The organism is Flindersiella endophytica (assembly GCF_054779015.1).
In genome coordinates, this window is the sequence record NZ_BAAGYY010000036.1 from 418,205 (window position 1) to 473,178 (window position 54,974).

Here is a 54,974-nt window from a genome sequence, read left to right on the forward strand (position 1 = left end):
ACCCGACTGCCATTCCCGTCGCCGCCGCGGTGCTGGAGGCGGACCAGCCAGGCGGCAAGCGGGCCTGGGCGTTCCGGTACATCCGTACTCTCTCGGCCGGCCGCTCACTGCCGCTCGCCCGTGCCTGGCTCAGTCTCCCGGACGCCCGTGGGGCAGTGGCGGCATGCGTCCTCCCGGCGTTCGGCGCCACATGGGCCACCGAATGCCTGTGGGACTGCGAAGAATCAGTACGCGCGCGGGCGGCGGAATTCGCGCCGCTGACGCCCGACGTCACGACCCGCTTGACGGAACTCGCCGAGGACGTCCACGAGTACCCGATCGTCTGCGAGGCAGCCGGGCGGCGGCGTCAGCGGACGCAGGGCCGGGAAGCGACGATGTGAAGGAATAGCGGGATCCGGTACCACTTGTCGTCGAGATCATCGGTGGTCTGTTCTCGGAGCCGCTCGATCACCAGGCCCGCGTCGGCGAGGGCCTCGGTGTAGGCATGTAGTGGCCGGTGAATGCCGTGGTAGGTCATCGAGAGGCCGTCTCGGGTGCGCGTCGTGGTGTAGTGCCTGGCTTCGGTGTACGCATCCCGGAGCACGAAGCGAGGTTTCGGGCCGGCCGCATCGCGGTCGAACTGGCCCGCCGAGTTGAGCGGGTGCACGATCGCCATCACCAGCTTGCCGCCAACCGAGAGAATTCGGCCGATCTCCGCGATCGCGGACACCGCGTTGTCGATGTCGTGCAAGCTCATGAACGCCACTACACAGTCAGCGGCCGCATCCGGCACCGGCAGGTTCACTGCATCAGCGACGACGGCGGGTACAGGCCCGTCGGGGTGCGTCGCCGCAGACCGACTCATGGTCAGCGATCGATCGATCGCCAGGACGCGATGTCCTCGTGCTTGCAACTCACGGCTGACACGACCTTCACCCGCGCCCACGTCTACGGTGAGCCGGCCAGGTGGCGGGATCAACGGCAGGAAGGCCAACTTGTGGGCGCTGTAGCTGTCGAGCTCTCGTCTGGTCCACTCGATCCACGCCCCGGCATTGGCATCCCAGCCCTCAGCCAGCCGCGATTCACCTTGTTGCCGTTCGGGTCGCATCACCGCAGCCTAGGGGACATTCGTCCGATCCGGGTGTCCGTAAGTCGCCAGTTGACCGGAGACCTCATCGAGGAGCTGCGAGCACCTCGCCGATGGCGCGCCGCGCACAGTTCACCAGCGCCGGGTTGGTGTCCTTGTGGTGCGCCGACACGATCAGGGCCTGCGACAGCACGCGCCCGCGTCCGCGGAGCCACGTCGCGTCGTCCACGTCCAGCGCCGCCCGGAACTCGTCGCGGACGTTCGCGGGCAGCAGGTACCACACGGGGAACAGGTCGCACGCCGGATCGCCGACACCGCACGTCTCGAAGTCGAGCACCGCGGTCAGCCGGCCCTCCGCCGACACGAGCAGGTTGCTCGGCGTCAGGTCCGAGTGCACCCACACCTCGCGCCCGTCGTACGGCGCCGCGAGCGACTCCTCCCACGACGCCAGTGCTGCGCGAGTGTCGATCAGGCCGTCCAGCTCGCCGATCGCCTTCCGCGTCGAGGAGTCCATCGAGACCATCGGAGCGCGCGTCCGGCGCTCGCCCGGATATGCCGGCGCCCGGTCTGGCAGGTCGATCCGCCGGAACGCGTCGACGAACGCCGCGAGGTCCGTCGCCAGCCGGCGTGGGTCGGCGAGCGCGTCGGGGGAGGGATGCGTACCGGTGAGCCAGCGGTGGACGGACCACTCGCCCGGGAACGCGTCGCTGGGTGAGCCGATCGCCTCGACAGAAGGGATGGCCACAGGCAGGAACGGCGCGAGTGCCGCGAGTTTCGCCTGCTCCCGTCGGACTTCGTCGGTGACCGAGGGCCGGAGCGGCAGCCGTACGGACAGGTCGGAACCGAGGCGGTAGATCGCATTGCACATTCCACCTGAGTCGACCGGCTCCAGCGGCAACGCGGCCCACTGCGGGAACTGAGCGGCCACCAGCTCGCGGACGAGCGGTGTGTCGATGTCAGCCTGGTCGGCGTGGATCTTGCGGGGACTCACAAGGGCCCATCCGAACGGTCGGCCCCGTCCGCTGTCAACGCGGTTATGGAAGGGGCGGCGAGAGCGGACGTCCGTGGGGCGACGATGAACTCGTCCTGCCGTTCACCGATCATGAACCTCATGGAGAACCAGCTGGCGCCGCAGTCGGCCGAGGATGAGGCGAAGGTCATCACGCTCTGCGGCTCGACCAAGTTCGAGGCTGAATTCGCGGAGGTCAACCAGCGGCTCACGATGGAAGGTTGCGTCGTGATCAGCCTCGGAATGTTCAGACTCCCCGATCTGCCGGACTACGACTGGACAGCCGACAGCTCGGACCTGAGGGGGCGGCTCGGCCGCGTGCACTTCCAAAAGATTCGCATGGCCGACGAGGTGTACATCGTGGATCCGGGCGGCTACATAGGCGAGTCAACCCGACGGGAGATTGCCTACGCGGAGTCGCTCGGCAAGCCGGTCCGGTATCTGAGCCGCGAGCACCTGGATCGACCGGGAGACGGCCCCAACAGTGGGGGCGACTCGAGCCGTCCATGGCAGACGCTCGCGTCGGGCTTCGAGCAGGCCCGCGCCCGCGAGGACTCGCTCGACCGACTCGTCGAGTGGCCTGCACAGCGCGCCCTACTCGGCGACGTCACCGGACTCGCCCTCCTGGACGCCGGCTGCGGCAACGGGACCAAGATTGCGCAGCTGGCCAGCGACGGGGCCGCCGCGTCGGTCGGCGTGGACATCAGCGGGAATTTCATCACGCCGCCGCCGTGCGTCGAGCTCATCGAAGGTGATCTCTCCGATCTGGCGGCGGTGCCGGGGCTCACGGGCCGGCGGTTCGACCGGATCCTGTTCCTGCAGTCCTTCGGGTACGCCGCGGACGGGGTCAAGGCCTTGCAGACCGCGCGCGAGATGTTGACCGAGGACGGCTTCATCCTGCTCACCCGAACCCAGCCGATCCGATACGCGATCGAGCGAGCGGAGCAGAACGGGACCTCGCTGGGCGAGGAGTACTTCGCCACAGAGTCATTCGCCTACCGGCACCGCAACTGGAACGACCAGGTGACCCTGACCAAGCGGCCGTACACGATGTCGGACCTGCTGAACACGTTCAGCGCGGCCGGCCTGTGGATCGAGGCGGCGGTCGAGCCGCAGATGCCTGCCGAAGCCGCCGAGCGTTATCCGCACAAGCAAGCAGTGATGAACAAGTATCTCGGCATCCTGATGTTCAAACTGCGGCCCCTGCGCCGGCCTGCGTAGCGCCCATGGCAGGGGCAGTGGATGAGTCGTAAGCAGGTGCTTCACCTGATGCAACACGCAGGCTAGTGCTGGGAACCGTCAATATTCGAGGCCGCAGTATTCGCCCCGCATCGCTGCATGCGAGCGGTCCAGAGGTCATGCCACATTGGAAGCCTCCGGTCGCCTGCGTGCGCCCGCTGCATGATGAAGATCGTCGTCATGTCCTCGGCGGGATCGTTGTACCAGGCGGTGCCGTAATAGCCGGGCCATCCGTAGCTCCCGACCGAAGGAGCCGAGGTGCGGCCAGAACCCGGAGACCGCCTTCTGCGCCGGGGCCAGGTGGTCGCTCTGAACAACCCTCGCTCTACATGGCCTTGGCACTAGCCCGGTCAGGTGGGCGATCTCGACGCGTGCGATGACCGCGCCCGACCTGGGACTTCGGCCCCATTTGGCGGTTTGGCTCTTGCCAGATGGACGCTGGAGTAGCTGTCGGCGGTGAACTCGGGTCGGTCCCATCCACCGAAGCGATCCACCGGATCGAGCCCTGCCAGCTTGGCCATCACATCCATCTCGGTGTGGGACAGCTCCCGCAACTCGGATGCGTAGGCTGGATCCCCGGGTGCAGCAGCCGGCGGGACACCCGCACGAGTCGGCATCACCAGCTGCCGGCGCTGGTGCCGCCACCGCCTCCGCCACCACTGGCGCCACCGGAGAAACCGGACGAACCGCCGGACCCGCCGCCGGACCTGCCGCTGGACGTGCTTACCGAGATTGAACTGGTGAACCCGCGCAGGTCACGGCTTAGGTGATCGAGCGAACCGAGCCCGATCATGAAGCTGGTGTCCGGCTCTGGAATGCGTCCCGTCGCGGCCAGCTCCTGGCACACCTTCGTCCATTGCTTGACGTCACCGAACAACACCGCCCACGGCAGATAACGGTGGTAGACGTCCGCGTCGGTGGCCGCGTTCAGTGCACTGGACTCCGTGCCGCGAAGGTAGTGCCGGAAGCCGAGCGCCTGCTGGGCAAGGGCCGTGGCCTTCGCGGTCAACGCCCGCGGCCGCCGCCATACGCCGAAGCCGATGCCCACACCGAGCAGCGCGGCAATACCCAGGCCGACCGGCAGCCAACCTATCCAGCCGGTGACGGCCGCTGCCGTCGCGCCCGCGAGGATGGCCAGCGCCGGCCCCAACGCCCAGACAAGAGTCGTCGGACCCCGCATCGGTATCGGGCGGACCAGATCGGCCTGGTTCACGGCCTGCTTGGCCTGGCCCTCGAGCTGTTTGGCCATCTTGACCTTGTCGGTCGGAGAGAGTTCACCGTCGCTGTCCGCGGGCTTCGCTCGCCGGAAAAGGGACCGCTCGAACGACGAGGTCAGCTTCTCGGCGTCCTGCTCCCACATCGCGAGCGGCTTGGAACGCAGTCGTACCGCGCCGGTCACCGCCATGTTGATCAGCGTGGCGGCCAGGTGCCGGGGCCTGACCTTGCGGTCCAGCACCAAGCCGAGCTGCAGCAAGGATGCGTCTGGCGGCGTAAACCGGGTAGGGATCGGCCCGTCCAGCCGCGCGGTGCTCACGTTCGTGTTCGAGCCCATCGTGCCGAGCGGTACGCCGTCGTAGTGCTGGTCCCGGGCTTCGCCCAGCCGTACGCGGGACAGCAGCCAGCCAAGGACGGGGAAGATCAGCAACGACGCGATGGTCAGGCCGGTGATGCCCAAGCCGCGCGCCGTCTCGCTCCAATCGGTGGCCGGCACCAGAGTGCCGACGCTGTCCGCGCTGAAGTCGATGACGATCCATTCCGCCGGTCCGGACCCTTCGCCCTTGGGTTGATCGAAGGTCGCGGTCTCGCCGTTCGAGGAAAGTTGATCATCGGCGTAACAATGGCCGTCCTGCTCGACAAGAGCGGTCTGATAACGACAGTCGAGCCAGCTCACCTCGGCCGGCAGCTTCCAGGTCACGCGCTCGGTGGGCTCGAGGGCGGAGTCGCGGGACTCGAAGGTGCTGATCGGCCAGATGAACGAGGCCGGACCCGTTCCGTCGGAGACCACGGCACCGTCGACGCGGTAGGTGGCCACCAGCTCCACTTTCTCGGCGTCCTCGGAGCCCTCCGGCAGCTCGGCATCGATCTCGTCCCGTTGGTGTGATCCCCCTTCGGACTGGGTCTCGTGGCTAATGCGCAGCGAAGTACCGTCACTATCGGTTACCCGTACGTCCGATATCTCGAAGAGCTGGTCCCGCGACCAGCTCAGGCTCCGGCGCTGCGGGATCTCCCAGGTGACATAAGAGCTGTTCGGTGTGGGCTTGACTTCCAGCCGCTCCTCGACTTGGGCTACGCCGTCGGCACCGACCGTTACCGTGGCGTCCATGGCGAGCAGGGCAGGGGAGTGCAGGTCCCGCTCCCGGAGGTTCGGCTCGGCGTTCTCGATCGAACCGGGCGCGAACTCGGTCACCGCGGTAAGGGTGTCGTACGGCTCGACCTCCCCGCCGCTGAGCACCGCGCGGTTGCCGGACACCTTGGTGGCACACTTGTCGCTGCCCTGAAGGCATCGGGCACGCGGAATGGCCGACGGCCCGGTGACGGTGACCGTGAAGTTCTCGATCGGGGGAAAGTCCGCGCTGGTGACATCCCAGTACAGCTGCGGCTTTCCGTCGAACGTACGCATCGCCCCGCGGAGGGTGTACTTCACCACGTAGGTCGCCTGATCCACGTCGAGTTCGCGGTCCGGTCACCGATCCGAAGCTTGAGTGTCTCCGAGGACTCGTACGAGTCCAGATCGGTGGGCACACCGGTCGGGCTGGACACGGTGAGGTCACTGACCTTGTAAACCGCTTCCTGCAGCGGATTGTCTTCCCACTCTTCAACGGTCACGAGACTGAGCTCGATGCCGTGCGCTCCCTTGCGGCCGAAATCCCAGTCGAGCCGGTACGTGACGTCGATGGTGCCGTCGCTCTGGACGTCGTACGTCGCGTCCAGACTGCGGACGGTGTCCTCGGACTGTGCTCGGGCCGCGGGTGTCGCCATGACAAAACTCAGGGCGGTCAGACCCAGCACAACCAAGAGAAGCAATGCGGGCGCGCGAAGATGCCTGGACATTCGGCGCACTATAACCAGGTCAATGGCGGCCACAGCATCGGCCGCGCCAGCGCCGCCCGGCAGCCGCCACTGTGACGCCCATACCAAGGTAGCGCAGACGATCCATGACGGTGTTCGCATGGATGTGGCCGGTCCGACGCCAGTGCTGGGGAAGAGCCAATCGTATTCTGTTGTGGATGCCGGCCCTTGGCCATGAGTGGTGAACAACTCGACTAGTAACCGCCACTATTCGCGCTCGCCGTAATGTCGACATCACGCACGCACGCGTATTCGCCTGCCGATACGAAAGCTGGGATGCGATCGGCCATCTCGCCAACCTCGTGTCCCCTAGAGGTCGTCGACTGGCTTGCCCCGAATCTTGATGCCTTGCGGCCCCTTGGGAAGCTTGAGCAACTTCGGATCCACCACATGCCGCACGTGACGAGCCTTGGGCCGCTGAGCTCCTTGGGCTCCCTGCGACGCCTGATCCTCGAGACGCGCCCGAGCTGGGACGGGAGCGGGTGACGCAGGTCGCCACGCCTGAACCGCTTCGAGGCCTGCCTCTTGAGGAGGTGAACATGTTCGGCGTCCGACCCGCGTCGAAGTCGGTTGATGACCTACTCGCGATTCCGACGTCCGCCCGTGGGGAACTCTCGTGTCCGCCAGCGGGGAGAACAACTGACCGCCTCCGGGGAGAAACCAATGTCCGTTGACAGCAAGCGACAGTGTTCGACGCATGCCTGTATCACGCCAGGGGCTGGCTGATAGCGGCGTAGTTCGTCATGGCGGCTGCGGCTTCTTTGGCCGTGTCTGTGGGTGACCTGGTCGCTGTAGCCGAGGAGGTTGGCGACGACGGGAGCGGGCACTTCGAGTACGAGGTCGCGTAGTGCTGCGTTGCGTGCGCCGCGGAGGTTGATTCCTAGGTCGCGAAGCCGGTCCATGAGGGCGTTCTCGTGGCTGTGTCGGCCTGCGCGTGTGCTGGGGAAGAGCCAATCGCTGTTGGCATTGGCGCCGCGTTGGTTCGGTCTGGATCTGTAGTGCTCCAACAAGAGAGTCGCGAATGGGTCGGGAACAGGCAGGGGATCGTTGGCGAAGATGATCGCTGGTCCGTCTGGTGTGATGGTCACGCTGCTGGTCTTGAGCTCGGCTATGCGTACGACGGGTTGTGCGTAGAGCAGCAGGAGTATGCCGGCGACGCGGTAGGGCAGGGCTTCGGACCGGCCGTGGAGGAGTTCCTTGATCCAGCCGAGACGCTGTTCCTGGCTGAGCTGGGGGACCGTCTTGGCTTTGCGGTGGGCGATGGTGATTCCGAGCTTGCCGCCAGTCTTGTTCATCCATACGAAGAAGGTTCGGATGGCCGTTCGGGTCGTTGGTCCGGTTGCCAGATACTCGTCGACGTCGAGCTGCCTGCAGTCTGAGAGGTAGCGACCGTGCTCGTCGCGAAGCCACGTGAGGAACTTCAGCGTTTCGGTGATCTCTTGCTTGGCTGCATGCACAGCTCCACGGCTGCCGGTGCCTGGTTTGCTCTTGGCCCGGATCCGCTGGAGGTGGTGCCAGCGTGCGAACCGTTCGGCGGGCTGCCGGATGGCGGTTCACCGTCGAGGGCTTCGTGAGTGAGTGCCAGTTGGCCGATGGATAGACGTCGTAGCAGGTCACGGACTTGTTTGGGGCGCATCCAGGCGATGACGCTTTCCGGGCGGTCTGCGGAGCTGAGCACTTCGACGAGCCGTTCCATGGCGGGTCGATCGGCGGGCGACGTCAAGAGAAGTTCGCCCAGGTCGGTCGTCAGCGCGCAGCGCGCAGATGCCGATGCGATAGTGCTCGGCTTCTTGCCCGCAGTCGGTGCAGGTCAGGACTGGGATGCCGGCGTAGGGCGCGCAGATGGGTGACCGGTTGGATCCTGCGACGCCGGGCAGCAGCCGGGAATCTCCGCACTGCGGGCAAACGTTTGTCCAGGTCAGAAGCGAGAAGACATCCCGTGGGGAAGCGAGCAGTGTGCGATTGCATCCGATGCAAGAATACTTGATTCAGTTGACATAATGTACATTATCGGCGATCAGATCAAGCGCAGCCCGGCACAAAATCAGCTTCTACCAGCGACGCCGGAGATGGCATCATCGCACGATGCCGTTCGGTGAGGAGAACGTCGACGCGACCGTACTCGGAGATCTCGTACGGCACGTGTTCGGCTCGGACACGAAGCTGCGCAACTGGCGCTTCCTCGGCGGCGGAACCAGCAACGTTGCCTTTCAGGTGAACGTCAACAACGACCCCCGCAGCTTCGTCTTCCGGTTCAGCCGGGGTCTTCACGATGACGTGTACGAGACCGAGGCCGCCAACTACACCACCGTCGCCTCAGCAACCGGTGTCCGAGTGCCAGAAATCATCATGATCGACCGTCGTCACGCCTTGGTGCCCACCGCGTACATGGTCCTGGAGCACCTGGCCGGTCAAGAGCACGCCTCCTTGTGCCATCCGGACAACACCGCCGTCGCTCCCGAACAGAAGGAGCACATCAGGAGCCAGCTCGGCCACTTCTATGCACGGCTCCACAGGGCCACCCGCCCAGCCCAACCCGGCGAGAGTGTGTCCCTCATCCTGCTGGGGATCTCCCTGTTCCACACCGCGGTCGCCGCCGGTTATCTGACTGTCGACCTCGACACCGTGGCGGCCTGCGAGCGAGCCGTACGCCAGGACCAGGCGCTTGCCGCTCCAACCCTCGCGTTCTGCCTGCCCGATGGCGAGATCTACTTCCAGCAACGCGACGGCACCTACCACCTGTCGTTCGTCTGCGACCTCGAGTGGTCCGGATACGACCACCACCTGGCCGACCTGACCAGACAGGCCATCCCAGGCCGTTCTCTCGTCGACTTGGACCATCCGGTGGAACTGGACGTGGACAGCCTTCGCCGCGATCCGTTCTTCATCGGTTACGAACGATCCGGCGGAACCGCCGACTACGAGGCAGTCGACCGGCTCGCGCTCTACACCCAGCTCAGCACCTGGGGATTCGTCGCCGGCGAGGCCGCCGATCCCGGCAAGAAGCAGTGGATCCGAGACAGCCGACTCCCCCTCATCAACCGCCTGCTCCAGCAGGTGGCCTCGAGGGCGGCCTGACTCAGCGTGGGCCGACCACCCCGTCCAGCATGAGAACGAGATCGCCGGGGTCGGTCAGCTGTGGGAAGTCCTGGTTGGACTGGTCCGTACGGGAGCGCCGCCAGGCGGGCCACCTGTCCAGGACCCATCGCGCGCAGTACGGCGTCATGCCCACCGCGGCCGCACCCTGCAACTCGTCTCTCCCCCCGTCACCGACGAAGACCATCTGCTCGGGCGCCACGCCCAGCTGTTGGGACGCCTGCAGGTTCCTTTCACGCGACCGCGGCCGGCGTCGTCAGAATTCCACGCGCACCACGGCGCGTCGTGCGGTCGGCCTGCCGACTTCGCGAAAGCCCGCAGCGGTGAAGAGACTCACGCTGCCAACGTACAGTTCAATCGCACCCGTTCCGTGTCCAGACCACTTGACCACCGGATATCCCTCGACTGCGCGAGCGCCGCGTTCGCGGGCGAACTCGACGGCGGCCCGGGCCATGGCGGACCCGATCCCGCGGCGGCGATATCCCCTGCGTACGACGAAGCATGTCACTGCCCAGACGTCCTCGTCGGCCTTGTTCTCGTCGCGGCCGGTCCAGGGGACGCGCATCCGCAACAACCGGGGATACGCAGTGCGCGGCTCGACAGCGCACCAGCCGGCCGGCTCCACTCCGCAGTACGCAACCAGGCCGGACGTAGACCGCGCATGCTTGTCACCGCAGTTGGTCTGTGCCCGGAATCGCCCGGCGCGTTCGTCGAATCCCACCGAGGAGCGCCATTCCTCGTCGGTCAGCTTGAAGAACTGACATTGACACTGCCGGCCTTCGCCCGTGCTGAAGACCGCCTGCAGGTCGTCCCACGAAGCCTGGTTGGCCGGGACGATCCGCAATCGGTCCGGTGAGTCCGCGATCGTCATGGCAGAACGATAGGAGCACTCGCGGTCAAATCCTGGCCGCGTGGCCACCCTTCGATGCCGAACTCCCCTGGTCCTACGAGGATCGCGCCACCGCTGCCATGGCGGCCTCCAGCGCGACCCTCGACCTGGATACCGGCGGTGGCGAAACCCTCGCCCGCGTCCACGAGCAAGCCGGTACGACGACGCCCGGGCGGATCGTGGCGACGGAAGCTTGGGCTCCGAACGTGCCAGTCGCACGCGAACGCCTCGAACCGCTGGGGATCGAGGTTCGTCACAGCGGCGGCCCGTCGCTACCGGCAACGGACGCCGAGTTCGACCTCGTCCTGAATCGGCACGGCGCGTTCGATCCCGCGGAGCTGCGACGCGTTCTCGAGCCAGGTGGGACGTTCCTGTCGCAGCAAGTCGGGCATGACAACGACATCGAACTCAACGCCGCGCTTGACGCGCCCCGCGCAGAGTACTCCGACAACGCCAGGTTCGACCGTGCGATCAGCTCGCTCGAGCAGCACGGCTTCGAGATCATACGAGCCGAGGAATCCTTTACGCCGTTCACTTTCCTGGACATCGGCGCGATCGTATTCCACCTCCGCATCGTCTCGTGGCAGATCCCTGGCTTCGATGTCGACACCTACGACCAGCGACTACGTGAACTGGACAGACGTGTCCGGTCCGATGGTGGCTTCGTCGTGCACCACCACAGATACTTCGTCGAAGCGACCCGCCGGACGTGAGCGTGGGAAGAACACGCGTGTAACTCCGATTCAGCGACCGAGCGGATGCTCCAGCGCGCGACGACCGAATCGTTGGTTCAGCCGGGCTCCCCTGACACTTCACGTTCGTAGGCCCACAGCGTCCGTACGACGAGTGCGCGCTCGGCCGGCGCCAGCGGCTGCAGGACCTTCCTCCACGCCTTCGCACCGTTGGACAGCCACCGGTCGATCGCCTTGTGGTGCGCGGGTGCGATGCTCACGATCGTGCGGCGGCGGTCGGTTTCGTCCTCCTGGCGGACCAGGATCCCCTGCCTGGAAAGGTCGCTGACCATCAGGCTCACCGTCGCGGGTGCGACTTCGAGGCGGGACGCCAGCTCGTTGACGCCCAGTGGTCCGTCGAAGATGAGGTACGCCATCAGCGACAGATGCCGCGGCGCAAGCTGAAACGACTGCAACTCCTTTGGTACCTGCGCTCGCTTGGCACGGCCGACCAGCCGCGGCATCAGCAACAACAACGTGCGGACGCTCTCGTCGACCTCCAAGCCCTGCTCTTGTCCTGCGCGCGACTCCCCCGATCGTTTGCTTGCCATCGCCTGCACTCCAATATACCTTTGCTTGCAAAGCAAATGAACTCTGTCCAGCAAACTCTACCGGAGTGACTACGATGAGCGACCACAACCAGGCGATCATTGCCGAGTTCCGACACAACAACGGCAAGGTCGGCGGCCCGTTCGAAGGCGCACCACTACTCCTGCTGACCACGACGGGAGCAAAGACCGGCAAGCCCCGCACCTCCCCCACCATGTACCTCAAGGACGGCGATCGGCTGCTGGTGTTCGCGTCCAACGCCGGGCAGCCGAACCATCCCGCGTGGTACTACAACCTGCTCGCCAACCCGCAGGTCACCGTCGAACTCGGTGACGCGACGTACGACGCTGACGCGATCGTGCTGCATGGCGAGGAACGGGACCGCTGGTACGCGCGGCAGGCCGAGCTGGTACCGGCGTTCGCCGGCTACCAGGAGCGCACCTCCCGCACCATCCCCGTCGTCGCGCTGCGCCCGCGGCGGGTGGTCGCACTCGGCGACGAGCTCGTACGCATCCACGACGGCCTACGGACCGAGCTCGACACGTTGCGTACGCAGCTTGCGGACGGTCGTCAGCCGGCCTCGCTCGGCACCGAGTTGACCACGTACTGCCTGGCGTTCTGCTCAGCGCTCGAGGAGCACCATCTCAACGAGGACAGGGTTTTTCCTCGGTTGGAGGCTCAGCTTCCCGAGTTCGCACCGGCGATCGCGCGGATGCGACAGGAACATCGCGCGGTCGCGGCGATGGTTGGCGAACTGCAGGCGTTGCTGACCAAGCTCCAGGCAGCTGAGGGCGATCTGGAGCCGGTCCGGGCCGGCATCGAGAAGCTCGCAGGCGACCTCGAGACCCATTTCGCCTACGAGGAAGCCGAGCTCGTTCCCGTACTCAACCAGGGCGCCCTGACCAACCGCGGCGACGACAAGTCCTGATTGTCGACGACGACCGATGCGTGTGCGGCCGGCTGACATTGGGTGAGGTAGAGCCGTTGCCCTTCCACATAACGCCGATTGGAAGGATGCGACGGATCCATGTCGGCCCCGTCGCGGACGGCGCAGCGAGCCACCGACTCTTCGGTGCTGACGTCGAGGAACACAGAGAAGTCCCAGTAGCCGCGCAGCTCCGGACGGTGCAGGAAGATTCCGTCGAACACCAGTACCACATTTCCGGCCGCCTGCTCCCACGGCGAGTCGACCGTCTGGTCACTACGGTAGTCGAACGCAGCGGCTCGGTACCGGCCGTCGCCGCCCGGGCTCAGCGGGTCGAGCAACACCTCGCGCAGCAACGGATAGTCGTAGGAATCGGCGAAGTATCCCTCCGGAGAAGCCTTTCCCAGCCGATGGCGGTCCGCTCGCGGACGATGGAAGCCGTCGACACTGGCCCGCACTGCCGGCCGTCCAACGGCCCGGACGGCCTCGGCCAGTTCGTCGGCGAACATCGTCTTGCCGGCACCGTCGACTCCATCGACTCCCACCCGCACCACTCGATCCGAGGTGATCGCGGTCGCTGAGCGCGCCAGCCTGCTGAGCAGCTCGGTCCGTTCCTTGGAAGTGATTCGCACCGGCCAAGTCAATCAGGTCGGATCCGACCAGTGAGTTTTCCGGTCCGCGGTGGTCTGTACGTGCATGACGACGATCGACCTTGGAATCCACCTCCCCATCACCGGACAAAACGCCTCGCCGGAGCACATCTGCGCGGTCGCCGAACGCGCCGAGGAGATCGGTCTGGCGTCGGTGTGGACGTACGAACGGCTGATGCGTCCGGCCGAACCGTTCATGTTCGGCGTCGGCCCGATGCCGCTGCCCGAGTCCAGCAGCAGCGTGTTCGACCCGCTGGAGACGCTCAGCTTCGTCGCCGCCCGCACCAGCCGGATCCAGCTCGGCACGAGCGTGGTGAACAGCCTCTTCCACAACCCGGTCGTGCTCGCCAAGCGGCTGGCGACGGTCGACCGCCTCAGCAACGGGCGGCTGCTCGCGGGCATCGGACAGGGCTGGATGGCGCAGGAGTACGAGGCCGCGGGCCTACCCCAGTCTCGGCGCGGCGCCGGCTTCGCCGAGCACATCGAGGCCATGCGCGCGGTCTGGGGGCCGAACCCAGTGCGCTACGAAGGACGCGTCTACCAGATCCCAGAGGCCGAGATCGGCCCGAAGCCGGTCCGCGCGGATGGGCCGACCGTGCTGGTCGGTGCGGCCGCTCCGGCCGCCATCGAGCGCGCCGGCCGGATGGGCCTCGGCCTGACGCTCGTGATCTTCGACTGGGACATGACGGCCGGTCTACTCGACGCGTATCGCAAGGCCTACCAGGCTCCTGCAGACCAGCCGCCGGCTCCCGTCGTGGTGCAGGTGAACGGCACCATCACCGAGCAGGCACAGGACGAACGGATGCCGCTCACCGGCTCGCTCGACCAGGTGATCGAAGACCTTTCCCGACTCGAGGCGCTCGGGGCGCGGCATGTGATCTGGAATCCACTGGACGCGGACACCGACGAGCAACTCGCCCGGCTCGAGGAGCTCAAGCAGCGGATCGCCTGAACCCGCTACCGCCGGCGCCTCGACGGTCGACGTCCTTGACGGGGTTCGGCGCTGTGCCTGATGTGGTGCGCGGGACCGGCGCGACCGGTCCTGCGCATGCGCAGACCAGCCGACTGTGACGCTGCCGCATGCTCTTTTCCACACCGAGCGCTGCAGGTCACAGCGACAGCAAGCCTTCTAACCGTGGCATCCGAGGGCGCAGCGGGTCGCTGCTGCGACGATGGCCTACCGGTCCTTCCAGCCAACTAACGCCTGCCGGGTTCCAACGGGGTCAGGTGCCTTCGTCCTCATCAGCCGGTCCACGTCGTGCCCGACTCTCCGACCGGCGCACCGTCCTGTTGTGGAGCTGGTAAGCCTCAACCGCTCCGTGTTGGCGCCGACTGGTCAACCTCAGCCCGGTGGGTCGAACCGCTGTCGGAACCTGCACCGCACGCAGCCAGGATGCCGGTGCCGAGCAGGATCACCGCAGCGAGCTTGGGCGTCATGCGACCAGGTCTCATGCTCCCTATCGCCCTGTTTCATCTGTTATGTGCCATCTGGCGATGACATCCGCGAAATTGGGGGGAATGCGCGCCCGGCAAACGCCGGCCGCGCGATGTCTGCGCGCTGCGGTCGCCTGGCTGGGCGATCTCGCCCTACGTCGGCACTCCTCAGACCTTTCCGGACGCCACCGCGCCGCCTGAGGCGGGGGCGCCCAGCGCGGAAAGCCGAGCCGCGGCGTTCCGCTTCGCACTTGATGCCCCAGCGGAACGGATGGGCGCACCTGGCGGCCGCCTGGCCTCGACATGCCGTGGTCGCCGGTGATCAGTGGCACAGCGCCGGGGGTACGCACGTAGTCCGAGCCGTGGCGCGTAGCCGGCGGCGCGTGGTCCGTCGTTCGCAAGGCCGCGACAGTGACGATGGGTTCGGCCGGTCCGAGGCACTCAGTCGGTGTGTGCGCCCGGTGCGGGCACCTACGCCCACGGCAGGCGGCCCGCGGGGGTCAGGTGCGCCGGAGCGATGCGGGCACCAGCTATGGACGGGGATGAGGGCATCGGACGGCTGGCTGTGCTCAGGCATCGGACCTCCTCAGGCGCAGGGCGGCGGAACCGAGCGCCGCCAAGATGTAGAACGCGATTGCGGTCAGGGCGCCGAGTGGTGAGAGCACGTAGTCTGGCCCACCGATGCCGGCGGTCAGGGCGTCGGCTCCGGCCAGTTCGCGGGACAAGGCCAGCAGCATCACCGAGGCGTAGCGGTCGTCCCAAGGATCTGGGAGAGATAGGCCGAGCAGCGGGAGGACGTACCACAGCAGAACCACGACCACGATCGCAGCCGGAGTGGAGCGCAGCGTGCAGCCGATGCCCAAACCCACCAGTCCGAACACCGCGACCAGCACCGCCGAGGCCATTGCCAGCCGGACCTCGCCAGCCAGTGGGGCGTGATAGGAGGCGATCGCCCGCTCGCCCATGATGGCCCGGCCACCGAGCAGGGCGGCGATCGCGCTGACGGTGCCGATCAGCCATCCCATGCCTCCGACGACGGCGGCCTTGGCAGCGAGCACGCGCAGCCGGTTCGGCGCCACGACCAGGCTGCCGCGGATCGAGCCGGTGGCGTATTCGGAGGTGATCGCGAGCACTCCCAGGACGGCGACACAGATCTGGCTGAAGATCGCAGACACTTCGTACATCGGCGAGACCGAGATCCGCTGGCGCTGTGCCACCGTCGCATCGTCCCAAACGCCGGCGACGTAGACCGAGATCAGCAGGCAGCACCCGACCCCGGCCGCGACGACAGCGAGCAGATACGCGGTCGAACGCACCGAGCGAAGCTTCAGCCACTCCGCCGCCAACGTCCCAAGCATGCCTAGACATCCCTTCGTACGAAGGTGAACGTGGCGGCGCCGCCCACCACCACGAGGTATGCCACGAGCACGGCCACTGCTGCCGAAGGCGAAAGCTCGCCAACGGCCAACCGGTAGTCGACGATCTGGCCGGCGAGGTTGGGCAGCAAGATCGACTGGATCCGCTCGTACCACGGTGAGGGCAGGAAGGTGGCGATGGTCGGTAGGACGAACGCCATCCCCGCGAGCACCACGATGGCTCCGGCGGTCGACCGCAACAGGGTCCCGAGTGCCAAGCCCAGCAGGGCGAACACCATCACCGTCACTCCGGACATGAGCAGCATCGGCAGCTCGTCGACGGAGGGGGTGCCGTAGCCGGGGCTCATCGGTCGATCGCCGACGATTGCCCGCGCGATCGCGAAGATCCCGAACAGCGAGGCGGTTCCGACCAGCAGGCCCGCGAGCGCCACGATCGGGGTCTTGCCGGCCAGCAGCCTGATCCGGCTCGGGACGGCCACGACGCTGGCCCGGATCTGGCCGCTGCCGTATTCCGAGGACATCGCCAGCACGCCCAGCACGGCGAGACAGAACTGGATGGCCGGCAGCGCAGCCTGCTCGAGCGGGCCCGCCTGGAATCTGGCCCGCTGGGCGGCGTCCAGGTCGTCCCAGATCCGGGAGCCGTTGTAGGCCATCCAGGTGGCGAACAGCATGATCGCCGCGATCGCCACCAGGATGAAGAAGGTGGAGCGGACCGACCGCAGCTTCACCCACTCCGAGGACCAGATCCCAAGCATCACAGGGACTCCCTCCGACTACCGGCGGATGTGGACTCGGCGCGATACTCGACGCTCCCAGCGGTGAGCTCGACATAGGCGTCCTCCAGCGACGCGCTGCGCGGTGTCACTTCGTGGACCGGAATCGCGTGCTCGGCGGCCAGGTCACCGATCCGGGAGACCTCCAGCCCACTGACCGCGAGCCCGCCGTCGGACTCGACCAGCACCGAGCCGCCGGCCGCCGTCAGCACGCCGGTCAGCTGCTCGGCACGCGGCGAGCGGACCAGTACGCCCTTGGCGAAGCGCTCGGACAGCTCGCGCACGGTGGTGTCGGCGATCAGGCGGCCCTGGCCGATCACGATCAACTGGTCGGCCGTCACCTGCATCTCGCTCATCAGATGGCTTGAGATCAGGATCGTTCGACCTTCTGCGGCAAGGGAACGCATCAGGTCGCGGATCCAGCGCACTCCGTCGGGATCGAGGCCGTTGACCGGCTCGTCGAACAGCAGCACGCCTGGGTCACCGAGCAGGGCTGCCGCGATGCCGAGGCGTTGTTTCATGCCGAGCGAGAATCCCTTGACTCGCTTGCGCGCGACGCCGGCGAGGCCGACCTGCTCGAGCACCTGCACCACCCGGCGGTCGCCGATCCGGTTGGTGCGGGCGAGGCAGCGCAGGTGGTTGAGCGCGGACCGGCCGGGATGGACGGCGCTGGCGTCCAACAGGGCACCGACTTCGTGCATCGGCCGCCGAAACGAGGAGTAGCGGCGGCCGTTGACCAGGGCATCGCCGGAGTCGGGCGCGTCGAGCCCGAGCAGGACGCGCATCGTGGTGGACTTGCCCGCGCCGTTCGGTCCCAGGAACCCGGTCACTTGGCCGGGTTTCACTTCGAACGTCAGGTCGGACAGGGCGAGGGTTCGCCCGTACCGCTTGGTCAGGGCTCGTAGGTCGATCATGCGGGCCAGGTTGCCGGGCGGGGAGGGGTGAGCGCGTCGGAGCACGGGCTGGTCTTCGGTCTCATACCTGGGGCTGACGCCTCTCCCCCACCCCCACGGATAACGTCATGGCCATGCACGACGAGCGCCCCATCTACGGCCGGCTGAGCCGAGGTCAGCTGGTCGCTGCCGACTGCCTGGCGGCGCTCGGATTCCTCGGTGTCCTGCTCGGCCTGCGCCAGAACCAGACAGGCGCTCCTGCCGACTGGCTCGACTTCGTGGTGATCGCCGCGATCGGCCTGCCGCTGGCGGTGCGCCGGCTCGCGCCGGTGCCGGTGTTCGCCGCGGTACTGCTGGCAACGCTCGTCGCGTACCGGCTCGACATCGTGCGCGACTCGTTCGCCGCCGCGGCGTTTGCCTTATATATGGTCGCGCTGATCGTCCGGAAACACCGGCGGGAGCCGACGATGGTGATTGGGATCGTGAGTGCTCTCGGGGTTCTCACGCTTGGGCTCGGCACGCCGGGCACGTCCCCAGCACAGCCACCGGAGTGGTGGACCGACGGTGTGGCACAGGTTGCGCTGGGCTCCTGGATCCTCGGCGCGGCCTGGACGCTCGGCCGGGCCGTACGCGAGCGGCGGGCCTACGTCAGGCAGCTCGCCGAACAAGCTGTCGCACAGGAACGGCTGCGGATCGCACGTGAGCTCCACGACATCGTGGCCCACAGCATGAGTCTGATCGCGGTGCAGGCCGGCGTGGCCAACCACGTGGCGCAGGCCCGGCCAGAGGAAGCGACCGCGGCACTACGGGTGATCGAGCAGACCAGCCGGAACGCGCTGACCGAGATGCGCCAGGCGCTCGGCGTGCTACGCGCAGACGCCGGCTCCGAGGTCGGGGTGGGCAGCAACGGCGCAGCTGCCGGCACCAGCACCGATCTCGGAGCCGCCGTCGGTGCCGGTGCGGAGTTCGCTCCGGCACCCGGACTGTCCGGCCTTGACGAGCTCGCCGACCGCGCGGCGATGGCCGGTGTGGTGGTGAAGCTCGACGTCCGCGACGTCGACGGTTTGCCGGCGAGCACCCAGCTCGCTGTCTACCGGATCGTCCAGGAGGCGTTGACGAACGTGGTCAAACACGCCGCGCCGGCTCGTTGCCAGGTGAGCGTTGCGGCGTCTGAGGGCGAGGTGTGCGTCGACGTCACAGACGACGGCTCAGGGCGTGGAGTGGTCCCCAACGGCGTCGGGCATGGGCTGGTCGGCATGCGAGAGCGGGTCGGGCTCTATGGCGGGTCGTTCTCGGCGGGTCCGCGGGCCGAAGGTGGGTTCGCGGTCCAGGCACGCTGGAGGCTTGCATGATCCGCGTGCTGATCGCCGACGATCAGGTGCTGGTGCGAGGCAGTCTCCGGTTGCTGGTCGAGACCGAGCCTGGCTTCGCCGTCGTCGGTGAGGCTGGCACCGGTGCCGAGGCCGTCGAGGTCGCTCGCCGCGAACGGCCCGATGTGGTCCTGATGGACGTACGCATGCCGGAACTCAACGGCATCGAGGCGACCCGGCAACTTTGTGCCGACGACAACGGAGTCGCCGGCGTGCGGGTGTTGATCCTGACCACGTTCGATCTCGACGAATACGTCTACGCCGCGTTGCGGGCAGGTGCGAGCGGATTCCTACTGAAGGACACCCGGCCAGGTGACCTGCTGGCGGCGATCCGCGTCGTCGCCGACGGAGAGGCGTTGCTCGCACCCAGCGTCACTCGGCGGCTGATCGGGGCGTTCGCCGGACGGCCGGAGGTAACGACCGTGCTTCCGGACGCGCTGGCCAGCGTCACCGAACGTGAACGCGAGGTGCTCGCACTGATCGCGCGTGGTCTGTCGAACGCCGAGATCATGGAGACGCTTCATCTCAGTCAGGCGACGGTGAAGACTCACATCAGCCGATTACTGGCCAAGCTCGAAGCGCGCGACCGGGCGCAGCTGGTGATCATCGCGTATGAGACGGGGGTGGTGTCTCCGGCACGATTTTGATGCGCTCCCGGATCGAGCTGGTCGAGTCTCTCTCCGGAGTCCGGCGACAGGTGGACGCCGGGTCGGAGACCTCGCCTATGACCAGCCGGCGAGCAACCAGGTGCGGCTCACCTGGACCATGCCTACCGACAACTCCATAGTGACGAAGCGCGAACCGGGTCTTTGCGGGACGGCTTTGCGTGCAGGTGCTCGACCGCGAGCAGTCCGCCCGAGCTTCACGATCCTGGTCTCAGCGGCCACGGGGCCGTCGGAGTCCTAGGAGTGGTCGGCACCGTCGAGGTCGTCGAGATCAGCGACGAGGATCTGCTTGTCCTCCGGGTCGGTCAGTTGGTCGACCAGTGCTCGGGCATGTGCCACGTGCCGGGCGCAGGCAGCCGGGTCACCGGCGACGAGATGGGCGCGGGCGAGGGCCTCGTGTGCGGCACCGGTGTCGAACGGACCGAGGTCGTGCTCCTCCGCCAGCTCGAGGCAACGCCGGGCATGGTGGAGGGCGGGCTCGGAGCGGCCAAGGACCGCGTACACGCGGGAGCACTGCCACTCGCCGCGACCCCAGTTGACCGGTTTGCCGACCTGGCCCCAGTGATGCCGGCTCGCGTGTGCGGCGTGCAGGAGCTCGTCATCCTGGGCGACGGTGCGGTCCGGAGTCTCGAGCAGCGTCCAGACGTGGTTGAAGAGGGCGGCCGCCAGGCGGCGCTCGTCCTCCGGGTCCAGGGCGAAGGCCGGCGGTCGGGACATGGTGGCGTCCTCCTGGTGTTCGACGATCATGCGGAGACGGTGGTTGATGCCTTGCAGGCGCCAGATCTCGGCCTCCAGCCGGGCTCGATGCGTGGCCAGGCGGCGGCGCCGCTCGTCCGGGGTCGCGTCGAGCATGCTGCGGATCTGGGCAAGCGGTACATCGAGCTCGCGCAGCGCGGCGATCAGCCGGGCCGGCTCGCTCTGCTCTGAGGAGTAGTAGCGGTAGCCGGTCGACGGGTCGACGCGAGCAGGCACCAGCAGGCCGAGGTCGGCGTAGTGCCGCAAGGCACCGATCGACAACCCGGTCTGCCGGGCGAACCGCCCGATCGAGATCAGCTCCACGCCCGCAGCGTAAGACTCTCCGGCAGGTCGAGAGTCAAGGCACACGGGCAGGGAGCGCACACCGCCGCCTCGACGACGGCGAGCAACGACTGCTCGGGCAGCAGGACAACGCGCGGGCAACTCGGGGTGTGTAGCAGGCCCGGTCGGGTCGGCCGGCTGCTCGGCCAACGGGCAGTCCTCGAGAAGGGCGGCCTGGCGGCTGGAGCGCGCAGATCACGCCAGTCGGCGGAGTGGACCGTCAACCCGCCGGGCCGGACGCTCCGACGCGGCGCCGTTTGCTCAACCACGTTGGTCGTCAACGGGCGGGCGGGTGAAGGTGGTCGAACGGCCGCGGCGACCAGGGCCGCCATGTGGCCAGGCCATGGCGCCCGCGGCTCGGCCAACGACCGGCGACGTGGGTCGGCGTGGTCGGGCGGCTGCGGTGTCCAGTGCCGTCCTGCGGCCGGGGCACGGTGCCAAGGGCTCGAGCTGCTGTGTCCGCAGCTTGAGGGGCGAGGATCGTCAACGACCAGAGCGGCTGGAACGTTCAGGCCCACTAGGCCTGGGTGGTGGACGCCTTCACCCAGCGCGCCAGTACGTCGGCGGCGGCGCCGGTGTCGATCGAGTCTGCGCAGCGGGCCATCGGGTCGACCAGTTGCTCGGCCAGCGGGCGGTCGTCGAGGGTGAGGGTGGCGAGTGCGGCTGCGGCGTTGAGCAGTACGGCGTCCCGGATTGGGCCTGGGCGGCCGGAGAGTAGTTCGCGGACGGCGGTGACGTTGTAGTCGAGTGTTTGGCCGCGTAGGGCTTCGGGCGCAACCCGATCGATGCCGACCGACGCCGGGTCGAAGACGGACTCGGTGACGTCGCCGTCGCGGACCAGCCAGACACGCGAGGTCGCGACGGTGGTCAGCTCGTCCAAGCCGTCGTCGCCGCGGACGACGAGGGAGGTGCAGCCGCGGGCGGCCAGGACCTGGGCGATCACCGGTGCGAGGTGGGGCATCGCCACGCCGACGAGCTGGTGCCGTGGATCGGCTGGGTTGATCAGCGGTGCGAGCCAGTTGAAGGCGGTCGGCACACCGAGCTCGCGGCGTACCGGCGCCGCGTGCCGCATGCCTGGATGGAACAACGGCGCCAGGCAGAACGTGATGCCGGCCTCCGTCGCCAGCCGGGCGACCTGCTCCGGTGGCAGCCCGAGGTTGACGCCGAGCTCCTCGAGCACGTCGGCGGCGCCGCACGGCGACGACGCGCTGCGGCCGCCGTGCTTGACGACGGTGACGCCCGTGCCCGCGAGTACCAGCGTGGCCATCGTGGAGATGTTGACGGTGCCCGCAAGGTCGCCGCCCGTGCCGACGATGTCGACGATGACGCCGGGTACTTCGATCCGGTGGGAGTGGGAGTACAGCGCCCGCGCGAACGCCTCGACTTCCTGCGGCGTCTCCCCCTTCGCCCGCAGCCCCAGCAGGAACCCCGCGAGCTGCGCAGGCGTTGCCTCGTCGCGGACGACGCTGGTCATCGCCCACTCTGCCTGGGAGTCGGTGAGGTCGCGGCGGGCCACGAGCGCGCTCAGCACGTTCTTCCAGGACATCGACATCGGATCTTCCCCAGCCTTACTCAGCACGGATATACGCGGCCGGCACATGATCGGTCAGCCATACGCCGTTGTCACTCACGTAGAACCTATAGCCATCGCGCGTCATCCCGGCCGCGTCGATCCGCAGCACGACCGCCCGGCCGCGGCGCTGCCCGACCTTCTGCGCGGTGGCGACGTCGGGTGACAGGTGTACGTGGTGCCGCGTGCCTCTGTCCAGCCCGCGCTCGAGGATCGGCGGCACGTTGCGCTGCGGCGTGCCGTGAAACAGCACGTCCGGCGGCTGCGCGGGCGGCAGGTCCAGCTGAACGGCGACGGAGTGTCCCTGGTTGGCCCGGATCCGGTTGCCCTCGATGGCGTAACGCCGCTTCTCGTTGGTCTCGACCACCTCGTCGAGCTGGTCACGCCGTAACCGCAGGCCGTGCGACCTGAGTGCGGCGAGCAGCTCGTCGATGTCGGCCCAGCCCGCGTCGTCCAGTTCGATGCCGATGCTGCCCGGATCGTGCCGCAGGACATAGGAAAGCCGCTTGCTCACGCGAGTACGTTCGGCGTGTTCCACGGGCCAATTCTGCCGGATCCACTAGCGTCGCGAGGATGGCCGCCGTCGAGACTCAGCCCTCCGGTTCGGTCCGCGGAGACAGCGATTTCTCCCGCCTCTGGTTCGCCCGCGCGGTCAGCGATCTCGGCAGCGCCGTCGGCCTGGTGGCCCTCCCGCTCGTCGCCGTGGTGACGCTGAAGGCGTCGACGTTCCAGGTCTCGCTGCTCACCGCGCTGTCAGCAGCGACCGCCGCCGCGCTGGCGCTTCCGCTCGGCGCGTTCTTCGAGCATCGGCGGAAGCGGCCGGTACTCATCGGCACCGACGTCATCCGCGCGCTGAGCCTGGCCAGCGTTCCAGCCGCGGCCGTGTTCGGCAGCCTGACCTACCCGCACCTGGCCATCGCCGGCATGGTCAACGCCGGACTCACCATCCTGTTCGGCTCGGCCAGCCAGGTCCACCTCAAGGCGCTCGTGCCGCACCTGGCGCTCGCGGAGGCCAACGGCAAGCTGGAGTCGACGTTCTGGCTCGGCTACTCCGCCGGTCCCGCGATCGGCGGCGCGCTGGCCGGGTGGCTCGGCCCAGCCCGTACGTTGCTGGTCGACGCCGTCTCGTTCCTGGTCAGCGCGTTCGCGGTGGGACGGATCAAGCAGCCCGAGCCACCTCCGCCGGCGACCGACCACTCCGTGCGCCGGGTCGAGCGGCTGCTGGCCGGCTGCCGGTTTCTCGCGCACCACAAGGCGTTACGTCGTTGCCTGCTCAGCTACTCTCTGTTCGGCGCGATGGTCATGATGATCTCGCCGCTGGAGACGCTGCTGCTGATGCGCCGCCTGGAGGCGACCTCCTGGCAGTACGGACTCGTGGTCGGCCTCCCTTGCCTCGCGGGCGTCGCCGGAGCGCGGGCGGCCGCGCCGCTGATCCGGAGGATCGGAGTCCTGCCCACGTTGTGGTGGGCGGCGCAGCTGCGTGGGCCGTGGATGATACTCATGCCGCTCGCCAGCCTGCCCGGCATTCCGAGGTGGGCGGCCCTGGTGATGGTCGGCCTCGCCCTGGGCGGCATGCTCGCGTTCACCGCACCGTCCAACGCCGCACTGATGACCTACCGGCAGACCGCCATCCCGGACGAGGTGATGACGCGAGCGATGAGCGCCTGGTCGCTGTGTACGCGCATCGCCCAGCCGATCGGTGCACTCGGCGCCGGCATCCTCGGCACGGCACTCGGCGTCGTTGGCGGCCTGTGGGTCAGCGTCGCCGTACTGGCGGTGTCGGCGCTGCTGCTCCCGCGACGCGGTACAGAAGCCGCTGACTCCCCACAGATCGACAACGCCGACAGCACGGAGAACGTGGCGGGCCCGGGGCAGGGCCGCTAAGCCAGCCGAGCCGCAGGCGTCGGCGGCGGCGGCGAGTGGCAGGGCTGATGTGGCTGGCGCTGCTCTCATGACGCGGCTCGGAAGCGGCCGACGATGCCAAGGACGGCAAACATGGACTGCGAGAACAGGACGGACATCGCGACCGACGCGCGGCAAAGCCAGCGAGACAGCCGAAGCGGCAGGCGCGCCTACGCAGGCAGCCGATCCGCTGCAGCACGCAGAGCTGCCGACGCATCCGATGCGAGCGGCTCGCCGTGGCCGAAGCAGACCACCGATGCCGTCCAGGGAGGCGAGCCGGCGCATGGACGCGATCGTCTGCTGGCGGTCGAGGTTGAAGACGCCCAGGATCGGCTGTCCCTGAGGGTTGGCGATCGTGTCGCCGGTGAAGAGGACGCCCGCCGCTTCGACGTAGACCGCGATGCTGCCGTCGGTGTGTCCCGGGATCGACAGCACCCGCGCCCCGCCACCGAACGCGATCCGGTCGCCGTCGCTCAGCGCGCGATCCACCCGGCATGGCGGCGCCGGCGGCAGCTGGGGCCGTACGACGATCGCCTCGTACAGCGGTTTCTCCTCCTCGGTGAGCACCGGCGGCGGTCCGGGCACGTCACCTCGGATGATCGGAGCGTCGGCCGCGCCGGCCAGCACCTCCACGTCGCCCCACGCGGCCAGGTCGGCGGCCGAGCCGGTGTGGTCGTTGTGGAAGTGGGTCAGCACCACCCGCCGCAACGCCGACCGGTCCAAGCCGAGCTCGCCGATAGCCGCCGCGATCTCGGACGACGCGCCCGGCAGCCCGGTGTCGACCAACGTCAGCTCGCCGGAGTCGTTCCAGAGGTACACCTGGCCGAACTGAAGCCGGATCACATGAAGACCCGGCAGGATCTCGTCACGTTCCACGGAGGCCGAACCTACTTCAGGACAACACCTGACCTCAACCCGTCCTACCGTTGAGTCCATGAGCCCGGACCCGATCAGCCGCCGCGGCCTGAACCGCGCCCTGCTGGACCGCCAGTACCTCCTCGCCCGCCGCCCGGCGTCGGCGTACGACACGATCGAGCACCTGGCCGGCATGCAGGCTCAGCTCCCGCTCGATCCGTACGTCGGCCTCTGGTCGCGCCTCGAGGGCTTCCAGACCGGCGAGCTGGCCAAGCTGATGCTCGACCGCCAGGTCGTGCGCGCCACGCTGATGCGCGGCACGATCCACCTGGTCAGCGCCCGCGACTGCCTGTTCCTGCGCCCGCTGTTGCAGATCGTCATGCAGCGCATCTTCACCACCGCGTTCGGCCGGCCGCTGAAGCACCTCGACCTGGAGCCCATGCTCGAGGCCGGCGCGCGGCTGATGGACGAGCAGCCGCGCACCCGCACCGAGCTCAGGAAGCTGCTCGGCGAGCGCTGGCCCGACGTCGACGCCAACAACCTGGCGTACGCGGTCAGCTACCTCGTCCCCACGGTCCAGGTCACGCCGCGCGGCGTCTGGGGCCAGACCCTGCAGCCCACGCTCGCGACCGTCGAAGGCTGGCTCGGCCGCCCACTCGACGCCGGTGCCGAACTGGACGATCTGGTCCTGCGCTACCTCGCGGCGTTCGGCCCCGCGACCGTACGAGACGTGCAGGCCTGGTGCGGCCTCACCAAGCTCCGCGAGGTCGTCGACCGGCTGGGTCCGAGGCTGCGCAGGTTCCGTGACGAGAACGGCGCCGAACTCTACGACCTGCCCGAAGCGCCCAGGCCCGCAGCCGAGACGCCGGCGCCCGTACGGTTCCTGCCGGTGTACGACAACGCCCTGCTGAGCCACGCCGACCGCAGCCGGATCCTCGATCCGGGCGGCGGCCTCGGGACCTTGTTCTCCGGTCCGGACGCCAACTACGGCGGCCTGCTGGTCGACGGCTTCCACACCGGCATCTGGCGGATCGACAGCGACAAGGACAGCGCCAGGCTCGACATCCAGACCGCTCGGAAGCTGTCGGAACAGGAACGAACCGAGGTGGTCGCCGAGGGCCGGCGCCTGCTCGAGTTCGCCGAGGCCGAAGCCGCGACCTACGACGTCAGGTTCGTCAAAGCGTGACCTGATCCCCCGGCCGCGGCAGGTGCAGCCGATCGCCCAGCCCGGCTGCGTCGAACGCCTCGACCAGCGTCTCAGGCCCCTGTGTGAAGTGCCCCCAGTGCTCGAAATGCAACGGTACGACCGCACGGGCGCCGAGGATGCGCGCCGCCGAGGCGGCGTCCGCGCTCGGCAGCGTGAGGTACGCATCGCCCACCAGCGGCGTCCGCGCACCGCCCGCGAACAGCACCGCGACGTCGACCGGCGCGAACCGGTCGGCGACCGCACGGACGACGTCCAGCGACGCGTTGTCGCCACTGACGTACACCGTCGGCAACCCGTCGCCGGACAGCACGAACCCGGTCACCTCCCCGACCAGCGGCTCCGAGCCAGGCGGCCCGTGCAGCGCCGGCACCCCGGTCACCCGCACTACGCCGAGCCGTACTGACTCCCACGCAGGCAACGCCGACGCACCGATCCGCTCGGCGGCCGCGGCAGTCGACAGCACCTGCGGCACGTCGGCCAGGAACACCCGCCCGAGCCGGTCGAGATTATCGGGATGCTGGTCGTGCGACAGCAGGACGGCATCGACCGGCCCGACCTCGCCGGCCGAGATCGCCGGACCCGCCAGTTTGGTCAGCTTCCGCTCGCCGATCGGATAGTCACCCGGCGGATCGAACGTCGGATCGGTCAGCAGTCGCAGGCCGCCGAACTCGAGCAGCGCGGTCGGCCCGCCGATGTAGTGGATGCGAAGTCCGCTCACGTTCACGGGCAACCCACCCGCGGCGGCCGGCTATTCCACCACCGGGACGCGGTAGACCTGACTGATGCCGTGCACGGTGAAACCCATCCGCCGCAGGATCGGCGCCGACGTACCCCACCGCGCGTGCACGATCGCCAGGCTCCCGCCCTGCTCGGCGGCGTCGGAGAGCCGGGCAGCGACCAGCCCTCGGTACGCACCCTTGCCGCGAAACGACGGCAGCACCCCGCCGCCCCACAGCCGGATCACCTCGCCGGCGAGCTCGTGCCCCGCACAGCCCACGGCCCGGCCGGCGTAGTACGCGACGTACCGGCCACCGCCCGAAGCCACCTCCCGGTCGACGTCCGCCTGCGAAGGCAGGTCGAACTCCGGCCACAGCGTCGAGCGCACGCGGTGCGCCGCCCAGACGTCCTCTGCCGTCGTCGCCGCGTGCGCGTCGATGTCCGGCGGAACGGTCAGGTCCAGCGGTCCGCTGGTCAGGTCGTAGCTGCACACGTCGAACGGCTCGGTGACGACTCCGCCGGCCCGCCGCAACGCCTCCGCCAGGTCGGGCGGCGAGGGTCGCGGCCAGACCGTCCAGAGCAACGTCGTCGCCCCATGGCCGGCGGCCAGGTCACGCGCCTCCGCGACGAGCTCGTCCGCGGCGACGCCCTCGGGCGCGGCGTCGAGCACCGCGCCGTCGAGCACCGTGGCCTCGTCCCGGCGTACGGACAGGCGCAGGCGCGCAGTCCGCGCGATCGTGGCGTCGGCCGGCGCCCACACCCAGCGATGGAACTCGGCGAGCACAGCATCGGTCGTCCAACGGCTCATTCGATCGCCTCCAGCAACGTGTGGCAGGTCCGGCGTACGGTGTCCAGCCGGGCGACGATCCGGCGCTGGTCGTCGACGGAGACCAGGCCGGCCTTACGAAGCGCCGCCACCTGCCGCGACACTGTGCTCTGGTGTACGCGCACCGCGTCCGACAGCGCCTGCATCGACACCGGCCCCTGGTCGGCGAGGTAGAGCACGATCGCCAGCCGGGTACGGTCGCCCAGCGCCTGCATCGTCGGCGCGAGCTGCGCCAGCCGTCCCACCGCGATCCCCGGACGTCCCTCGCTGGCACCGGCATCCACGGCCGATCCCTGTGGGCTGTACAGCAACCAGGCTTCGGCTTCGGTCCCGAACAGCGACATGCTCCGCCCCAGACCAGGGCACGGCATCAGCACCAAAGCGCCGGCCTGGTCGAGCGCGGAGGCGTACAGCGGATCCGGCCGCAGCGCCGTCACCTGCGTCACCGCCTGCACGCCCGTCACGCCGACCGGCACGACAGCCTGGGCGGCCGCCGCCCGCAACGCCGGCAGTTCCAGCGGCCACACCCGGGCCAGCCACAGGTCCCAGACCGCGTCGAGGAACCCCAGCATCTGCTCGCGTACGAACGCGGCGTCGCCCAGCTCGGCCGCGCGCTCCTCTGGTTCGGCCACGCCCCACACGCGCACCGTCTCCACGACATCCGGCACGGTCGGCCGGTCCGCGGGCGACTTGCCGTAGCCCAACACCGCGAGCGAGCCTTCCGCGACCATCGCCTCGATCCGCGAGTCGGACAGCCGCGCAAGCCAGCCGCGCAGCGCCGGATAGTCGCTCTGTCCCGGATGGTCCACGGGCAGCTCCCGGAGCAGGAAGTCGCGGAGGTACGTGCCGTGCGCTAACACCGCCCGTATCCCACGACTGTCCTCGGCTACCGACGCCGGCATCGCCTGTGCGGCCGCCTGCGCGTCGGGTGTCGGGGTCGCCTTGCCACCGAGCGCGTAGTCGACGAGCACCATCGCCGTGGTCAGCGCGACCGGCAGCGCCGGCGGCACCACCCGCACCTCGGGCGCCGGCGTCGCCTCCGCAAGGACGGGCACCAGATCACTCATACGACCGAGTATGCAGTTTGCGCATTGCGCATGCAACGTCTAGCCTGGCCCCCATGGGTATTCACATCGACGGCATCACGATCCGCTGCCGCGACCTCAAGACGTCCCGGCACTTCTACGAGGAGCTGCTCGGCTTCGAGGCCGGCCAGGACCTCGGCACGATGCAGGAGCTGTTCGCACCCACCGGTCCGTGGTCGGGCGCCGATGCCGAACACTCACCACCGCCGAGCCGGATCTTCGTCATGCTCGACCAGCTCGGTGAGGACGAGACCGCGAATCCGCCAGGTGGGCTCTACGGCGTGGTGCTCGGCCTCACCGTCGACGACGTGGACGCGGTGGTCGAGAAGCTGCGACCGGCGGCCAAGGGCGTCCGGATCGAGCCACAGGACGAGGGCTGGGGCGTACGCAACGCGGCCGTCTACGATCCCGACGGCCACGAGATCTGGATCACCGGACCACTCAAGGGCGACGCGAGCTGACCAGCGCCTCGACGCCGTCGAGGATGCACTTCAGCCCGAACGTGAACGTGTGCGCCGGATCGTAGGCCGCACCCAGCTCCTCCCCGGCCACCGCGCCGACCTTGGCCGCCAGCGGAAACCGCGAGGCGTCCATCAGCTTGCCGAGGTACGGCGCGTGCGCCGCCCACCACTGCCGATCCGTCACGCCGGTCTCCTCTGTGTTCCGGGCCGCGTCCACCGCGCTGCGAGCCGCGCCGTGCACGAAGCTCGTGACCAGCGCGACGATGGAGTCCATCTCCAGCTCGGTCAGCCCGACGCCGTCGACGGCCCGCAGCTCGTACTCGTACTTCGCCATCAGGTTCGGCCCCAGCGGCGGCCGGTGCGCGACGACCTGCAACAGCCACCGATGCCGGTGGTACAGCTTCCAGTGCTCGTGCGCCACCTGCTCCAGCCGTTGCCGCCACGACGCGCCGGCGAGCGCGGGCCGCGCGGTCTCGCCGAGCACCACGTCCTCCATCAGGTCGATCAGCTCGCCCTTGCCGGGTACGTGGGTGTAGAGCGACATGGTGCCGACACCGAGCTCCAGCGCCACGCGGCGCATCGACAGCGCACCCAGGCCCTCGGCGTCGGCGACCGAGATCGCCGTTCGCACGATCGTGTCGACGCTGAGGCCGCCGCCCCGGCTGGGCTTGTCGAACGCGCGCCACAGCAGAGCCAGGCTACGCGCGGGGTCGCCGGTGCCGGTGTACTCCGCCAACGTTTGCTCACCTGGCCTCTCGTACGACGTACCGTACACTGTACGGCCATGAGGTTCGAGCCGGCTGATCCACCCCGTACCAGCGTCCTGATCCACGCGGACGAAGCCGGCCGGACGGTTCGTACGCCGATCGCCGACGCGCTGCCGCTGCTGCTCGCGACTCCCGGTGACCTGGGCGAAGCCGCGGCCGCGGCACTCCAAAGAGTCGCCGCCGGGGAGCTCGAGCCCACCGGGACCGGCGCGTGGCGGATCACCGCCGACCTCGACGAGGCACTACGCCCGCTGGCCGACGCGATCGCCGACGGGCTGGTCGACCAGGTGGCGGCGGAGCAGCGGCTCACGTTACGGGTCGAAGGCCCGGACCCGTTCCGGATCGTCGTCCCCGCACCCGAGCTGGCCGATTCCGCGAGCCTCGCGGTCGCCGTCCGCCGGGCCGCGCGGATCTGGCCACCGCTGGAACGCCTGCTGCACCAGGCCGTTCCCGACGAGATGGAGCTCGACGACGAGGAGCTCGCCGAGCTGTCCGGCCACGGTGCCGAACGCCTGATCGGTGCCGGCGTCGACGTCGACTGGCTGCCCGGCCTGACCCGCGACCTCACCGCGACCGCGGTCGCGCGCGGGAGCAGCCCGAGCGGGCTGGGCGGCAAGCTCGAGATCGACTGGCGGCTCGACCTGGCCGGTAGCCCGCTCACCCAGGCCGAGGTGGCGGAGCTGGCCGCCGCCAAGCGGTCGATCGTGCGGCTCCGCGACCAGTGGGTGCTGGTCAGCCCCGACGTCGCCCACACCGCGCGGGCTCCCCGGCCCGAGCCGGTCCAGGCGCTCGACCTGCTCGGCGACGCGCTCGCCGGCACCGTACGCGTCGGCGGCTGGCTGGAAGACCTGCGAGCCAGCCTCGCCCAGGCCGGCGACAACACCGAGGCCGTCGAGCCACCGCACGCGCTGAAGGCGACCCTGCGCGACTACCAGCTGGCCGGCCTGCGCTGGCTGGTCCGTATGACCTCGCTCGGCCTCGGCTGTTGCCTGGCCGATGACATGGGTCTCGGCAAGACGATCACGCTGATCGCGCTCCACCTCCATCGCCTGGACCAGCAGGAGCTCCACCATCAGGAAAGGGCCGGACCCACGCTGGTCGTCTGCCCGGCGTCGTTGCTCGGCAACTGGGAACGCGAGATCCAGCGGTTCGCCCCCGGCACCCCCGTCCGCCGCTACCACGGCACCGAGCGCGACCTCGCCACCAGCGGCTTCGTGCTCACGACATACGGCACCATGCGCCTGGACGCCGAGCGCCTCGCCGGGCATGACTGGGACCTGGTCGTCGCCGACGAGGCACAGCACGTGAAGAACCCGCTCTCCTCCACGGCCAAGGCGCTCCGCCGGATCCCGGCGACCGCCCGCGTCGCGCTGACCGGCACGCCCGTCGAGAACAACCTGTCGGAGCTCTGGGCAATCCTCGACTGGGCGACGCCTGGGCTGCTCGGCTCGCTCGCGCAGTTTCGCGACCGCTGGGCCAAGCCGATCGAGGCCGACCGGGATCCCGTCGTCACGGGGCGGTTCGCCCGGCTGGTCCGCCCGTTCCTGCTCAGGCGGCGCAAGTCCGACCCGGGCATCGCGCCCGAGCTGCCCGCCAAGACCGAGACCGACCAGCTGGTCGCGCTGACGGCCGAGCAGGCCGGCCTGTACGAGGCCACGGTCACCGAGCTGATGGCCGACGTCCGCAGGGGCACCGGCATGGCACGACGCGGCGCGATCATGAAGCTGCTCACCGCCCTCAAGCAGATCTGCAACCACCCGGCGCAGTACCTCAAGGACAGCCGGCTTCCCGGCCGTTCCGGCAAGCTGGAGCTGCTGGACGAGTTGCTCGACACGATCCTCGCCGAGGACGGCGCGGCGCTGGTGTTCACGCAGTACGTCGCGATGGCCCGGCTGCTGCAGCGGCATCTCGACGCCCGCGGGATCGGCACGCAGCTGTTGCACGGCGGCACACCCGTCGCCCAGCGCGAACGGATGGTCGAGCGGTTCCAGGCCGGCGACACCCCGGTGTTCCTGCTGTCGTTGAAGGCCGCCGGCACCGGGCTCAACCTCACCCACGCCGACCACGTGATCCACTACGACCGCTGGTGGAACCCAGCCGTCGAGGACCAGGCGACCGACCGCGCGTACCGGATCGGCCAGACCCGGCCGGTCCAGGTGCACCGGCTGATCGCCGAGGGAACGCTGGAGGACCGGATCGCGAACCTGCTGGCCGGCAAGCGCGCACTCGCCGAAGCCGTCCTGACCGGCGGCGAGTCCGCGCTGACCGAGCTGTCCGACGCCGAGCTCGCCGAGCTGGTAGAGCTGAGGAGGCCACAGTGAGCGGACCGATCGAATCGGACGTACGTGGGTTCCCCGCGTTTCCCAAGCAGGGCAAGGGCAAGCAGTTCGCCCGCGGTTGGTGGGGCGAGGCGTGGGTGCGCGCACTGGAGGACACGTCGCTGGCGCAGGAGCCGCTGCGACGCGGCCGCGCGTGTGCCCGCAGCGGCAGGGTCGGCCCGATCACGATCAGCCCGGGACGGATCGCCGCCGTCGTCCAGGACCCGGATGCGACGCCGTACTCGACAACCGTCTACGTCAGCGAGCTCACCGGCGAGGAGTGGGAACGCTTCGCCCTGCAGCTGGCCGGCCGGGCCGGGCACATGGCGGCGTTGCTGGAGCACGAGATGCCGGTGTCGCTGGCCGAGGCCGCCGACGACGCCGAGGTGCCGCTGCTGCCCGGCATCGGCGACCTCGAACCAGAATGCGACTGCCCGGGCTGGGACCACCCGTGCGAGCACGCGGCCGCGCTGTGCTACCAGGTGGCGTGGCTGGTCGACGACGACCCGTCCCTGCTGCTCCTGCTGCGCGGCCGCACCCGCGAGGCACTGCTGGCCGAGCTGCGCGAAGCCGGTGGTCACCACGAGGGCGTACGGCTGTCGGACGAGGCGGTGGCGTTCCTGCGTACGAGCGCGGCCGCCCGCGCCCGCGAGCTGCTCGAGGCGGCCGGCCGCTCAGCCGGCTGAGGCAGCCGGCGACAGGTAGGTGTCGAGCGTCGGCGCGAGCTGGTCGACCAGCGTGTCGATCGACTCCGACGCGATCGGCTCGACGCGCAGGATGTGACGCAGCACGGCGACGCCCAGGAGCTGACCGAGCGCCAGGTCGATGCGCAGCCGCGCCTGGTCCGGCCCGATCAACGGCACGACCCGCTCGTAGAGCACCTCGGTCAGGAACTGCCGGATCAGGTCGGCCGCCGCGTCGTGGGTGACGGCGCCGCGGAGCACGGCCTGCAGCCGTGGGCCGATGTCAGCAGATCCCCAGAACTCCAGGAAACCTCTGGCCAGCCGCCTGCCGATGCTCTCCGACCCCGGCGCCGCCAGGCGATCCAGCAGCACTTCCGGATCGAACGGCCACTCGATCACCGCCCGGAACAACGCCTCCTTCGAGCCGAAGAAGTGCACGACCAGCGCCGGGTCGACACCGGCGTCGGCGGCGACCGCGCGGATCGTCGTCCGGGCGTAACCGCCCTCGGCGAATCGCCGCCGGGCGGCTTCCAGGATCGCTCCACGCGTGTCCGGTGTGCCGGCCCGGCGGCCTCGTCTGCTCTGTGCCACGGTGCTATTCTACGCTTGTTGAATTAATTCGGAGAAGGAGCGCCCGATGGTCCTGAGCAAGCGGCTGGCCCGGCTGAACCGCAAGGGCCTCAACAAGGTCACCAGGCACATCGCCGGCTGGATGCCCGGCTTCGGCATGATCACCCATCGCGGGCGCAAGTCCGGCAAGAAGTTCCGGACGCCGATCAACGTCTTCCGCACCGATGACGGGTTCGTCTTCGCGCTCACGTACGGCCCCGACACCGACTGGGTCAAGAACGTGCTCGCCGCGGGCGGACTCGAGCTGGAGACCCGGCGCAAGCACTACGACCTGGTCGAGCCACGCGTGGTGCACGACGAGACGCGCAAGGACATGCCGCGCTTCTTCGTCAACCAGGTGCTGGCGCTCAACGACGTCAACGACTTCCTCTACCTCAAGCGCAAGGCCTAGTACACCTAGTCGCCGTCACCGGCGAGCCAGTCGCGGACGCCGATCAGCAGCCGCTGCCGGACGGCTTCGGGTGCCGCGGACACCGCGATCGACTGCTCCGCCAGCAGCGCCAGCTCCTCGTCAGTGCACCCCAGGTGCTCGCGCGCGATCGTGTACTGGCCCGCCAGCCCGACCTCGAAGATCAGCGGGTCGTCGGTCGCCAGCGCGACCGGCACGCCGGCCGCGAGCAACGGCCGCAGCGGCACCGACGCCAGGTCCGCGACGACCCCGAACGGCGGGTACGACGTCGGGCACACCTCCAGCGCCACGCCCCGCTCCACCAGCAACCCGATCACGCCGGCGTCGTCCACAGCGGTCAGCCCGTGCCCGATCCGGCGGGCACCGAGCAGCGCGACCGTGTCGCGTACGTGCCAGGCCGCCTCGTAGAAGCCGGCGTGCGGCACCGCCAGCAGGCCGGCGTCGTTCACCAGGCCGAACGCCGGTACGAAGTCGGCCACCTTGCCGAGCCGCTCGTCGTTGGAGAGCCCGAAGCCCACAACACCGTCGGACGCGTAGCGGACCGCGAGCCGGGCCAGGCGCTCGGCGTGCACCGGATCGGCGCCCCAGCTGGCCGCCAGGATCACGCCGAGCGGCTTGCCGTGAGCGGCCGCCAGCACGGCTTCGACCGCGCCCTCCAGGCCGCCGAGATGCGGTGCGTACGACGTCGGGTCGACCTGGATCTCCAGCCATCCCGCGCCGTCGGCCAGGTTGTCGGCGACCGCCTCGGTGACGATTCGCTCGATGTCCTCTGCCGTACGAACGGCGGCTCGCGCCGTGTCGTAGCGGGCCTGGAACACCTCCCAGCCGTGCGGCCTGGGCTGGGCCGGATCGACCGGCGGCAACGGCGGCAGGCCGTGCCGGGCGGCCAGCTCCGCAGCCGTACCGGGACGCATCGAACCGGTCAGATGAAGGTGCAGGTTGGCTTTGGGCAGCGCGCGAACGTCACGCCGCATCGGCGAACGCACCATCGACCAGCACGGGCACGACCGGGCTCGACTCGACCTCGATCGCGACCTCGACATCCTCGGCGAACCCGCCCTGCACCAGCTCGATGCCTGACGCGCACTCCTTGACCGCCCCCGCCACGTCGCCGACACCCTTGTGCATCAGGCGGATCGCCTGCGCTTCCGGCGACAGCCGGCTGACGCCCTGCTCCACCAGTGCCGCGATCACGGCACCAGCACCCAGCGCGTCCTCCAGCGACGGCCGCAGCTCACCGGCCGGCCACCGCTCCCCCGCGGCGATCACCGCGACCGGACGTTCCGGCGTGCCGTAGCCGTTGCCGATCAGCCATCGACCGACCGCGGCGGCGTTTCGCAGGCTGGCGGCGACCACGCACCGGCCCGCCTCGGCGGCAGCGGCGGCGATCGTCGACCCGTTCGGCGACGGCAGCACCAGGCGCGGAACCACCGGAGCCTTCCGCAGCGCCGCCGGCGACAGCGACCAGGGGTTGTGAGGCGTCACGGCACGGCGTCCGACCGCGAGCTTGGCGTTCACCTGCCTGGCCAGCCGGGCGGCCGACTCGTCCTTCCAGCGGTACGGAAAGACCGCCATGCCACGCTCGACCGCGACCGAGACCGTCGTGGTGAACGACAGCACGTCGATCACCACCAGGCAGGCCACATCGGGTACCAGCCGCGCGCTTCCCTGCGGTCCCCACTCGAAGCGGACATCCCCGGACACCTGTGAAAGCCATGTACTCACCGCCCAATCATTCCAACCGGCGGGGATCTCGTCTACCGAGCCAAGCCGTCCAGGATCCGGATGATCTCCGCGTACTTGGCCGGCGGCGCGGCATGGGCGGTCTCGACCGTGCGCACGTCGAAGCGGTTCCACGGCGTCCGCGCGTCCGCCTCACGGATCAGCCGGTCCTGCAACGCGAGCGGGAGCATCCTGTCCAGCCTGTGCCGGATGTACGTACGCGGGATCCGGCCCCACGTGTGCGGGTCGACCGTCCACTCCTCCACCTGGACGCCCAGCGACTCGTCGGGCTGCAGCGAGCTGAGCATCGCGAGGAACTCCGCGTCGGTGCCGTCCTCCATCAACGCGCCCTTGGCCTTGGCCAGCCACTCGGCGTTCGCCCAGCGCCAGTTGACGCGGACCGCGCCGGTCTTCGCGGGGTCGCCGACCAGGGCTTCGCCGAGTACCGGACCTTGTGAGGTGCTGCCTTCGGGTGTCTCGAAGTACGACTGCAGCGTGGGCAGGTCGACGCAGAGCAGCGCGGAGTCGTAGACGAGACGGTCGATCAGCTGCGGAACCTCGTTGCCCGCGAGGCTGATCGCCGCACCACCCATGCTGGAGCCCACCAGAATCACGGGCCCGTACCGCGCGACCTGGCGCACCACGTCGATCACGGCATCGGCGTAGTCCCGCAGCGTCTTGCCCGCGGTTGGCGACGGCTGCGCGGCCATCGCGTCGAGATCCTGCGGCGCCTGGTACGCGACCGTGAACTGCTGCGCCGACGGCTCGTGCCCCGGCAGGTCGACACCCAGTACGCGGTGACCCAGCGCCGCGAGCTGGCTCGGCGCGCCGGCCGTACCGTTGGCGCCGGTCACGAACACGAACGAGGTGACGCCGGGCCGGCGCCCACGTCCGGCACCGGTGGCCGACGCGGCTGCCGGTGCGGCGGCAAGTGCCGTGCCGAGGGCTGCACCGGCAATCGCACCGGCGGCGACTCCGGAGGTCCGCAGGACGTCGCGTCTGGTCCTTCTCGTGAGCTCGGTCATGGCTCGATTCGACCGCATGCCGTGGCTGCGGCGAATCTGGAATTCGTCGCGGATCGCCTACACCCAAAGGTGGAATAAACCATCCGGAGCCAGGGCTGTTTGGCTGATGGAGGTGCCCACGGTGCACGGCGAGTACAAGGTTCCGGGCGGCAAGCTGGTCGTCGTCGACTTCGACGTCGAGGAGGGCGAGCTGCGGAACGTCCGGGTGAGCGGCGACTTCTTCCTCGAGCCCGACAGCGCGCTCGAGGCGATCGACCGGGCGCTGGAGGGCGCACCGGCCGACGTACCGGCGTCCGAGATCGCCGCGCTGGTCGAGGCCGGGCTGCCCGGCGACACACTGATGTACGGCCTGTCCGCGCAGGCCGTCGGCGTCGCGGTGCGGCGAGCACTGGGCGCGGCCACCGGCTGGGGCGACCACGACTGGCAGCTGATCCACACCTCGCCACAGGATCCCGCGCTGCACATGGCGATCGACGAGGTGCTGGCGCGGGAGGTCGCCGCCGGGCGCCGCGCGCCGACGCTGCGGATCTGGGAGTGGGCCGCGCCGGCGGTCGTGATCGGCAGCTTCCAGTCGTTGCGCAACGAGGTCGACCCCGAGGGTGCGCGACGGCACGGCATCACGGTCGTACGCCGGGTCAGCGGTGGCGGCGCGATGTTCATCGAGCCCGGCAACACCATCACCTACTCCCTGTACGTGCCCGACTCGCTGGTGCAGGGCATGACGTTCGCCGAGAGCTACGCCTTCCTCGACGACTGGGTGCTGGGCGCGCTCGGCGACCTCGGCGTCAAAGCGTGGTACCAGCCGCTCAACGACATCACGTCCGACGCCGGGAAGATCGCCGGTGCGGCGCAGAAACGGTTCGCCGCCGGCTCGGTGCTGCATCACGTGACGATGGCGTACGACATCGACGCCGGCAAGATGCTCGAGGTGCTGCGGATCGGACGCGAGAAGCTGTCGGACAAGGGCACCAAGAGCGCCAACAAACGCGTCGACCCGCTGCGGCGGCAGACCGGGCTGGGCCGGGAGGCGGTCATCGAGTCGATGATCTCGTCGTTCCGTATCCGCTACGGCCTCACCGACGACACGCTTCACCCCCACGAGCTGAACGCCGCCGCGAGGCTCGTTCAGGAGAAATACTCCAAACCGGAGTGGATTGCCAGAGTCCCTTGAAAGATTGAGAGATCGCGATGCCAAAGCTTGACATCGGCCCGATCGGCGCGGGCCTGAACCCTGGTGACGACGTGCGCGAGGTCGAGGAGCTCGGCTTCTCGACGGCGTGGTTCAGCGGCGGGCCACTGCAGGACCTCGGCCAGCTGGGCGATGCGGTGCGCAGCACCGAGCGGATCACGATCGGCAGCGGGATCATCGCCGTCGACCGGTTCGGCGCCGACGCGGTGAAGTCGTTCTACGCCGAGATCGAGGAGTCGCACCCGGGCCGGTTCATCGCCGGGCTGGGCGGTGCGCACGGCGCGAAACCCTTGCAGACGTTGAACGCCTACCTGGACGAGCTGGACGGTTCCATACCGGTGGAGCGGCGCGCGCTCGCAGCACTGGGGCCGCGGATGCTGGAACTCGCGCGGGACCGGACAGCGGGCGCCTATCCGTTCCTCGTCACACCGGAGTACGTCGCACAGGCGCGGGCACAGGTCGGCGACGACACGAGCCTGGTGATCGGCCTGTTCGTGATCCCGGAGACCGATCCCGTCAAGGCACGAGAGGTCGCCGGCCCGTCCCTGAGTTTCCTCAGCCAGGCCGGCCCTTACCGCTCGAACTTCAAGCGCCACGGCTTCACCGAGGACGACATCGACCAGGTCACCGACCGCTTCTTCGACGCGATCGTGGCCTGGGGAGACCCGGAAAGAATCGCGGCGCGAGTCCAGGAGTACCTCAGCGCCGGCGCCGACCAGGTGGCGCTCAGCCTGCGAGACGCCTCAACCGACGTCCGCCGCGCTCTCGCGAAGCTGCTGATCGGCTAGATCCACGAGCCACTGCCGGGCACGGGCGCGACTGTGCAAGGACACGACACGCGCGTGCCCGGCGTACTCCTCCAGCTTCGCCAGCACACGCGGCCGCATGGTGCGCCGATAGCCGAGGACGTACTTGACGACGTCCAGGTTGAGTTGGTGCTCGCCACCGCGGCGGACGTGCCGCGAAAAAATCCCCCAGAGGCAGGACCGCGTCGGCACGTCGACGAAGACGACGGTGTCACAGGCCCGCAGCCGGATCTCCAGCGTCGAGTTGTAGTTGCCGTCGATCACCCAGCGCGGGCGGGCGACCAGTTCGCGCTGAGCGTCGGCGAAGTCGTCCATCGGCGCGGTGTTCCACTCGTCGTCGTAGTACATCGCGTCCAGATGTGTTACGGGCGCACCGGTCAGCTGTCCGATCGCCCTTGCTACGTACGACTTTCCGCCACCACAGCACCCAACCACCAAGACCCGCTCCATCGTGGCAAGGCTACTGAGAACGTCAGGCCAGCGGCAGGCGACGCACCGGGGAGATGCCGTAGCGTTCGGCCGCGGCTTCCTTCAGCGCCGCGATGCCGTGCTTGCGGATCCGCAGGTGCAGCTCGGTCATCGACTTCTGGGCCGTCAGGTCGCCTTCGAACGCGGAGATCGAGTCTTCCGGCAGCGCGTTGGCGATCGCCAGGATCGCGCCCGCGGCGCCGAGCGGTCCGGCATAGCCGGCCAGTGCGGCCGAGCCGACGTAGACCGCGCCGTCCCAGGTCGACAGCTCGGCCAGCAGGCGGTTCGGGTCGCCGGAGGAGTCCTTGATGCCGCCGATCGGCAGGTCCATCAGCTCCTCGACCGGGATGCCGGGAACGCCCAGTGGCGCGGGGTTGTGGTAGCCGAACACCCGGCTCGACTCCCCCACGCCCTCGGTCACCGCGGAGTAGAAGCCGACGAGATCCTGGCCTCCACGCGGCGGCAGGACGAGCACGCCGTCGGCGCCGGCCTTGCGGGCGGCCACCGCGCGCTGGGCCGCGGCCCGCGTCCACGCCGCGCTCGCCCCGGCGATGACGGGAATGTCGCGCGGGACCCGGTCGCGTACGGCCGCGATGAGCTCTTCGCGTTCGGAGTCTTCGAGGGTCTCCGACTCGCCGGTGGTGCCGGCGACCAGCACCGCTCGGATCCCGGCGTCGGTCATCCGGCCGGCGTGCTCCGCGGTCGCGGCGACATCGACCGAGCCGTCCTCGGTGAACACGGTGAGCAGCGCAACGCCTACGCCCAGAAAGCCCGCATCTGTCATACCTACAAGCCTCTCAGCCCGCGTCAACCCCGAACCTGCGCCGGAACCGCTCGGCGGCGCCGCCCACGATCGGCGCGCCATGACCGAACACGGCAACCTCGAACTCCTGGGCCGCGATCCGCCGCAGGCTCGGCCGGACGGCCGCGGGCACCTCGGTGACGAGCGAGGCGAGGAACGGTGGGCCTGCGGCCGGCCCGCCGACCACGTTGACGGCCGCGTCGCCGGCGAACAGCACGCCGCCCTCGCGGCGCAGGAGGTACGACACGTGTCCAGCCGTGTGACCTGGTGTTTCGATCACCTCGATGCCACCGGCGAACTCCAGTTGCTCGCCTCCGGTGAGCTCGCTGTCGACCTTCGCGGGCTCGGCAGGCTCGGCGCCGATCCGCATCAGCTTGCCGATCATCCGTACGAAGACGTTGCTCGGCTCGGGCAGCTGCCACGCGCGGTCGCCACGCGCGATCGGCGCGTCGGTGGCGTGGATGTAGACCGCCGCGCCGGTACGCCGGACCAGCTCGGCGAGACTGCCCGTGTGGTCGGGGTGGTGGTGCGTGATCAGAATCCGCCGGATCTGGTCAGCCTGTTTCCCCAATGCTGAAAGGGCTGCCGCGAACTGCTGCTGCAGCTTCACCGTTCCGGTGTCGACCATGACCAGCCCGTCGTCGGTCTCGATCAGGTAGGCGTACACGAAACCGTCGGCGAGGCTGTAGACGCCGGGTACGACCTGCTTGGTCTTCATGGTGTGACGTTAACCTGCCTGCATGAGCGATCAGGTGGGATTCGCCGGACTGGGCATCATGGGCGCCGGCATGGCGCGGAATCTGTTGCGGGCCGGGCACACGGTAGGCGTCTACAACCGGACCGCCGCCAAGGCCGAGCCGCTGGTCGAGGCCGGTGCGACTCAGGCGTACTCGCCCAAGGAGCTGGCCGAGACCGCGCAGGTCGTGATGCTGTGTGTGAGCGACACACCCGACGTCGAGGCACTGCTGTTCGGCGACGACGGACTGGCCGCCGGGCTGCGGCCGGGCACGCTGGTGATCGACTGCAGCACGGTGAGCCCGGAGGCGACCCGGACCTGGGCCGAGCAGCTGGCCGAGCAGGACGTCGACTTCGTCGACGCGCCGGTCTCCGGTGGCAGCGAGGGCGCGCAGAAGGGCACCCTGTCGATCATGGTCGGCGGCTCTCCCGAGGCCGTCGAGCGCGCTCGCCCTTACCTGGAAGCGATCGGCTCCACGATCACCCACGTCGGCGAAGTCGGAGCGGGCCAGACCTGCAAGCTCGTCAACCAGATCCTCGTCGTGGTCAACATGCTCGCGGTGTCGGAGGCGCTGGTGTTCGCCAAGGCCGGCGGCCTCGACCTGGAGAAGACGCTGGCCGCGGTCACCGGCGGCGCGGCCGGGTCGTGGATGCTCGCCAACCGCGGCCCGCAGGTGATCGCCGACGACTGGCGTCCCGGCTTCACGATCGACCTGCAGCAGAAGGACCTCCGGCTGGTGCTCGAGGCCGCCGACTCGCTCGGCGTACCCGCGCTGGCGACCGGTCAGGTGTTCCAGCTGTACCGCACGCTCCAGGCCGACGGGCTCGGAGCAGAGGGCAACCACGCGCTGGTCAAGGCACTGGAGCGGCTGTCGGGAGTGGCCGCGCGCAGGGACTAGAGTCCTCCGCCATGGAGACTGCGAGCCAGGCCGTCGAGCTGAGCTTCACGATGACGGCGGACGACATTCGCCACGGAGCGCTCACCAGGCTCAGAGCCACCCGGAGCGGGCGGCTCGCCCGCGCCATGCGGTGGGTCGCGGGCATCCTGATCGGGACCGCCCTGGCGCTGTTCGCGGTGCTGGCGATCGCCGGCCAGCTCGACGCCGACGACTGGCGAGGGCTCCTGCCACTCCTCGTGGCCCTCGTCCTGATCCCTCTGATCCTGGTGCTCCGGCGTCGCGTCTACGGCCAGATCGCTGCCCGGATGGGCGAGGTGCGGGCCGGCCTCGACGACGAGAGCGTACGGATAGCCAACGCGCACTCGTCGTCGGTGAACAGCTGGTCGGCGTACGGCAGCTTCGTCGAGACCGAGCAGGCGTTCGTGCTGCTGAGCCCCGACAAGAAGCGGATCGTCTTCACCGTGCTGCCGAAGCGAGGGCTCGCCGCGCCTTCGGATGCTGAACGATTGCGCGAGATTCTGGTCCGGCACCTGCCGTGAGCCACTAGCCTGATCGCCATAGCCGATCTTGGAGGTCAGTAGGTGGCCGATGGCAAGCGGGCAGGCTGGTACCCCGACCCGTCGGGTCTGACCAAGAAGTTCCGCTGGTGGGACGGTGAACGCTGGACCGTCGCCGTCGCCGACACCCTCTGGGCCAACGAGCCCACTGACGCGCAGCCCTACGCTCCACCACCGCCAGGCCGGCACGCGGCCGACGTACCCCCGTCCGGGCCGTCGCTTCCGACCATCGTCGAGGTCGAGGACCTCTACGACGGCAGCCGGAGACGCCGCTGGATCATCGGCGTGATGGCGGCCGTCGTCGTGCTGGGCGCCGCGGCCACCGCGACGGCGATCTGGCTGTCGCAGAACGGCGGTACAACACCGGTTGCCGGCCGCACGTCGCCGGCGGCCACCTCCGCCTCGACCACGTCGACCCCGTCACCGTCGCCCTCCCCGACGACGGAGTCGCCGTCACCGTCGCCCACGCCGAGCGCGACCACTCCCGCGGTCACTCCGGCAGGCGGGCACCTGGCGTTCAGCCCGCCGAACCCGCAGTGGCGGGCAGCCACCGGCCCGGTCCTGCGCCAGGACCTCGGCAACCAGCAGGCGATGTTCCTCAACACCGAAGAACTCTGGGACGGCAAGCACAACTGGACAGCGCTGATCGTCGCGGGCGACCTGCCGGCCGGGGCCAAGGCCACCGGCGGCCTCCCGGCCAGGACGGTGGCAGTCGCGCGGTGGTACCTGCGTACGGAGTGGAACTCCCCGCCGTCGGCCGGACCGGGCAACGGCAAGTCGCTCTTCCTGGGCGGCCATCCGGCCTACCGGATCCGCACGCAGGTCGCCTACAACTTCAAGGGCCTGAAATCCAAGCACGACAACATCGACATCGTGCTGATCGACTACGGCCCCGACCGCGCCAACGGCCTGCTCATCGCCTCGATCCCGGAGACGCATCCGCAGCTGTCCAAGGACGTCGACACAGCCATCAACAGCCTCCGGCTGGAAACGACGTCCTGACGGCCGGCCGCGTGGCTACTCCGCGAACGCGTCGGGCGGCGGGCACACGCAGACCAGGTTGCGGTCGCCGTAGGCCTGGTCGATCCGGCGTACCGGCGACCAGTACTTGCGGCGTCGCAGAGTAGCGACGGGGTAAGCCGCTTCCTCACGGGTGTAGGCGTGGTCCCACTCGCCGGTCAGCATCTCGATCGTGTGCGGCGCGTTGTGCAGCGGGTTGTCGTCGGCCGGCCACTCACCCGCGCCCACCCGGTCGATCTCGCCGCGGATCGCGATCATCGCGTCGCAGTAGCGGTCGAGCTCCGCGAGGTCTTCCGACTCGGTCGGCTCGACCATCAACGTGCCGGCCACCGGGAAGCTCATGGTCGGCGCGTGGAAGCCGTAGTCGATCAGCCGCTTGGCCACGTCGTCGACCGTGACGCCGGTCTGCTTGGACAGCTCGCGCAGGTCGATGATGCACTCGTGCGCGACCAGGCCGTGCTGCCCGGTGTAGAGCACCTCGAAGTGGGGCGCGAGCCGGGACGCGACGTAGTTGGCTGCCAGCACCGCGGTCTCGGTCGCCAGCTTCAGCCCGGGGCCGCCCATCATCGCGACGTAGGTCCACGAGATCGGCAGGATGCCGGCCGAGCCGTACGGCGCCGCCGCGATCGGCCCGACGCCTGGTCCAGGAAGATCCGCAGCTCCCGCGCCGGCGAGCATCGGATGGTTCGGGAGGTACGGAGCCAGGTGCTCGCGAACCGCCACCGGCCCCACGCCCGGACCGCCACCGCCGTGCGGGATGCAGAACGTCTTGTGCAGGTTGAGGTGCGAGACATCGCCGCCGAACTCGCCGATCCGGGCCAGCCCGACCAGTGCGTTGAGGTTGGCGCCGTCGACGTAGACCTGCCCACCGGCGTCGTGCACCAGCGAGCACAACTCGGTGATGCCCTCTTCGTAGACGCCGTGCGTGGAGGGGTAGGTGACCATGATCGCCGCGACCCGGCCGGCGTGCTTCTCCAGCTTCGCCCGCAGGTCGGCCAGGTCGACGGTGCCGTCGGCTTCGGCGGCGACCACCGCGACCCGCATGCCGGCCATCACGGCCGAGGCCGCGTTGGTGCCGTGCGCCGACGACGGGATCAGGCAGACGTCACGACCGTCGTCGCCACGGCCACGGTGGTACGCGCGGATCGCCAGCAGTCCGGCCAGCTCGCCCTGCGAACCGGCGTTGGGCTGCAACGAGACCGCGGCGTAGCCGGTGAGCTCGGCCAGCCAGCGCTCGAGCTGGTCGATCAGCTCGAGGTAGCCGCCGGCGTCCTCGGCCGGAGCGAACGGGTGGATGCCGGCGAACTCCGGCCACGTGATCGGCTCCATCGCCGTGGTGGGGTTGAGCTTCATCGTGCACGAGCCGAGCGGGATCATGCCGCGGTCGAGTGCGTAGTCGTCGTCGGCCAGCGCGCGCAGGTAGCGCAGCATCGCCGTCTCCGAACGGTGCTGGTGGAACACCGGGTGGGTGAGGTAGGGGCTCGTACGCAGCAGGTGCTCCGGCAACCGGGCCGGCGCGCGCCGCAGCAGGTGCTCGACGTCGCTGGAGTCGGCGCCGAACACCGACAGGATCGCCTCGACCTCGGCGGCGCCGGTGCGCTCGTCGCACGCGATCGTGATGTGGTCTGCGTCGGTGAGGTGCAGGTTGATGCCGCGCGCCCGCAGCTCGGCGACGATCTGGGCGGCGCGGCCCGGCACGGCGACACGTACGGTGTCGAACACGCTGTCGGAGGCCAGCTCGATGCCCGCCCGGCTGAGCCCTTCGACCAGCGCGGCGGCGTGCCGGTGCACCCGGCTCGCGATGTCGTGCAGGCCGTCAGACCCGTGGTAGACGGCGTAGGCGGCGGCGGTCACCGCGAGCAGCACCTGCGCCGTGCAGATGTTGCTGGTTGCCTTCTCGCGGCGGATGTGCTGCTCCCTGGTCTGCAGTGCCAGCCGGTACGCGGGCTTGCCCGCCGCGTCGACCGAGACGCCGACCAGCCGGCCAGGCAGCGAGCGCTCCAGGCCGGAACGGACGGAGATGTAGCCGGCGTGCGGGCCGCCGTACATCAACGGCACGCCGAACCGCTGCGAGCTGCCGACCGCGACGTCGGCGCCGTACTCCCCCGGCGGCTTGAGCAGCGTGAGTGCGAGCAGGTCGGCGGCGACGATCGCCTGGGCGTCGCGTTCGTGGGCGGCCTGGACGAGAGCTTCGTAGTCGCGGACCGCGCCGCTCGCGCCGGGGTACTGCACGAGCACGCCGAACGCCTCGCCCTCCGGCAGGCCCGCGGACAGGTCGGCCACCTCCACGTCGATGCCGAGCGGTTCGGCCCGCGTCTGCACGACGGCGATCGTCTGGGGCAGGCAGTCGGCGTCGACGACGAAGCGGTTGCTCTTGGCCTTCTTGTTCGTACGACGGACCAGCGTCATCGCCTCGGCGGCAGCGGTCGCCTCGTCGAGCAGCGACGCGCCGGCGACCGGCAGGCCGGTCAGCTCCGCGACGACGGTCTGGAAGTTGGTCAGCATCTCCAGCCGGCCCTGGCTGATCTCCGGCTGGTACGGCGTGTAAGCGGTGTACCAGGCGGGGTTCTCCAGGATGTTGCGCCGGATCACCGGTGGGGTCAGCGTGTCGTAGTAGCCCAGGCCGATCATCTGCGTCAGCGGGCGGTTCATAGCGGCGAGCCGGCGCAGCGCGCGGCTGGCCTCGGCCTCGGTGAGCGCGGGCGGCAGGTTGAGCGGCCGCAGGTCCCGGATCGATTCGGGCACCGCGGCCGCGACCAGCTCGTCGAGTGAGCCGAAGCCACAGGCCGCCAGCATCTTGGCGCGGTCCTCGGCGGCGGGGCCGATGTGGCGGGTGGCGAACTCGTCGCTGTCGCCGTGATCGCTGAACTGAGCTGTCGTGGCGTTCAATGGGACTCCTGGACGCGTGGGCGTTCGGTTCGTCCCCCTCAGTCAGGCTTGCGTGCAGGCCCTTCAGAGTCGCCTCGTCCGCGTGGTCCTGGCAGCCTGAGAGGTTCCGGGGAAGTTGCCCCTTCGGCGCCTCGCCGCCCGGCTTGCCGTGCAGGGACCGGGGCGAGAGCTCTCCCACGCGGGATCGTCAGCGGTTCCCAACCTACCAGTGGCGTCCGAAATGACCACGTTCCCCGGCGAGCACCGGCATGTCGCGTTGCTTGGCCCATAGCTGCCAGACCGCTTGACGCCGCCCTCCCGCTGATCCATTGTTCGAGCGGAATCGTCGAGTAATCGATTACTCGACGTTGTGATGGGGAGGCACACCCATGCGTTCGGTTCGATACGCCCTACTTCTCGCCGCCGGCCTGGTCGCCACGGCCCTTGCCGGCCCTGCTCCCGCGTTCGCCGTCGACCCACCCACCCTGCTTGCTTCGGGCCCGGGGACGATCGTCCAGCCGCTCGGCACCGGCGCGGCGTCGATCATCCGCAGCGACTTCCTGTCCGCCGGCCACCGGAACTTCGAGGTCGTCGCACTGCAGGGCCGCACGCTGGTGCACTACTGGAAGGACAACGCCGACGTGAACTGGGCCTGGCACAAGGCCCAGGTGGTGACCACCGCCGCCGACAGCTCCGGCGCGATCGTGCAGAGCGACTTCCTGGCAGGAGGACACGGCAACCTCGAGGTGTTCGTCCGCGAAGGCGACCACGTCCAGCACTACTGGCACGACAGCGGCCTGCCGAACAGCCCGTGGCGGCGCGGCGGCAGCTTCGGCACCGGCGTCACCGGAGCTCCGTCGGCGATCACCAGCGACTTCGTCACCGGTGGGCACCGTGCGTTCGAGGTCGTCGTCCCCGAAGGCTCCAACCTCGTCCACTACCGCAACGACAACGGTGGCGGGGGCTGGCAGCGCGTACAGGTGATCACGACGACCGCGACCGGGCCCGCCTCGCTGATCCAGACCAGCTTCCAGTCCGGCGGCCACGGCAACCTGGAGCTCGTCGCCCGCGAGGGCAGCCAGCTCGTGCACTACTGGCACGACAGCGCGCAGCCGAACGCACCGTGGGGCCGGGCGACGGGGTTCGGTTCCGGCATCACCGGTGCGCCCTCGTTCATCCAGAGCGACATCGGCGCGTCGACCGCCGGGCACGGGAACTTCGAGGTCGTCGCACCCGCGGGCGGGAACCTCGTGCACTACTGGAAGAACAACGCCGACACCGCCAACCCGTGGGCACTGGCCGCCGAGCCGCCGATCGCCGGCGTCAACTCCCCCGCGTCGCTGATCCAGACCGACTTCGGCGATCCGGGCAACCTGGAGCTGGTCGTCCTCGGACCGCAGGCGCCCGAGCCGGCCGGCAGCCAGGTCGAGGGCAACGTCACCGACTACCGGCTGATCCACTTCTGGCACGACTCCACCAAGCCGACCTCGGCTTGGGGACAGGCGCAGGACATCACGTACCGCGGCCGTAGCGAGAAGGTCTGCCAGGCCAGCGGCAAGTGGGACCTCGAGCGGCTCGCGCCGACCGTGAACGGGACGTCCGGGCTCGGGTACACCGAATGGGCGACCGACCTCGGCTACCCCGTCGACGACGGCACGACGCTGACGCTCCTGTTCGGCGACACCCACGTCAACCACACACCGATCGCCACTGACGAGAAGGTCCGCGACGACGACGTGGTGCTGCAGACGCAGCAGACGGCAGCCCCGACCGACACCCAGTGCCTGCAGCTGTCACCGGTGCCTGGCGGCAGCACGTTCACACCGGCCGACGTCACGGTCAACGGCGTCACCGACGCCAACTTCCTGCAGGGCTTCTTCAACGTGCCGACGAGCGGCTTCCACGCGAACGGGTCGATGTACGCGGCGTTCTGGACGCAGCACTGCATGACGGCAACGATCTGCGGCTACGGCTCGAACCAGGTCGGCGAGGGCTGGCTCGCCCGGCGTACCTCGTCGAACGTCAGCAAGTACGACAAGCTGTTCAAGCTGCCCTCGAAGTTCGTCTACACCGCGTCGGTGAACGCCACGACGGTCGCCGGGTTGCCGGCCGACCAGAAGCTCGGCGTGTTCGTCTACGGCGTGCCGAACTATCGGGCGAGCTACCCGTTCCTGGCCTACGCACCGGCCAGCTCGGTCGCCGACCAGTCGACCTGGCGTTACCTCACCGGCGTCGACGCGAACGGCGCGCCACAGTGGAGCGCGGACCCCGCCCAGGCCAGCACGCTGTTCTCCACGGGCGACGGGACCGGCTGCATCGGGGAGTTCTCGGTGTCGTGGGTGGCGCCACTGCAGAAGTGGCTGATGCTCTACAACTGCACGAGCGGCGTGGTGGCGCGCTACTCCGCGACGCCGTGGGGCCCGTGGTCGGCTCCAAGCACGATCTTCAACCCGGAGTCCGACAACGGGCTGTGCCACTTCATCCACGACGGCGGCCGCAACTGCGACAACACCCACGAGCCAGGAGCGACCAACGGTGGCGGGTTGTACGCGCCGTTCATCCTCTCCCGGTACACCACCGGCAACTCCGCGGCTGCGACGATCTACTACCTGATGTCGACCTGGAACCCGTACCAAGTGGTGGTGATGCGCGCGACGATCACGCCGTAAGCGCTAGCGGGCGGGGTGCGGGCTGACGAACAGCAGCACCTCGCCCGGCTTCCACGGCAGGGCCCCGTTGACATACCAGTTGCCAGGAACGCTCCGCTCACGTTCGGACCGGCCGCCGCGATCGACGCGAAACTCGGCGACAACGGCGTCCCGGCGCGCCAGCATCTCCCGCACCTGGGCCACGGTCTTGTTCGGCCACGCCAGTCCTTCCAGTGCCTCGCCCCTACCGTCGACTTCTCCCGCGACGACGTAGTCCTCGCCTGGTTGGGCGGCACGGCCCAGCCAGATCTTCGCTTCGCCGCGGAGGTCATGTGGGACCCGGAGCACCGGCACGCATCGCGCACGGCCGGCAGTTCCGCATTCCGCCGGTTCGTGCTCGACAGTGACGCCGCGGGCCTCGTAGGGGCCAGTCATCATCACGTCCCGTCCGACCAGCGAGGGCGAGACCGGGACGACCTTGAGCTCGACGTCCAGGCTGTACCTCTCGAACTCCTCGTTGTACTGGTCCGCATCGGCCTCCACGTCGAGGACCCGTACGTCGAAGTAGTCGCCTTCGTCGGTGAACGCGAGTGCCCGACCGGGCTGGCTCCAGGGCGGTCCGGTGACGAGGAGCACGCCGGCCGCGGCGACGACTCCGGCCAGAGCCAGCCGCCTGGCCGGCACGTACCGGCGGGGACGGCTTGGCTCGACCGACGGTTCGGCCACCGAGGTCATGATCGCTTCGGCGAGCGCGTGCTTGGTCTGGCCGCTGACCGTGGCCGGCTTCGAGCCGAGGGGGTCCAGGCGGCGGATCGGGTCCAAGGTGTCAGCCATGAGAGGTCTCCTTCAACGGAATCGTGGTCGACAGGCCGCTTGCCTTGGCGTGTCGTTCCAGCAGGCGGGTGAAGCGGCGGCGAGCCCGGTGGAGGCGGATGCGCACGGCGTTTCGTGAGCAGTCCAGTACCACCGCGATCTCGGCGGGTGTGAGGCCTTCCCATGCCGTCAGCGCGAGCACTTCCCGGTCGCGCTCCGGGAGTTGGCGGAACGCCTCGCCGGCCCGGCTGCTCGCGGCTTCGGCCATGAGCGATGGGGAGTCCTGCGCGCTGGCGGCGAGCTCGCCGCGCAGCTTCACGGTCAGCGCGGCACGGCGATTCTCGCCACGCCGGTGATTGGCGAGCACACGCCGGGCCACGCCGTACAGCCAGGGCCGGGCTTCGTCCCCGGCTGGTACCTGGTCGAGTCGGCGCCAGGCGGTCAGGAACGTTTCGGCCAGCACGTCGGCGGCATCGTCCGTGGTCGTGGTGCGGCGCAGTAGGTAGGCCAGCAGGAGATCGTGGTGAGCGGCGAACAACAGCTCGAACCGATGTCGCCGCGCCTCTGCCTGCTCAGCCTGGTCGGCTTCGCTCATGCCCCCTCCATGTCCGGCGCTCTCCCGAGCGTTTCAGCGTCGTCGCTTCGAGGTGGGCCGAAATGTCGCGGGACTAGGTTCGACGGATGAGCACTGTTCTGTCCGACCCAGCGTTCATCGTGCCGTCCGCCCCCGATGCTCCGACCGGCATCGGCTGGCTGCGCTCCCATGTCGTGCGGTTCAGCGAGGGCCCGGACCACCTGCGCCGCCGGGCGCAGGTGGCCGACCTGCTGGCGAAGCTGGACCCGGCCGGGTTGCGGGCCGCCGCCGAGCGGCTCGCGCGTGAGCAGCGATCGGAACCGGTCGCCGAGCTGGCGGCCGAGGTGACGGTCACCGCGCTCGCCGACGCGCTCGGGCTGGCTGGGCTTCCGGTCGGGGCGGTCAAGGCGGCCACGCAGGCCTACCAGCCCGGCTCGGGCGACGAGGCCGCCGCCGACGAGGGGGTGGAGCAACTGGTCGCGTTCCTGGGTGGCGAGCACGACGAGCCGGCCGCCGCCCGGATCTGTGTGCTCGTGCAGGCGTGCGCCGGCACGACCGCGCTGGCCGTGAAGGCTATGACCGCCGTGAACGCTGCCCGGGCCGGCGGCGGTGACCGTACGCCGGAGGAGGTCGTCGCGGACACGCTCGAGCACGACCAGCCGCTGCGGCAGACCCGGCGCGTGGACCCGGCGACCGGCGAGGTGATGCCAGTCGACCTCAGCGGACTCCCGTTCGGCGCCGGGCGGCACGCCTGCCCCGGCGGCGAGCAGGCGGTCGCGATCGCGGCCGGGATCGTGGCGGGGCTGCGGTGAGCCATGACATGAGCCCTGACATGAGCCCTGAAACGAGCCCTGAAGTGAGCACGTCCACCGAGCGGTTCCGGGCGCTGCACCGGCGCGGCTCCCCGTTCCTGCTGCCGAACGCCTGGGACCACGCCTCGGCGCTCGCGCTGGTCGACGCCGGCTTCCCCGCGCTCGGCACCACCAGTCTCGGTGTGGCGCACTCAGCCGGCCTACCCGACGCGAGCGGTCAAGCCAGGCAGCAGACGCTCGCACTGACCCGGCAGCTCGGCAGGCTCCCGATCCTGCTCACCGTCGACATCGAGGGTGGCTTCAGCACCGATCCGGGCGAGGTCGCCGACGTCGCCGCCGAGTTGAGCGATGCCGGCGCCGTCGGCGTCAACCTCGAGGACAGCCGGCCGGGCGGCGAGCTGGCCGACCCGAAGGTCCAGGCCAGCCTGATCGAGGCGATCAAGGCTCGGGTACCCGGCCTGTTCGTGAACGCGCGCACCGATCCGTACTGGCTCGGTGCGCCCGACCCGCTCCCGACGTCCCTGGAACGGGGCAGGCGCTACGTCGCGGCCGGAGCCGACGGCGTCTTCGTCCCAGGTGTCGCCGAGGAACGGGACATCGAGACGATCGCGGCGCAGGTCGAGGCGCCACTGAACGTGCTCGCCGGCAAGAGCCTGGAGACGTACGGCAGGCTCGGCGTCAGCCGGGTCAGCACGGGCTCACTGCTGTTTCGCGCGGCGATCAGCACGGCCGCGGCGATCGCACAGGCGATCCGGGACGGTCAGGACACCGACACCAGCGGCGTCGTGGGATACCAGGAGTTCGAGCAGCGGCTGGTGCGCTACAAAGATCAGACGGCGTGACGGGTGGCGCGGCGCGCGGCCAGCTCGTCGCCGGGGTGTGGCTCGCCGTCCTTGGCCGGACGTTCGCTCGGCAGCTCGGCCAGCGTGCCCTGCACTTCGCTCGACACCCGTCCGAGCGCGATGCCGAACACGCCCTGCCCGCCCTGCAGCAGGTCGATCACCTCGTCGGGCGAGGTGCATTCGTAGACGGTCGCGCCGTCGCTCATCAACGTGACGCCAGTGATGTCCTGCGTGCCGCGATCACGCAGGTGCGTGACGGCGGTGCGGATCTGGTGCAGTGAGACGCCCGTGTCGAGTAAACGCTTGATGACCTTCAACAGCAGGATGTCGCGGAAGGAGTAGAGCCGCTGCGTGCCCGAGCCGGACGCCGGGCGGATGGTGGGCTCGACCAGGCCGGTGCGCGCCCAGTAGTCGAGCTGACGGTAGGTGATGCCTGCCGCCGCACAGGCCGTCGGGCCGCGGTAGCCCACTTCCTCGTCGGGCGGATCGGGCATGCCGTCGTCTTCACCGAACAGCAGACCCTGCTCACCGGCCGCGATCACCGCACCGGTGCGTTCAGGGGCGTCACCAGATTTCGCCTGGTCACCCGAGCTGTTCACGACGGCCTCCCACGGACGCGGCAGCGTGGCTGAATCTGCCTTGGCCTTGCCTTACTTACATCAAGGGGTTTTCCGCCACGGTATGTCGCCTACACCGCTCTGGTCAACGCAATCCGCTTCGGCGTGTCATTCGAATGCGCTGGTCTCCCGGCGTATCGCCCTAACCAGGACGTTCGAAGTCTTCCGGGGTCACCTGCTCCAGGAACTCCCGGAACTTCTCGACCTCGGCTTCCTGCTCATCGGGGATCGCCACGCCGGCTTCGCTGAGCACCTCTTCGGAACAAACGATCTTGACGTTCATCCGAAGCGCCAGCGCGATCGAGTCCGAGGGCCGGGCGCTGACCTCGACGCCGCTGGCGAAGGCCAGCTCGCCGAAGAACACACCCTCGCGCAGGTCGGTGATGCGCACCTCGGTGAGCTCCTGCCCGGTGGCCAGCAGCACGTCGCGGAACAGGTCATGGGTCATCGGCCGGGGCGGGACGATCCCCTGCTGCGCATGGGCGATCGCGCTCGCTTCATTGGGCCCCACCCAGATGGGCAGGAACCGATCTCCGCCGACCTCTCGGAGCAGGACGATCGGATTGTTGGACGGCATCTCTACCCGGACACCCACCACGTCGAGCTCACGCACGTCGTCAACACTACCCCCGAGACGGCTTCATCCGGGGGCAGGTGGTGCCCCGTACCAAGATCGTCACACAACAGTGCCGTGAACAAAGCCGGCAACCGGCACGGGCTCAGCGCGGCGACCCGCCGTGGAGGGAGGCCCTGACCAGCAGCGCGTGCAGGCGTACGGTCAACGCCGCCAGCTCCCGGGAGGTCTCCTCCGCGCGCGCCCGCGAGTCGTCTCCTCGCTGCCGCGTCAACGGCATCAGGACCTGCTCGATCAGGCTGACCTCGCGGTCTGCCGAGGTACGTAACGCGCGCAGGTGCCGCGGCTCGAGTCCGTAGCCGGCCAGTTCGCCGGCGAGCTTCGCCACGAGCACGGCGTCACCGTCGTAGGCCTCGCCCCTCCCGTGCCGGCGGCCGACCAGCCCGAAGTCCTCCAACTGCTTGAGCAGCTCGTCGGAGACCTCCGCCAGCTCGAGCACCTGGTCGCGGGTGAGCACCAGCTCGGCGTTCTCGCGCCGGAACGTGTCGGCGGTGACCTGCCCGTCGTCCCAGCTGATGTCGGGGAGTACGAGGTGCGGGCCGCTGACGCTGCCGCCGAGCCGCGCGCGGGTCTGCGCCGGCGGCTCCCGCCCTTCGTCCAGCGCGTCGAGGTGTTCCTTGATGACACGCAACGGGAAGTAGTGGTCGCGCTGGGCCATCAGCACGAACCGCAGCCGTTCGACGTCGTCCCGGCTGAACTTGCGGTACCCGGAAGGCGCGCGCTGGGGCTCGACCAGCCCTTCGGCTTCCAGGAAGCGAATCTTCGAGATCGTGATGTCCGGGAAGTCGGCGCGCAACTCCGCGAGCACCTCGCCGATCGACAGCAGCTCCCTGCCGCTACGGCGTACTGCCGCGTTGTTCACGCTCGAACCACCGCCTACCGCGCGCTGTCCGGCCCAGGTCGAGTCGACGTGGAGTAGCCGGGGCCCGATCCGGCGCCTCGCGCGGCGGTGAAGTAGCGCAACCGGAACTTTCCGATCTGCACCTCGTCACCGGCGGCCAGGCTCACCTCGTCGATCCGGTCGCGGTTGACATACGTGCCGTTGAGGCTGCCGACGTCGCGCACGATGTAGCCGTCGGACGCACGCCGGAACTCCGCGTGCCGCCGCGACACCGTGACGTCGTCGAGGAAGATGTCGCTGTCAGGGTGGCGACCGGCGGTCACCACCTCGGTGTCGAGCAGGTAGCGGCTGCCGGAGCCGGGACCACGCTGCACGATGAGCAGCGCGCAGCCCGGAGGCAGCTCGTCGACGGCGGCCTGCTCCTGCGGCTGCAGGTCGGCCGACAGCTCGTATTCCGCCGCTTCGAGCGGAATCGCCGCGATCGTGGCAGTCTGCTCGGCCGGCCGCTCGTCGTTCAGCGCGCTTCCGCACTGCGAGCAGAACCGGCTGCCGGCTGGGTTCGCGTGCCCGCACCTCGTGCAGAACGGCATGACTTCCTCCCGGTGGGCCATTCCCGGTACGCCGGGAAACACACTCTCACCCAATAGTCGAGGTTGAGATATCGAACGTACTACTTGGCAACGTCAGCGTATGCGGCAGCGTCCAGCAGATCGTCGAGCTGCGCCGGGTCGCTCGGCCGGATCTCGATCATCCAGCCTCCGGCGTACGGCTCGGCGTTGACCAGCTCGGGCTGGGTCTCCAGCACCTCGTTGCGGGCGACCACGACACCGCTGATCGGCGCGTAGAGATCGCTCACGCTCT

56 protein-coding genes, 1 pseudogene and 1 riboswitch (2 of these 58 running past the window's edge) are annotated in these 54,974 nt (G+C 69.3%); of the genes and pseudogenes, 22 read left to right on the forward strand and 35 right to left on the reverse strand.

All coding sequences use genetic code 11. The features are described 5' to 3' along the window. Positions 1-380 carry the 3' end of a hypothetical protein gene (locus ACYVF6_RS40485; RefSeq protein ID WP_460530236.1) on the forward strand. Its footprint begins 577 nt before the window's first position, so the window shows 380 of its 957 coding nt (coding positions 578-957); its start codon lies beyond the left edge, outside the window; its stop codon occupies positions 378-380. Here the strand turns inward: ACYVF6_RS40485 and ACYVF6_RS40490 are convergent. Together ACYVF6_RS40490 and ACYVF6_RS40495 are read right to left on the reverse strand one after the other, a co-directional pair. Further along, on the reverse strand, positions 347-1,087 hold the full coding sequence (locus ACYVF6_RS40490) for a class I SAM-dependent methyltransferase (RefSeq protein WP_460530239.1): 741 nt from the start codon (positions 1,085-1,087) through the stop codon (positions 347-349). The genes ACYVF6_RS40485 and ACYVF6_RS40490 overlap by 34 nt on opposite strands. A gap of 64 nt (positions 1,088-1,151) precedes the next feature. After that, positions 1,152-2,057 carry an aminoglycoside phosphotransferase family protein gene (locus ACYVF6_RS40495; protein ID WP_460530242.1) on the reverse strand — a complete coding sequence of 302 codons (906 nt, stop codon included), beginning with the start codon at positions 2,055-2,057 and terminating at the stop codon, positions 1,152-1,154. Positions 2,058-2,177: 120 nt separating this feature from the next. On the opposite strand from ACYVF6_RS40495, the gene ACYVF6_RS40500 reads away from it, so the two are divergent. Continuing rightward, a complete protein-coding gene (locus ACYVF6_RS40500; RefSeq protein WP_460530245.1) occupies positions 2,178-3,296 on the forward strand; it encodes a methyltransferase domain-containing protein in 1,119 nt (372 codons plus the stop codon). Positions 3,297-3,930: 634 nt separating this feature from the next. On the opposite strand, the gene ACYVF6_RS40505 is transcribed toward ACYVF6_RS40500, so the two are convergent. From ACYVF6_RS40505 to ACYVF6_RS40515, 3 genes are all read right to left on the reverse strand, one after another. After that, on the reverse strand, positions 3,931-5,979 hold the full coding sequence (locus ACYVF6_RS40505; protein ID WP_460530247.1) for a DUF2207 domain-containing protein: 2,049 nt from the start codon (positions 5,977-5,979) through the stop codon (positions 3,931-3,933). After that, positions 5,955-6,293, reverse strand: coding sequence for a DUF2207 domain-containing protein (locus ACYVF6_RS40510; protein ID WP_460530249.1), 339 nt, complete (start codon positions 6,291-6,293; stop codon positions 5,955-5,957). Before ACYVF6_RS40510 ends, ACYVF6_RS40505 begins: the two co-directional genes overlap by 25 nt. Positions 6,294-6,961: 668 nt before the next feature. After that, complete coding sequence (locus tag ACYVF6_RS40515) at positions 6,962-7,840, reverse strand: hypothetical protein (protein WP_460530252.1); 879 nt, start codon at positions 7,838-7,840, stop codon at positions 6,962-6,964. A gap of 628 nt (positions 7,841-8,468) precedes the next feature. Between ACYVF6_RS40515 and ACYVF6_RS40520 the strand changes: the two genes are divergently transcribed. Further along, positions 8,469-9,461, forward strand: coding sequence for a phosphotransferase family protein (locus ACYVF6_RS40520; protein WP_460530255.1), 993 nt, complete (start codon positions 8,469-8,471; stop codon positions 9,459-9,461). A gap of 1 nt (position 9,462) precedes the next feature. Here ACYVF6_RS40520 and ACYVF6_RS40525 read toward each other — a convergent pair whose 3' ends face one another. Then, positions 9,463-9,681, reverse strand: coding sequence for a hypothetical protein (locus tag ACYVF6_RS40525; protein WP_460530258.1), 219 nt, complete (start codon positions 9,679-9,681; stop codon positions 9,463-9,465). 54 nt (positions 9,682-9,735) lie between these two features. Then, positions 9,736-10,350, reverse strand: coding sequence for a GNAT family N-acetyltransferase (locus ACYVF6_RS40530; protein ID WP_460530261.1), 615 nt, complete (start codon positions 10,348-10,350; stop codon positions 9,736-9,738). Here ACYVF6_RS40530 and ACYVF6_RS40535 point away from each other — a divergent pair. Beyond that, positions 10,332-11,081 carry a class I SAM-dependent methyltransferase gene (locus ACYVF6_RS40535; protein WP_460530264.1) on the forward strand — a complete coding sequence of 250 codons (750 nt, stop codon included), beginning with the start codon at positions 10,332-10,334 and terminating at the stop codon, positions 11,079-11,081. The two genes, ACYVF6_RS40530 and ACYVF6_RS40535, sit on opposite strands and share 19 nt — an antisense overlap. Before the next feature lie 77 nt (positions 11,082-11,158). Here the strand turns inward: ACYVF6_RS40535 and ACYVF6_RS40540 are convergent, their stop codons facing one another. Continuing rightward, positions 11,159-11,650 (reverse strand): MarR family winged helix-turn-helix transcriptional regulator, encoded by a 492-nt coding sequence (locus ACYVF6_RS40540; RefSeq protein ID WP_460530267.1) that lies wholly within the window; start codon positions 11,648-11,650, stop codon positions 11,159-11,161. Between the two features lie 74 nt (positions 11,651-11,724). Here ACYVF6_RS40540 and ACYVF6_RS40545 point away from each other — a divergent pair, with 74 nt between their 5' ends. Further along, positions 11,725-12,576, forward strand: coding sequence for a nitroreductase/quinone reductase family protein (locus tag ACYVF6_RS40545; RefSeq protein ID WP_460530527.1), 852 nt, complete (start codon positions 11,725-11,727; stop codon positions 12,574-12,576). Here ACYVF6_RS40545 and ACYVF6_RS40550 read toward each other — a convergent pair. Further along, entirely contained in the window at positions 12,504-13,205 is a 702-nt protein-coding gene (locus ACYVF6_RS40550; protein WP_460530270.1) for a nucleoside/nucleotide kinase family protein, read from the reverse strand. The genes ACYVF6_RS40545 and ACYVF6_RS40550 overlap by 73 nt on opposite strands. A 64-nt stretch (positions 13,206-13,269) precedes the next feature. Here ACYVF6_RS40550 and ACYVF6_RS40555 point away from each other — a divergent pair, with 64 nt between their 5' ends. Next, entirely contained in the window at positions 13,270-14,175 is a 906-nt protein-coding gene (locus tag ACYVF6_RS40555) for an LLM class oxidoreductase (protein WP_460530273.1), read from the forward strand. A gap of 1,051 nt (positions 14,176-15,226) precedes the next feature. Here the strand turns inward: ACYVF6_RS40555 and ACYVF6_RS40560 are convergent. The 3 genes from ACYVF6_RS40560 to ACYVF6_RS40570 are packed head-to-tail and all read right to left on the reverse strand — an operon-like array spanning position 15,227 to position 17,720. Beyond that, a complete protein-coding gene (locus tag ACYVF6_RS40560; protein ID WP_460530275.1) occupies positions 15,227-16,015 on the reverse strand; it encodes an ABC transporter permease in 789 nt (262 codons plus the stop codon). A 2-nt stretch (positions 16,016-16,017) separates the two neighbouring features. Next, positions 16,018-16,788 (reverse strand): ABC transporter permease, encoded by a 771-nt coding sequence (locus ACYVF6_RS40565; protein WP_460530278.1) that lies wholly within the window; start codon positions 16,786-16,788, stop codon positions 16,018-16,020. Continuing rightward, a complete protein-coding gene (locus tag ACYVF6_RS40570; RefSeq protein WP_460530281.1) occupies positions 16,788-17,720 on the reverse strand; it encodes an ATP-binding cassette domain-containing protein in 933 nt (310 codons plus the stop codon). The genes ACYVF6_RS40565 and ACYVF6_RS40570 overlap by 1 nt, the downstream gene beginning before the upstream one ends. A gap of 113 nt (positions 17,721-17,833) precedes the next feature. On the opposite strand from ACYVF6_RS40570, the gene ACYVF6_RS40575 reads away from it, so the two are divergent. Together ACYVF6_RS40575 and ACYVF6_RS40580 are read left to right on the forward strand one after the other, a co-directional pair. Beyond that, complete coding sequence (locus ACYVF6_RS40575) at positions 17,834-19,051, forward strand: sensor histidine kinase (protein ID WP_460530284.1); 1,218 nt, start codon at positions 17,834-17,836, stop codon at positions 19,049-19,051. After that, complete coding sequence (locus tag ACYVF6_RS40580) at positions 19,048-19,716, forward strand: transcriptional regulator (protein ID WP_460530287.1); 669 nt, start codon at positions 19,048-19,050, stop codon at positions 19,714-19,716. The genes ACYVF6_RS40575 and ACYVF6_RS40580 overlap by 4 nt, the downstream gene beginning before the upstream one ends. 255 nt (positions 19,717-19,971) lie before the next feature. On the opposite strand, the gene ACYVF6_RS40585 is transcribed toward ACYVF6_RS40580, so the two are convergent. The 3 genes from ACYVF6_RS40585 to ACYVF6_RS40595 all read right to left on the reverse strand — a co-directional run bounded on the left by ACYVF6_RS40585 (position 19,972) and on the right by ACYVF6_RS40595 (position 22,919). Further along, positions 19,972-20,793, reverse strand: coding sequence for a MerR family transcriptional regulator (locus ACYVF6_RS40585; protein ID WP_460530290.1), 822 nt, complete (start codon positions 20,791-20,793; stop codon positions 19,972-19,974). Between the two features lie 535 nt (positions 20,794-21,328). Beyond that, the gene (trpD, locus tag ACYVF6_RS40590) at positions 21,329-22,363 is read right to left on the reverse strand and encodes an anthranilate phosphoribosyltransferase (protein ID WP_460530293.1); all 1,035 of its coding nucleotides are present in this window, start codon (positions 22,361-22,363) and stop codon (positions 21,329-21,331) included. A gap of 16 nt (positions 22,364-22,379) precedes the next feature. Further along, positions 22,380-22,919, reverse strand: coding sequence for an RNA 2'-phosphotransferase (locus tag ACYVF6_RS40595; RefSeq protein WP_460530296.1), 540 nt, complete (start codon positions 22,917-22,919; stop codon positions 22,380-22,382). Between the two features lie 35 nt (positions 22,920-22,954). On the opposite strand from ACYVF6_RS40595, the gene ACYVF6_RS40600 reads away from it, so the two are divergent. Next, on the forward strand, positions 22,955-24,265 hold the full coding sequence (locus tag ACYVF6_RS40600) for an MFS transporter (RefSeq protein WP_460530299.1): 1,311 nt from the start codon (positions 22,955-22,957) through the stop codon (positions 24,263-24,265). Positions 24,266-24,604: 339 nt separating this feature from the next. Here the strand turns inward: ACYVF6_RS40600 and ACYVF6_RS40605 are convergent. Next, a pseudogene (locus tag ACYVF6_RS40605) lies at positions 24,605-25,333 on the reverse strand (MBL fold metallo-hydrolase); the annotation flags it as partial. Between ACYVF6_RS40605 and ACYVF6_RS40610 the strand changes: the two are divergent. Further along, on the forward strand, positions 25,218-26,324 hold the full coding sequence (locus ACYVF6_RS40610) for a winged helix DNA-binding domain-containing protein (protein ID WP_460530302.1): 1,107 nt from the start codon (positions 25,218-25,220) through the stop codon (positions 26,322-26,324). The pseudogene ACYVF6_RS40605 and the gene ACYVF6_RS40610 overlap by 116 nt on opposite strands. Here the strand turns inward: ACYVF6_RS40610 and ACYVF6_RS40615 are convergent. The 3 genes from ACYVF6_RS40615 to ACYVF6_RS40625 are packed head-to-tail and all read right to left on the reverse strand — an operon-like array spanning position 26,314 to position 28,955. Continuing rightward, positions 26,314-27,063, reverse strand: a complete 750-nt coding sequence (locus tag ACYVF6_RS40615; protein ID WP_460530306.1) for an MBL fold metallo-hydrolase — start codon at positions 27,061-27,063, stop codon at positions 26,314-26,316. The two genes, ACYVF6_RS40610 and ACYVF6_RS40615, sit on opposite strands and share 11 nt — an antisense overlap. 30 nt (positions 27,064-27,093) lie before the next feature. Then, on the reverse strand, positions 27,094-27,870 hold the full coding sequence (locus tag ACYVF6_RS40620) for a GNAT family N-acetyltransferase (RefSeq protein WP_460530309.1): 777 nt from the start codon (positions 27,868-27,870) through the stop codon (positions 27,094-27,096). Then, positions 27,867-28,955 carry an ArsR/SmtB family transcription factor gene (locus ACYVF6_RS40625; RefSeq protein WP_460530312.1) on the reverse strand — a complete coding sequence of 363 codons (1,089 nt, stop codon included), beginning with the start codon at positions 28,953-28,955 and terminating at the stop codon, positions 27,867-27,869. The genes ACYVF6_RS40620 and ACYVF6_RS40625 overlap by 4 nt, the downstream gene beginning before the upstream one ends. A 53-nt stretch (positions 28,956-29,008) precedes the next feature. Here ACYVF6_RS40625 and ACYVF6_RS40630 point away from each other — a divergent pair, with 53 nt between their 5' ends. Beyond that, the gene (locus ACYVF6_RS40630) at positions 29,009-29,434 is read left to right on the forward strand and encodes a VOC family protein (RefSeq protein WP_460530315.1); all 426 of its coding nucleotides are present in this window, start codon (positions 29,009-29,011) and stop codon (positions 29,432-29,434) included. On the opposite strand, the gene ACYVF6_RS40635 is transcribed toward ACYVF6_RS40630, so the two are convergent. Next, positions 29,415-30,170, reverse strand: coding sequence for a TetR/AcrR family transcriptional regulator (locus tag ACYVF6_RS40635; protein ID WP_460530318.1), 756 nt, complete (start codon positions 30,168-30,170; stop codon positions 29,415-29,417). The two genes, ACYVF6_RS40630 and ACYVF6_RS40635, sit on opposite strands and share 20 nt — an antisense overlap. A 48-nt stretch (positions 30,171-30,218) precedes the next feature. Between ACYVF6_RS40635 and ACYVF6_RS40640 the strand changes: the two genes are divergently transcribed. Both ACYVF6_RS40640 and ACYVF6_RS40645 read left to right on the forward strand, forming a co-directional pair. After that, a complete protein-coding gene (locus ACYVF6_RS40640; protein ID WP_460530321.1) occupies positions 30,219-32,522 on the forward strand; it encodes a DEAD/DEAH box helicase in 2,304 nt (767 codons plus the stop codon). Further along, on the forward strand, positions 32,519-33,205 hold the full coding sequence (locus ACYVF6_RS40645; protein ID WP_460530324.1) for an SWIM zinc finger family protein: 687 nt from the start codon (positions 32,519-32,521) through the stop codon (positions 33,203-33,205). The genes ACYVF6_RS40640 and ACYVF6_RS40645 overlap by 4 nt, the downstream gene beginning before the upstream one ends. Here the strand turns inward: ACYVF6_RS40645 and ACYVF6_RS40650 are convergent. Then, on the reverse strand, positions 33,194-33,793 hold the full coding sequence (locus tag ACYVF6_RS40650) for a TetR/AcrR family transcriptional regulator (RefSeq protein WP_460530327.1): 600 nt from the start codon (positions 33,791-33,793) through the stop codon (positions 33,194-33,196). The two genes, ACYVF6_RS40645 and ACYVF6_RS40650, sit on opposite strands and share 12 nt — an antisense overlap. A 46-nt stretch (positions 33,794-33,839) precedes the next feature. On the opposite strand from ACYVF6_RS40650, the gene ACYVF6_RS40655 reads away from it, so the two are divergent. After that, positions 33,840-34,223, forward strand: coding sequence for a PNPOx family protein (locus tag ACYVF6_RS40655; RefSeq protein WP_460530331.1), 384 nt, complete (start codon positions 33,840-33,842; stop codon positions 34,221-34,223). 5 nt (positions 34,224-34,228) lie between these two features. Here the strand turns inward: ACYVF6_RS40655 and add are convergent, their stop codons facing one another. Genes add through ACYVF6_RS40670 form a run of 3 tightly spaced genes read right to left on the reverse strand, consistent with a single transcriptional unit; the run spans position 34,229 to position 36,988 of the window. After that, positions 34,229-35,215 carry an adenosine deaminase family protein gene (gene add, locus ACYVF6_RS40660; RefSeq protein ID WP_460530334.1) on the reverse strand — a complete coding sequence of 329 codons (987 nt, stop codon included), beginning with the start codon at positions 35,213-35,215 and terminating at the stop codon, positions 34,229-34,231. Further along, positions 35,205-35,966, reverse strand: a complete 762-nt coding sequence (locus tag ACYVF6_RS40665) for a 2-phosphosulfolactate phosphatase (RefSeq protein ID WP_460530337.1) — start codon at positions 35,964-35,966, stop codon at positions 35,205-35,207. Before ACYVF6_RS40665 ends, add begins: the two co-directional genes overlap by 11 nt. 32 nt (positions 35,967-35,998) lie before the next feature. After that, the gene (locus ACYVF6_RS40670) at positions 35,999-36,988 is read right to left on the reverse strand and encodes an alpha/beta fold hydrolase (protein WP_460530340.1); all 990 of its coding nucleotides are present in this window, start codon (positions 36,986-36,988) and stop codon (positions 35,999-36,001) included. Between the two features lie 106 nt (positions 36,989-37,094). Between ACYVF6_RS40670 and ACYVF6_RS40675 the strand changes: the two genes are divergently transcribed. After that, positions 37,095-38,159 (forward strand): lipoate--protein ligase family protein, encoded by a 1,065-nt coding sequence (locus tag ACYVF6_RS40675; protein ID WP_460530343.1) that lies wholly within the window; start codon positions 37,095-37,097, stop codon positions 38,157-38,159. Between the two features lie 17 nt (positions 38,160-38,176). Further along, positions 38,177-38,965 carry an LLM class oxidoreductase gene (locus ACYVF6_RS40680; RefSeq protein WP_460530346.1) on the forward strand — a complete coding sequence of 263 codons (789 nt, stop codon included), beginning with the start codon at positions 38,177-38,179 and terminating at the stop codon, positions 38,963-38,965. Here ACYVF6_RS40680 and ACYVF6_RS40685 read toward each other — a convergent pair. The 3 genes from ACYVF6_RS40685 to ACYVF6_RS40695 are packed head-to-tail and all read right to left on the reverse strand — an operon-like array spanning position 38,921 to position 40,971. Then, positions 38,921-39,433 (reverse strand): P-loop NTPase family protein, encoded by a 513-nt coding sequence (locus tag ACYVF6_RS40685; RefSeq protein ID WP_460530349.1) that lies wholly within the window; start codon positions 39,431-39,433, stop codon positions 38,921-38,923. The two genes, ACYVF6_RS40680 and ACYVF6_RS40685, sit on opposite strands and share 45 nt — an antisense overlap. A gap of 22 nt (positions 39,434-39,455) precedes the next feature. Further along, entirely contained in the window at positions 39,456-40,235 is a 780-nt protein-coding gene (locus tag ACYVF6_RS40690; RefSeq protein WP_460530352.1) for a dihydrodipicolinate synthase family protein, read from the reverse strand. 13 nt (positions 40,236-40,248) lie between these two features. Beyond that, on the reverse strand, positions 40,249-40,971 hold the full coding sequence (locus tag ACYVF6_RS40695) for an MBL fold metallo-hydrolase (protein WP_460530356.1): 723 nt from the start codon (positions 40,969-40,971) through the stop codon (positions 40,249-40,251). 22 nt (positions 40,972-40,993) lie between these two features. On the opposite strand from ACYVF6_RS40695, the gene ACYVF6_RS40700 reads away from it, so the two are divergent. The 3 genes from ACYVF6_RS40700 to ACYVF6_RS40710 are packed head-to-tail and all read left to right on the forward strand — an operon-like array spanning position 40,994 to position 43,446. Continuing rightward, positions 40,994-41,887: an NAD(P)-dependent oxidoreductase gene (locus ACYVF6_RS40700; protein WP_460530359.1), complete on the forward strand. Its 894-nt coding sequence runs from the start codon at positions 40,994-40,996 to the stop codon at positions 41,885-41,887. 11 nt (positions 41,888-41,898) lie between these two features. Next, the gene (locus ACYVF6_RS40705; protein ID WP_460530362.1) at positions 41,899-42,426 is read left to right on the forward strand and encodes a YcxB family protein; all 528 of its coding nucleotides are present in this window, start codon (positions 41,899-41,901) and stop codon (positions 42,424-42,426) included. Positions 42,427-42,468: 42 nt separating this feature from the next. Then, the gene (locus ACYVF6_RS40710) at positions 42,469-43,446 is read left to right on the forward strand and encodes a DUF2510 domain-containing protein (RefSeq protein ID WP_460530366.1); all 978 of its coding nucleotides are present in this window, start codon (positions 42,469-42,471) and stop codon (positions 43,444-43,446) included. 15 nt (positions 43,447-43,461) lie between these two features. On the opposite strand, the gene gcvP is transcribed toward ACYVF6_RS40710, so the two are convergent. Then, entirely contained in the window at positions 43,462-46,260 is a 2,799-nt protein-coding gene (gene gcvP, locus ACYVF6_RS40715; protein WP_460530530.1) for an aminomethyl-transferring glycine dehydrogenase, read from the reverse strand. 166 nt (positions 46,261-46,426) lie between these two features. Next, positions 46,427-46,540, reverse strand: a riboswitch (glycine riboswitch). 181 nt (positions 46,541-46,721) lie between these two features. Between gcvP and ACYVF6_RS40720 the strand changes: the two genes are divergently transcribed. Then, complete coding sequence (locus tag ACYVF6_RS40720; protein WP_460530368.1) at positions 46,722-49,001, forward strand: DUF4185 domain-containing protein; 2,280 nt, start codon at positions 46,722-46,724, stop codon at positions 48,999-49,001. A 3-nt stretch (positions 49,002-49,004) separates the two neighbouring features. Here ACYVF6_RS40720 and ACYVF6_RS40725 read toward each other — a convergent pair whose 3' ends face one another. Beyond that, entirely contained in the window at positions 49,005-49,814 is an 810-nt protein-coding gene (locus tag ACYVF6_RS40725; protein WP_460530371.1) for a hypothetical protein, read from the reverse strand. Beyond that, positions 49,807-50,388 carry an RNA polymerase sigma factor gene (locus ACYVF6_RS40730; RefSeq protein ID WP_460530374.1) on the reverse strand — a complete coding sequence of 194 codons (582 nt, stop codon included), beginning with the start codon at positions 50,386-50,388 and terminating at the stop codon, positions 49,807-49,809. The genes ACYVF6_RS40725 and ACYVF6_RS40730 overlap by 8 nt, the downstream gene beginning before the upstream one ends. Positions 50,389-50,474: 86 nt before the next feature. On the opposite strand from ACYVF6_RS40730, the gene ACYVF6_RS40735 reads away from it, so the two are divergent. Beyond that, positions 50,475-51,179 carry a hypothetical protein gene (locus ACYVF6_RS40735; RefSeq protein ID WP_460530378.1) on the forward strand — a complete coding sequence of 235 codons (705 nt, stop codon included), beginning with the start codon at positions 50,475-50,477 and terminating at the stop codon, positions 51,177-51,179. 44 nt (positions 51,180-51,223) lie between these two features. Then, positions 51,224-52,021 (forward strand): isocitrate lyase/PEP mutase family protein, encoded by a 798-nt coding sequence (locus ACYVF6_RS40740; RefSeq protein ID WP_460530381.1) that lies wholly within the window; start codon positions 51,224-51,226, stop codon positions 52,019-52,021. Here the strand turns inward: ACYVF6_RS40740 and ACYVF6_RS40745 are convergent. The 5 genes from ACYVF6_RS40745 to gcvH form a co-directional block, all read right to left on the reverse strand. Continuing rightward, positions 52,009-52,620: a MerR family transcriptional regulator gene (locus ACYVF6_RS40745; RefSeq protein ID WP_460530384.1), complete on the reverse strand. Its 612-nt coding sequence runs from the start codon at positions 52,618-52,620 to the stop codon at positions 52,009-52,011. The two genes, ACYVF6_RS40740 and ACYVF6_RS40745, sit on opposite strands and share 13 nt — an antisense overlap. A gap of 160 nt (positions 52,621-52,780) precedes the next feature. Next, on the reverse strand, positions 52,781-53,251 hold the full coding sequence (locus ACYVF6_RS40750; protein ID WP_460530387.1) for a bifunctional nuclease family protein: 471 nt from the start codon (positions 53,249-53,251) through the stop codon (positions 52,781-52,783). Between the two features lie 106 nt (positions 53,252-53,357). Beyond that, a complete protein-coding gene (ftsR, locus tag ACYVF6_RS40755; protein ID WP_460530390.1) occupies positions 53,358-54,134 on the reverse strand; it encodes a MerR family transcriptional regulator in 777 nt (258 codons plus the stop codon). A 14-nt stretch (positions 54,135-54,148) separates the two neighbouring features. Beyond that, positions 54,149-54,757: an FHA domain-containing protein gene (locus tag ACYVF6_RS40760; RefSeq protein WP_460530393.1), complete on the reverse strand. Its 609-nt coding sequence runs from the start codon at positions 54,755-54,757 to the stop codon at positions 54,149-54,151. Between the two features lie 26 nt (positions 54,758-54,783). Then, a protein-coding gene (gene gcvH / locus ACYVF6_RS40765; RefSeq protein ID WP_460530396.1) for a glycine cleavage system protein H crosses the window boundary here: on the reverse strand, positions 54,784-54,974 show its end. 196 nt of this gene lie beyond the right edge of the window; 191 of the gene's 387 nt are visible here — the last part of the coding sequence; its start codon lies off the right edge, out of view — the gene reads right to left on this strand; the stop codon is at positions 54,784-54,786.

Excerpts from the sequence above, each read along its gene's own strand:
- ACYVF6_RS40695 (WP_460530356.1), bottom strand. The coding sequence starts at position 40,971 with ATGAAGACCAAGCAGGTCGTACCCGGCGTCTACAGCCTCGCCGACGGT.
- add (WP_460530334.1), bottom strand. The coding sequence starts at position 35,215 with ATGCGGCGTGACGTTCGCGCGCTGCCCAAAGCCAACCTGCACCTTCAT.
- ACYVF6_RS40705 (WP_460530362.1), top strand. The coding sequence starts at position 41,899 with ATGGAGACTGCGAGCCAGGCCGTCGAGCTGAGCTTCACGATGACGGCG.
- ACYVF6_RS40730 (WP_460530374.1), bottom strand. The coding sequence starts at position 50,388 with ATGAGCGAAGCCGACCAGGCTGAGCAGGCAGAGGCGCGGCGACATCGG.
- ACYVF6_RS40555 (WP_460530273.1), top strand. The coding sequence starts at position 13,270 with ATGACGACGATCGACCTTGGAATCCACCTCCCCATCACCGGACAAAAC.
- ACYVF6_RS40565 (WP_460530278.1), bottom strand. The coding sequence starts at position 16,788 with ATGCTTGGGATCTGGTCCTCGGAGTGGGTGAAGCTGCGGTCGGTCCGC.
- ACYVF6_RS40720 (WP_460530368.1), top strand. The coding sequence starts at position 46,722 with ATGCGTTCGGTTCGATACGCCCTACTTCTCGCCGCCGGCCTGGTCGCC.
- ACYVF6_RS40500 (WP_460530245.1), top strand. The coding sequence starts at position 2,178 with ATGGAGAACCAGCTGGCGCCGCAGTCGGCCGAGGATGAGGCGAAGGTC.
- ACYVF6_RS40570 (WP_460530281.1), bottom strand. The coding sequence starts at position 17,720 with ATGATCGACCTACGAGCCCTGACCAAGCGGTACGGGCGAACCCTCGCC.
- ACYVF6_RS40610 (WP_460530302.1), top strand. The coding sequence starts at position 25,218 with ATGAGCCCGGACCCGATCAGCCGCCGCGGCCTGAACCGCGCCCTGCTG.
- ACYVF6_RS40725 (WP_460530371.1), bottom strand. The coding sequence starts at position 49,814 with ATGGCTGACACCTTGGACCCGATCCGCCGCCTGGACCCCCTCGGCTCG.
- ACYVF6_RS40575 (WP_460530284.1), top strand. The coding sequence starts at position 17,834 with ATGCACGACGAGCGCCCCATCTACGGCCGGCTGAGCCGAGGTCAGCTG.
- ACYVF6_RS40580 (WP_460530287.1), top strand. The coding sequence starts at position 19,048 with ATGATCCGCGTGCTGATCGCCGACGATCAGGTGCTGGTGCGAGGCAGT.
- ACYVF6_RS40545 (WP_460530527.1), top strand. The coding sequence starts at position 11,725 with ATGAGCGACCACAACCAGGCGATCATTGCCGAGTTCCGACACAACAAC.
- ACYVF6_RS40540 (WP_460530267.1), bottom strand. The coding sequence starts at position 11,650 with ATGGCAAGCAAACGATCGGGGGAGTCGCGCGCAGGACAAGAGCAGGGC.
- ACYVF6_RS40700 (WP_460530359.1), top strand. The coding sequence starts at position 40,994 with ATGAGCGATCAGGTGGGATTCGCCGGACTGGGCATCATGGGCGCCGGC.
- ACYVF6_RS40625 (WP_460530312.1), bottom strand. The coding sequence starts at position 28,955 with ATGAGTGATCTGGTGCCCGTCCTTGCGGAGGCGACGCCGGCGCCCGAG.
- ACYVF6_RS40670 (WP_460530340.1), bottom strand. The coding sequence starts at position 36,988 with ATGACCGAGCTCACGAGAAGGACCAGACGCGACGTCCTGCGGACCTCC.
- ACYVF6_RS40735 (WP_460530378.1), top strand. The coding sequence starts at position 50,475 with ATGAGCACTGTTCTGTCCGACCCAGCGTTCATCGTGCCGTCCGCCCCC.
- gcvP (WP_460530530.1), bottom strand. The coding sequence starts at position 46,260 with ATGCTGGCGGCCTGTGGCTTCGGCTCACTCGACGAGCTGGTCGCGGCC.
- ACYVF6_RS40620 (WP_460530309.1), bottom strand. The coding sequence starts at position 27,870 with ATGAGCCGTTGGACGACCGATGCTGTGCTCGCCGAGTTCCATCGCTGG.
- ACYVF6_RS40560 (WP_460530275.1), bottom strand. The coding sequence starts at position 16,015 with ATGCTTGGGACGTTGGCGGCGGAGTGGCTGAAGCTTCGCTCGGTGCGT.
- ACYVF6_RS40600 (WP_460530299.1), top strand. The coding sequence starts at position 22,955 with ATGGCCGCCGTCGAGACTCAGCCCTCCGGTTCGGTCCGCGGAGACAGC.
- ACYVF6_RS40680 (WP_460530346.1), top strand. The coding sequence starts at position 38,177 with ATGCCAAAGCTTGACATCGGCCCGATCGGCGCGGGCCTGAACCCTGGT.
- ACYVF6_RS40520 (WP_460530255.1), top strand. The coding sequence starts at position 8,469 with ATGCCGTTCGGTGAGGAGAACGTCGACGCGACCGTACTCGGAGATCTC.
- ACYVF6_RS40655 (WP_460530331.1), top strand. The coding sequence starts at position 33,840 with ATGGTCCTGAGCAAGCGGCTGGCCCGGCTGAACCGCAAGGGCCTCAAC.
- ACYVF6_RS40630 (WP_460530315.1), top strand. The coding sequence starts at position 29,009 with ATGGGTATTCACATCGACGGCATCACGATCCGCTGCCGCGACCTCAAG.
- ACYVF6_RS40675 (WP_460530343.1), top strand. The coding sequence starts at position 37,095 with ATGGAGGTGCCCACGGTGCACGGCGAGTACAAGGTTCCGGGCGGCAAG.
- ACYVF6_RS40510 (WP_460530249.1), bottom strand. The coding sequence starts at position 6,293 with ATGGCGACACCCGCGGCCCGAGCACAGTCCGAGGACACCGTCCGCAGT.
- ACYVF6_RS40490 (WP_460530239.1), bottom strand. The coding sequence starts at position 1,087 with ATGCGACCCGAACGGCAACAAGGTGAATCGCGGCTGGCTGAGGGCTGG.
- ACYVF6_RS40640 (WP_460530321.1), top strand. The coding sequence starts at position 30,219 with ATGAGGTTCGAGCCGGCTGATCCACCCCGTACCAGCGTCCTGATCCAC.
- ACYVF6_RS40690 (WP_460530352.1), bottom strand. The coding sequence starts at position 40,235 with ATGACAGATGCGGGCTTTCTGGGCGTAGGCGTTGCGCTGCTCACCGTG.
- trpD (WP_460530293.1), bottom strand. The coding sequence starts at position 22,363 with ATGTCGATGTCCTGGAAGAACGTGCTGAGCGCGCTCGTGGCCCGCCGC.
- ACYVF6_RS40685 (WP_460530349.1), bottom strand. The coding sequence starts at position 39,433 with ATGGAGCGGGTCTTGGTGGTTGGGTGCTGTGGTGGCGGAAAGTCGTAC.
- ACYVF6_RS40530 (WP_460530261.1), bottom strand. The coding sequence starts at position 10,350 with ATGACGATCGCGGACTCACCGGACCGATTGCGGATCGTCCCGGCCAAC.